Origin of the sequence: Pseudomonas sp. NCHU5216 (assembly GCF_052156495.1) — a bacterium.
Classification (GTDB): domain Bacteria; phylum Pseudomonadota; class Gammaproteobacteria; order Pseudomonadales; family Pseudomonadaceae; genus Aquipseudomonas.
This window is the reverse complement of sequence record NZ_JBQLIX010000044.1, coordinates 1-42656: the sequence shown is the minus strand read 5'-3', so window position 1 is coordinate 42656 and position 42656 is coordinate 1. Positions and strand designations below refer to the sequence as shown.

45 protein-coding genes, 1 tRNA gene and 1 riboswitch are annotated in these 42656 nt (G+C 65.0%); of the genes, 34 read left to right on the top strand and 12 right to left on the bottom strand.

Annotated features, from left to right (window positions below):
- Positions 1-201: 201 nt before the first annotated feature.
- The 3 genes from ACSVIK_RS22605 to mobA form a co-directional block, all read right to left on the bottom strand.
- A tRNA-Pro gene (locus ACSVIK_RS22605) sits at positions 202-278 on the bottom strand.
- A gap of 125 nt (positions 279-403) precedes the next feature.
- Positions 404-625, bottom strand: a complete 222-nt coding sequence (locus ACSVIK_RS22600; protein ID WP_268183456.1) for a YgdI/YgdR family lipoprotein — start codon at positions 623-625, stop codon at positions 404-406.
- A gap of 83 nt (positions 626-708) precedes the next feature.
- Positions 709-1290 (bottom strand): molybdenum cofactor guanylyltransferase MobA, encoded by a 582-nt coding sequence (gene mobA, locus ACSVIK_RS22595; RefSeq protein ID WP_442446401.1) that lies wholly within the window; start codon positions 1288-1290, stop codon positions 709-711.
- 65 nt (positions 1291-1355) lie between these two features.
- On the opposite strand from mobA, the gene moaB reads away from it, so the two are divergent.
- From moaB to ACSVIK_RS22570, 5 genes are all read left to right on the top strand, one after another.
- On the top strand, positions 1356-1895 hold the full coding sequence (moaB, locus tag ACSVIK_RS22590; protein WP_442446400.1) for a molybdenum cofactor biosynthesis protein B: 540 nt from the start codon (positions 1356-1358) through the stop codon (positions 1893-1895).
- Positions 1892-3106, top strand: a complete 1215-nt coding sequence (locus ACSVIK_RS22585; protein ID WP_442446399.1) for a molybdopterin molybdotransferase MoeA — start codon at positions 1892-1894, stop codon at positions 3104-3106. The genes moaB and ACSVIK_RS22585 overlap by 4 nt, the downstream gene beginning before the upstream one ends.
- Positions 3106-3885: an NAD-dependent deacylase gene (locus tag ACSVIK_RS22580; RefSeq protein WP_442446398.1), complete on the top strand. Its 780-nt coding sequence runs from the start codon at positions 3106-3108 to the stop codon at positions 3883-3885. Before ACSVIK_RS22585 ends, ACSVIK_RS22580 begins: the two co-directional genes overlap by 1 nt.
- A gap of 57 nt (positions 3886-3942) precedes the next feature.
- Positions 3943-4569 carry a C40 family peptidase gene (locus tag ACSVIK_RS22575; protein WP_442446397.1) on the top strand — a complete coding sequence of 209 codons (627 nt, stop codon included), beginning with the start codon at positions 3943-3945 and terminating at the stop codon, positions 4567-4569.
- A gap of 83 nt (positions 4570-4652) precedes the next feature.
- The gene (locus ACSVIK_RS22570) at positions 4653-5177 is read left to right on the top strand and encodes a C40 family peptidase (protein ID WP_442446396.1); all 525 of its coding nucleotides are present in this window, start codon (positions 4653-4655) and stop codon (positions 5175-5177) included.
- 16 nt (positions 5178-5193) lie between these two features.
- Here the strand turns inward: ACSVIK_RS22570 and ACSVIK_RS22565 are convergent, their stop codons facing one another.
- Complete coding sequence (locus tag ACSVIK_RS22565) at positions 5194-6906, bottom strand: sensor domain-containing diguanylate cyclase (RefSeq protein ID WP_442446395.1); 1713 nt, start codon at positions 6904-6906, stop codon at positions 5194-5196.
- Between the two features lie 376 nt (positions 6907-7282).
- On the opposite strand from ACSVIK_RS22565, the gene ACSVIK_RS22560 reads away from it, so the two are divergent.
- The 16 genes from ACSVIK_RS22560 to ACSVIK_RS22485 all read left to right on the top strand — a co-directional run bounded on the left by ACSVIK_RS22560 (position 7283) and on the right by ACSVIK_RS22485 (position 20347).
- The gene (locus tag ACSVIK_RS22560) at positions 7283-7951 is read left to right on the top strand and encodes a CsgG/HfaB family protein (RefSeq protein WP_442446394.1); all 669 of its coding nucleotides are present in this window, start codon (positions 7283-7285) and stop codon (positions 7949-7951) included.
- A gap of 16 nt (positions 7952-7967) precedes the next feature.
- A complete protein-coding gene (locus ACSVIK_RS22555) occupies positions 7968-8324 on the top strand; it encodes a DUF4810 domain-containing protein (protein ID WP_442446393.1) in 357 nt (118 codons plus the stop codon).
- The gene (locus ACSVIK_RS22550; protein ID WP_442446392.1) at positions 8321-8992 is read left to right on the top strand and encodes a DUF799 domain-containing protein; all 672 of its coding nucleotides are present in this window, start codon (positions 8321-8323) and stop codon (positions 8990-8992) included. Before ACSVIK_RS22555 ends, ACSVIK_RS22550 begins: the two co-directional genes overlap by 4 nt.
- A 35-nt stretch (positions 8993-9027) precedes the next feature.
- Positions 9028-9231: riboswitch (cobalamin riboswitch) on the top strand.
- A 195-nt stretch (positions 9232-9426) separates the two neighbouring features.
- Positions 9427-10038: a cob(I)yrinic acid a,c-diamide adenosyltransferase gene (cobO, locus tag ACSVIK_RS22545; protein ID WP_442446391.1), complete on the top strand. Its 612-nt coding sequence runs from the start codon at positions 9427-9429 to the stop codon at positions 10036-10038.
- Positions 10038-11333, top strand: a complete 1296-nt coding sequence (locus ACSVIK_RS22540; RefSeq protein ID WP_442446390.1) for a cobyrinate a,c-diamide synthase — start codon at positions 10038-10040, stop codon at positions 11331-11333. Before cobO ends, ACSVIK_RS22540 begins: the two co-directional genes overlap by 1 nt.
- Positions 11330-11983, top strand: coding sequence for a 5,6-dimethylbenzimidazole synthase (gene bluB, locus ACSVIK_RS22535; protein WP_442446389.1), 654 nt, complete (start codon positions 11330-11332; stop codon positions 11981-11983). Before ACSVIK_RS22540 ends, bluB begins: the two co-directional genes overlap by 4 nt.
- 3 nt (positions 11984-11986) lie before the next feature.
- Positions 11987-12895 carry an adenosylcobinamide-phosphate synthase CbiB gene (gene cbiB, locus ACSVIK_RS22530; RefSeq protein WP_442446388.1) on the top strand — a complete coding sequence of 303 codons (909 nt, stop codon included), beginning with the start codon at positions 11987-11989 and terminating at the stop codon, positions 12893-12895.
- Entirely contained in the window at positions 12888-13898 is a 1011-nt protein-coding gene (cobD, locus tag ACSVIK_RS22525) for a threonine-phosphate decarboxylase CobD (protein WP_442446387.1), read from the top strand. The genes cbiB and cobD overlap by 8 nt, the downstream gene beginning before the upstream one ends.
- Positions 13898-15346 (top strand): cobyric acid synthase, encoded by a 1449-nt coding sequence (locus tag ACSVIK_RS22520; protein ID WP_442446386.1) that lies wholly within the window; start codon positions 13898-13900, stop codon positions 15344-15346. The genes cobD and ACSVIK_RS22520 overlap by 1 nt, the downstream gene beginning before the upstream one ends.
- Positions 15347-15432: 86 nt before the next feature.
- Positions 15433-15954 (top strand): bifunctional adenosylcobinamide kinase/adenosylcobinamide-phosphate guanylyltransferase, encoded by a 522-nt coding sequence (gene cobU, locus ACSVIK_RS22515; protein WP_442446385.1) that lies wholly within the window; start codon positions 15433-15435, stop codon positions 15952-15954.
- Positions 15951-17006 carry a nicotinate-nucleotide--dimethylbenzimidazole phosphoribosyltransferase gene (gene cobT, locus ACSVIK_RS22510; RefSeq protein WP_442446384.1) on the top strand — a complete coding sequence of 352 codons (1056 nt, stop codon included), beginning with the start codon at positions 15951-15953 and terminating at the stop codon, positions 17004-17006. The genes cobU and cobT overlap by 4 nt, the downstream gene beginning before the upstream one ends.
- Positions 17003-17578 carry an alpha-ribazole phosphatase family protein gene (gene cobC, locus ACSVIK_RS22505; RefSeq protein ID WP_442446403.1) on the top strand — a complete coding sequence of 192 codons (576 nt, stop codon included), beginning with the start codon at positions 17003-17005 and terminating at the stop codon, positions 17576-17578. The genes cobT and cobC overlap by 4 nt, the downstream gene beginning before the upstream one ends.
- Entirely contained in the window at positions 17575-18312 is a 738-nt protein-coding gene (locus ACSVIK_RS22500) for an adenosylcobinamide-GDP ribazoletransferase (RefSeq protein WP_442446383.1), read from the top strand. The genes cobC and ACSVIK_RS22500 overlap by 4 nt, the downstream gene beginning before the upstream one ends.
- A gap of 93 nt (positions 18313-18405) precedes the next feature.
- A complete protein-coding gene (locus ACSVIK_RS22495; RefSeq protein ID WP_442446382.1) occupies positions 18406-19611 on the top strand; it encodes an MFS transporter in 1206 nt (401 codons plus the stop codon).
- A complete protein-coding gene (locus ACSVIK_RS22490) occupies positions 19608-19733 on the top strand; it encodes a hypothetical protein (protein ID WP_442446404.1) in 126 nt (41 codons plus the stop codon). Before ACSVIK_RS22495 ends, ACSVIK_RS22490 begins: the two co-directional genes overlap by 4 nt.
- 62 nt (positions 19734-19795) lie before the next feature.
- Positions 19796-20347 carry a glutathione peroxidase gene (locus ACSVIK_RS22485; protein WP_442446381.1) on the top strand — a complete coding sequence of 184 codons (552 nt, stop codon included), beginning with the start codon at positions 19796-19798 and terminating at the stop codon, positions 20345-20347.
- Positions 20348-21339: 992 nt separating this feature from the next.
- Here ACSVIK_RS22485 and ACSVIK_RS22480 read toward each other — a convergent pair.
- Both ACSVIK_RS22480 and ACSVIK_RS22475 read right to left on the bottom strand, forming a co-directional pair.
- Positions 21340-22602, bottom strand: coding sequence for an OmpP1/FadL family transporter (locus tag ACSVIK_RS22480; RefSeq protein ID WP_442446380.1), 1263 nt, complete (start codon positions 22600-22602; stop codon positions 21340-21342).
- A gap of 275 nt (positions 22603-22877) precedes the next feature.
- Positions 22878-23732, bottom strand: coding sequence for a sulfurtransferase (locus ACSVIK_RS22475; protein ID WP_442446379.1), 855 nt, complete (start codon positions 23730-23732; stop codon positions 22878-22880).
- A 297-nt stretch (positions 23733-24029) separates the two neighbouring features.
- On the opposite strand from ACSVIK_RS22475, the gene gdhA reads away from it, so the two are divergent.
- A complete protein-coding gene (gene gdhA, locus ACSVIK_RS22470; RefSeq protein ID WP_442446378.1) occupies positions 24030-25367 on the top strand; it encodes an NADP-specific glutamate dehydrogenase in 1338 nt (445 codons plus the stop codon).
- A gap of 145 nt (positions 25368-25512) precedes the next feature.
- Here the strand turns inward: gdhA and ACSVIK_RS22465 are convergent, their stop codons facing one another.
- Positions 25513-26577, bottom strand: a complete 1065-nt coding sequence (locus ACSVIK_RS22465) for an SMP-30/gluconolactonase/LRE family protein (protein WP_442446377.1) — start codon at positions 26575-26577, stop codon at positions 25513-25515.
- A 127-nt stretch (positions 26578-26704) separates the two neighbouring features.
- On the opposite strand from ACSVIK_RS22465, the gene rnd reads away from it, so the two are divergent.
- The 5 genes from rnd to ACSVIK_RS22440 all read left to right on the top strand — a co-directional run bounded on the left by rnd (position 26705) and on the right by ACSVIK_RS22440 (position 30986).
- Positions 26705-27838: a ribonuclease D gene (gene rnd, locus ACSVIK_RS22460; protein ID WP_442446376.1), complete on the top strand. Its 1134-nt coding sequence runs from the start codon at positions 26705-26707 to the stop codon at positions 27836-27838.
- A complete protein-coding gene (locus tag ACSVIK_RS22455) occupies positions 27835-28128 on the top strand; it encodes a YcgL domain-containing protein (protein ID WP_442446375.1) in 294 nt (97 codons plus the stop codon). Before rnd ends, ACSVIK_RS22455 begins: the two co-directional genes overlap by 4 nt.
- A 3-nt stretch (positions 28129-28131) precedes the next feature.
- On the top strand, positions 28132-29064 hold the full coding sequence (locus ACSVIK_RS22450; protein ID WP_442446374.1) for a D-2-hydroxyacid dehydrogenase: 933 nt from the start codon (positions 28132-28134) through the stop codon (positions 29062-29064).
- A gap of 135 nt (positions 29065-29199) precedes the next feature.
- Positions 29200-29649 carry a YcgN family cysteine cluster protein gene (locus ACSVIK_RS22445; RefSeq protein ID WP_442446373.1) on the top strand — a complete coding sequence of 150 codons (450 nt, stop codon included), beginning with the start codon at positions 29200-29202 and terminating at the stop codon, positions 29647-29649.
- 143 nt (positions 29650-29792) lie between these two features.
- Entirely contained in the window at positions 29793-30986 is a 1194-nt protein-coding gene (locus tag ACSVIK_RS22440) for a hypothetical protein (RefSeq protein WP_442446402.1), read from the top strand.
- Between the two features lie 98 nt (positions 30987-31084).
- On the opposite strand, the gene ACSVIK_RS22435 is transcribed toward ACSVIK_RS22440, so the two are convergent.
- On the bottom strand, positions 31085-31450 hold the full coding sequence (locus tag ACSVIK_RS22435) for a YajD family HNH nuclease (protein ID WP_442446372.1): 366 nt from the start codon (positions 31448-31450) through the stop codon (positions 31085-31087).
- A 75-nt stretch (positions 31451-31525) separates the two neighbouring features.
- Between ACSVIK_RS22435 and ACSVIK_RS22430 the strand changes: the two genes are divergently transcribed.
- A complete protein-coding gene (locus ACSVIK_RS22430) occupies positions 31526-31840 on the top strand; it encodes a hypothetical protein (protein ID WP_442446371.1) in 315 nt (104 codons plus the stop codon).
- A gap of 38 nt (positions 31841-31878) precedes the next feature.
- Here ACSVIK_RS22430 and ACSVIK_RS22425 read toward each other — a convergent pair whose 3' ends face one another.
- Complete coding sequence (locus ACSVIK_RS22425) at positions 31879-33927, bottom strand: S9 family peptidase (protein ID WP_442446370.1); 2049 nt, start codon at positions 33925-33927, stop codon at positions 31879-31881.
- Between the two features lie 90 nt (positions 33928-34017).
- Here ACSVIK_RS22425 and ACSVIK_RS22420 point away from each other — a divergent pair, with 90 nt between their 5' ends.
- The 5 genes from ACSVIK_RS22420 to ACSVIK_RS22400 all read left to right on the top strand — a co-directional run bounded on the left by ACSVIK_RS22420 (position 34018) and on the right by ACSVIK_RS22400 (position 37496).
- On the top strand, positions 34018-34485 hold the full coding sequence (locus tag ACSVIK_RS22420) for an MFS transporter (protein WP_442446369.1): 468 nt from the start codon (positions 34018-34020) through the stop codon (positions 34483-34485).
- A gap of 68 nt (positions 34486-34553) precedes the next feature.
- A complete protein-coding gene (locus tag ACSVIK_RS22415) occupies positions 34554-35000 on the top strand; it encodes an HIT family protein (RefSeq protein ID WP_442446368.1) in 447 nt (148 codons plus the stop codon).
- 3 nt (positions 35001-35003) lie between these two features.
- Positions 35004-35777, top strand: coding sequence for a class II glutamine amidotransferase (locus tag ACSVIK_RS22410; protein WP_442446367.1), 774 nt, complete (start codon positions 35004-35006; stop codon positions 35775-35777).
- Positions 35778-35816: 39 nt separating this feature from the next.
- The gene (locus tag ACSVIK_RS22405; RefSeq protein ID WP_442446366.1) at positions 35817-36341 is read left to right on the top strand and encodes a DUF2937 family protein; all 525 of its coding nucleotides are present in this window, start codon (positions 35817-35819) and stop codon (positions 36339-36341) included.
- 96 nt (positions 36342-36437) lie between these two features.
- A complete protein-coding gene (locus ACSVIK_RS22400) occupies positions 36438-37496 on the top strand; it encodes a DUF2167 domain-containing protein (protein ID WP_442446365.1) in 1059 nt (352 codons plus the stop codon).
- Positions 37497-37900: 404 nt separating this feature from the next.
- Here the strand turns inward: ACSVIK_RS22400 and ACSVIK_RS22395 are convergent, their stop codons facing one another.
- The 3 genes from ACSVIK_RS22395 to ACSVIK_RS22385 form a co-directional block, all read right to left on the bottom strand.
- A complete protein-coding gene (locus ACSVIK_RS22395) occupies positions 37901-39079 on the bottom strand; it encodes a vWA domain-containing protein (protein ID WP_442446364.1) in 1179 nt (392 codons plus the stop codon).
- A 173-nt stretch (positions 39080-39252) separates the two neighbouring features.
- A complete protein-coding gene (locus ACSVIK_RS22390) occupies positions 39253-40098 on the bottom strand; it encodes an AAA family ATPase (RefSeq protein ID WP_442446363.1) in 846 nt (281 codons plus the stop codon).
- Between the two features lie 142 nt (positions 40099-40240).
- Positions 40241-41323 (bottom strand): DUF748 domain-containing protein, encoded by a 1083-nt coding sequence (locus ACSVIK_RS22385; protein ID WP_442446362.1) that lies wholly within the window; start codon positions 41321-41323, stop codon positions 40241-40243.
- 126 nt (positions 41324-41449) lie between these two features.
- Between ACSVIK_RS22385 and cysK the strand changes: the two genes are divergently transcribed.
- A complete protein-coding gene (cysK, locus tag ACSVIK_RS22380) occupies positions 41450-42421 on the top strand; it encodes a cysteine synthase A (protein WP_442446361.1) in 972 nt (323 codons plus the stop codon).
- The last annotated feature ends 235 nt before the right edge of the window (positions 42422-42656 follow it).

The following is a 42656-nucleotide window of genomic DNA, read 5'->3' as shown; positions in this document are numbered from 1 at the left end:
GATCGGGCGGAAGGTTTTGGTTACTTTGCCCGCAAAGTGACTCGCCCGGGAGGGCGAAACCGAAAACATCAACAAAAACGCGGCAATCCGGAACAAACACCTGAAACACCAACCCAGTATTGCCACTCCGGTATCAAACCAGCCGCGCCCCATAAACCGCAGGCAATAAAAAACCCGCCGATTAAGGCGGGTTTTTCGATTTGGTCGGAGAGACAGGATTCGAACCTGCGACCTTCTCGTCCCGAACGAGACGCGCTACCAAGCTGCGCTACACTCCGAATGTGGTCGGTATTCTACCGAAAAACTTTTACCGCACAAGGGGTTAGCCTGAAAATTTTCTACGCGCCTGCTACCTGACGATGCCTCTGGGTGTCGGGCCTGCGTGGCAGGCCCTGTACCTGGATCAGAGTTCCTTGACGGTGCGCACCTGATCCTTGTTGATCGTCGCGCGTTTGCCGTCGAGTTGCTCGAATTCGTAGAAGCCGGTTTCGTCGTCGTAATCGGGCGTGTCCACGGTCTGGATTTCGCGACCGTCGTTGAGGGTGATCACCGAGGGCGTGGAGCAGCCAGCGAGTGTGGCAAGTCCGAGAGCGAGGAACAGGGCGGGGAGGGTCCGTTGAGTCATGTTTTGTCTCCTTGGATCATACGGGTGCTTACCCGGCTTCAGACGTGGCAAAACCATCCAAGTTCCCAGCATAGCTGAGCTTTTCAAAGACTTTCGAGCATCTCGGGCGTGTTGACATTGGCCAGTCTGGGGTCGCCCACGGGGCAGTCGAGCGCCACTGCCGCGTGCTGCATGAACCAGCGCTGCGGGCTGCGCTGGCCCTCGCGCCAGGCCTGTTCGAGGTCGCCCTTGAGGCAGGTCGGCAGCAGGCACAGCAAGGGCTCCCAGTACTGCCCCTGGCGCACCACCACCGGGTGCTCGCCGGCGCGCGCCAGCAAGCCGTCGAGCAGGGCGCGATCCACCAGCGGCGCATCGCAGGGCAGCACCAGAAGCTGGGAATGGCGTGCGCTGGCCAGCCCCGCGCGGATGCCGGCCAGCGGGCCCTGGTAATCGTTGTCGTCATCCGTGACCAGGCGGTCCGCGAAGGCGGCGTAGGCGTCCAGGTTGCGGTTGCAGGAGATGATCAGGTCATCGCTGAGCGGGCGCACCTTTTCGTGCATCCAGGCGATCAGGGGGCGACCCTGCCAATGCAGCAGGCCCTTGTCGCGCCCGCCCATGCGCTGTCCGCGTCCGCCGGCCAGCAACAATACCGAGCACTTCGGAGGAGCAGGGTGTGGCAGGGTCATGGGCAGTCTCGTCGTGGTGGGCTGTGATATAACACCGGCCATTGTCTACCAATTGGAAGCCTGCCATGAAGCACAAAGCGGATGCGCTATTCGTGCCGTTGAACATCGCCGTCCTTACCGTCAGCGATACCCGCACTCTGGAAACCGATACATCAGGACAATTGCTGGTCGAGCGCCTGAGCGAGGCCGGGCACAACCTGGCCGACCGTGCCCTGCTCAAGGACGATCTTTACAAGATACGCGCCAAGGTGGCGACCTGGATCGCTGAGGATCAGGTGCAGGTGGTGCTGATCACCGGCGGCACTGGCTTCACCGGGCGTGACAGCACACCGGAGGCCGTGGCCTGCCTGCTGGACAAGCAGGTCGATGGCTTCGGCGAACTGTTCCGGCAGATTTCCCTGGCCGATATCGGCACCTCGACCGTGCAATCGCGCGCACTGGCGGGCATGGCCAATGGCACTCTGGTGTGCTGCCTGCCGGGTTCGACCAATGCCTGCCGCACTGCCTGGGACGGCATTCTCGCCGAGCAACTGGATGCCCGTCATCGCCCCTGCAACTTCGTGCCGCACCTGAAAGCGGCGGCTGCCTGCGAGAGCCGTGGATGAAGGGTTGTGATCAACCGGGGCTGATGGCGCTGGAGGCCGCCCAGGCGCGCCTGCTGGAACTGGCTACGGAAACGACGGTGGCTGAAAGCGAGTCGCTGCCGCTGGAGCAGGCCGATGGCCGTGTGCTCGCCACGGCGCTGATCGCCGGCCTCGATCTGCCGCCCTGGGCCAACAGTGCCATGGACGGTTATGCCCTGCGCCTGGCCGACTGGCAGGGCGAGGCGTTGCCGATCAGTCAGCGTATCCAGGCAGGCTCTGCGCCTGATGCGCTGACGCCTGGCACCTGTGCGCGGATCTTCACCGGCGCGCCCTTGCCGGCTGGCGCCGATACCGTGGAGATGCAGGAGAACGTCGAGCTGGACGAGGCCGGGCGTGTGCGTTTCCAGCAGGCCCTGCGCCCGGGCCAGAACGTGCGCCCGCAAGGGCAGGAAACCCGTGTCGGTGACTGCGTACTGCCGGCTGGCACGCGCCTGGGGTCGGTGGAGTTGGGCCTGGCCGCCTCCCTCGGGGTCGCCACGCTTGAAGTACGGCGGCGCCTGAAAGTGGCGGTGCTGTCCACCGGCGACGAGCTGGTCGAGCCGGGCCAGCCACTTGGGGCGGGGCAGATCTACAACAGTAACCGCCGCCTGCTGATCGCCTGGCTGCAGCGCCTGGGCTGCGAGGTGGTCGATGGCGGTATCCTGCCGGACGACCTGGCGCTGACGCGCCAGGCGCTGGCAGACCTGGCCCGGGTCGATCTGATTCTGTCCACTGGCGGCGTCTCGGTCGGTGAGGCCGACTATCTCGGTGTCGCCCTGCGCGAGGCGGGTGAGCTGACGCTGTGGAAGCTGGCGATCAAGCCGGGCAAGCCGCTAACCTTCGGCCACTACCAGGGCGTGCCGGTGATCGGCCTGCCGGGCAACCCGGCCTCCACCCTGGTGACCTTCGGTCTGCTGGCGCGGCCCTATCTGCTGCGGCGCATGGGTGTGCAGCGGGTCGAGCCGCTGGCGTTCGAGATGCCGGCCGGTTTCGTCTGGAACAAGGCAGGCAAGCGCCGTGAGTACCTGCGTGCGCGTATCGAGGCGGGCCGTGTGGTGCCCTATGCCAACCAGAGCTCCGGTGTGCTGCTCAGTGCGGCCTGGGCCGAAGGCCTGGCCGAGGTGCTGGAAGGGCGCACCCTGGGCGAAGGTGATCGCCTGCGTTTCATTCCCCTGAGCGAGATCCTGAGCTGATGGAATCTGCATTGTTGCGCGTGGCCGAGGCCCTCATGGCGGCCCGGCGCGTGCTGTTCGTCACCGGCGCCGGGCTCTCGGCCGATTCCGGCTTGCCCACCTATCGCGGTCTGGGTGGGTTGTACAACGGCCAAACCGATGAGGGCATGCCCATCGAGGCCGCGCTGTCCGGCCCGATGCTGCAGCGCGACCCGGCGCTGTGCTGGAAATATCTGGCCGAGCTGGGTCGTGCCTGCCTGGGGGCTGCGCCCAATGCCGGGCATTTCGCCATTGCCGAGCTGCAGCGACGGATACCGGAGTGCTGGGTGCTGACGCAGAACATCGATGGCTACCATCGCCAGGCCGGCAGCCCGGCAGAGCGTCTGATCGAGATTCATGGCGAGATTGCGCCGTTGTATTGCCTGTCCTGCGGCGCCGAGGATGCTGAACTGCTGGCGCATCTGCAGCGACCCCTGCCGCCGCGTTGTGGTCAGTGCGGGGGTGTGTTGCGTCCGCCGGTGGTGCTGTTCGAGGAGATGCTGCCGGAGTCGGCCATTGGCACCCTGTACGCCGAGCTGCGCCAGGGCTTCGACGTGGTACTCAGCGTCGGCACCAGCTCCAGCTTTCCTTATATAGTCGAGCCGGTGCTGCGTACGCGCGAGCGCGGCGGGCTGACGGTGGAGATCAATCCGACCGTCACCTATCTCAGCGGCAGGGTGGATATTCGGCTGGTTGGGCGGGCCTTAGATGTGTTGCCGAAACTACTGGGTCACATTTGCGGCGATAGAATTTGCAAATAGCCGCGATAGAAGGCATAGTCGCGCACTAACCCAGTTTCCCTCGACACGGTCGTGCCCATGCTAAAACGCTTCGCACCCCTCGTGCCCCTTGCACTCACGGTCTTTCTCGCTGCCTGCGCCGGTCATCAGCCGCAGTCGCAGGACAGCGATGCGCTAGCCACTCAGGCACCTCTTCCGTCTCGTCCGGTCGCGCATCTGGACGAGGAGATCAGCGACGAAGAAGCCGCTGCCAGCCTCAATGAAAAACCCTACGAAATGCCGCAACTGGCCGACAGCCTGCTCGAACTCGGGCGTTCGCTGATCGGTACGCGTTACCGCTATGGCGGCACCTCGGTGCAGTCCGGTTTCGATTGCAGTGGTTTCGTCGGCTACCTGTTCCGCGAGGAACTGGGCATGCAACTGCCGCGCTCGACCCGTGAGCTGATCAAGCTGGATGCGCCCAAGGTGGCGCGCTCCGAGCTGGAGCCGGGTGATCTGATCCTGTTCAACGATCGCGGTCGTGGTCGTGTCAGCCATGCCGGTATCTATATCGGTGACGATCAGTTCATCCATTCCAGCAGCCGCCGCAGTGGCGGCGTGCGCATCGACAGCCTCGACGACAGCTACTGGAAGCGCAGCTACCTGCAGGCCAAGCGCGTACTCGCCCTGGCGCCCCAGGAAGGGATGCCCAAGCAGCATCCTTGACGCATTCGGCGCAGCCGCAGGGTTGCGCCGTTCGTCGCGAGCCGGCAGAGTAGGGCGCATTCCGGCTCAGGATCGTCTCGCCAATGCCCGCCATCACCCGCATCGCCCTGTTCGCTGTCCTCGCCTTGCTGGGTGCCTGCAGCAGCCAGGCGCCGGTGCCGCAACCCGTCTACACGCCAACCCCTGCCATCGGCAATGTCCAGGGCGGCGCCGATGACGTGCTGTTCCGCGCCCTGGGTCTGGTCGGCACGCCCTATCGCTATGGCGGCAATACCCCGGAAGGCGGTTTCGATTGCAGTGGCCTGATCGGCTATGTGTACCGCGACGCCGCCGGCATCAGCCTGCCACGCTCGACCCGCGAACTCAGCGCCATGCGCACCCCCAGCATCGGGCGCAACGCATTACGCAGCGGTGATCTGTTGTTCTTCGCCACCAGTGGCGGCGGTGTCGTCAGCCATGCCGGTATCTACGTCGGCGAGGGGCGCTTCGTGCATGCGCCGTCCACGGGCGGCACCGTGCGCCTGGACAGCCTGGACAATCGCTATTGGAACAAGACCTACCTGAGCGCCAAGCGCGTGATCACCCCTGATCTGGCGCACAATCCCTGAGGCCGATTACGGCACGTCACTGATGCTCGATGCGGTTGCGCCCGGCGTGCTTGGCGCGGTACAGCGCCACATCGCTGCGGGTCAGCGCGGCTTCTGCCGTGTGATCCTCGCTGCTTAGTGCCGCCACGCCGATGCTGGTGGTCAGCGCAATGGGCTGCTCACCTTGGAGCAGAGGTGCAGTCGACAGCTCCTGCTGGATACGTCGAGCGAACTGCAGGGCATCTTCGAGGTTGGCGTCGTTGAGCAGCACGGTGAACTCCTCGCCGCCGATACGGCCGGCGATATCGCCTTGGCGCAGGTGCTTACGCAGTATCTCGGTGAAATGGCGCAGGGCCTGATCGCCGACCGCGTGGCCCCAGGTGTCGTTGATTCGCTTGAAGTGATCGAGGTCGAACATCAGCAGCGCGGCTCGCCGCGCAAGCGAGCGGCGCAGGCGCGCCAGTTCGGCGTCCAGTTGGCGAATGAAGTGGCGGCGGTTGGCCAGTTGGGTCAGCGAGTCGGTGGTGGCCAGCAGATTCAGTTCGGCTTCGATGTTCTTGCGTGCGGTGATATCGGTGACGAAACCGTGCCAGAGTACGCTGCCATCGGCCTGTGGCGTGGGCCGGGCAGCGCCCATGCGCCAGGCGATTTCACCGCTGCTGTGACGAATGCGGTATTCCAGGTGCCAGGGGCTGAGCGCCTGGGACGCCTTGCTCAATGACTTCAGGTAGAGGCTCAGGTCGTCCGGGTGGATCAGTGCCTGCACCTTGTCCGGCGCTGCGCATAGTTCGGCAGGCGATAGCCCATAGATCTCCTGCGCGCCGGCGCTGACGTAGGTGAAGTGACCGCTGCCTGTGGTCTGCGCATGGTACTGGAAGACCATGCCGGGTATCTCGTTGCTCAACGCGCTCATCATCTCGGCGCTTTGTTGCAAGCGTTCTGCCAGGCCACGCAGGGCGCTGATATCGGTGGTGGTGCCGACCATGCGCAGAGGCGTGCCGTCGGTGTCGCGTTCGACCACCTTGCCGCAGCTACGCACCCAGCCATAGTGGCCGTCGCGGTGGCGGATGCGGTGTTCCACTTGGTACTTGGCGCTGCGTTGCTGCAGATGATCGGCGATGGCGCGCTGCACGCCCGGTAGGTCGTCGGGGTGGACGCGGGCATAGCTGTCCTGGATGTCGTCGCCGATCTCGTCGTCCGCGTAGCCGAGCAGGGCCTTCCAGCGCGTCGAGTAGTGAATCCTGCCGCTGCGCAGGTCGCGGTCCCAGATGCCGGTGTCGCTGCCATCGATGGCCAGGCTCATGCGCTGTTCACTCAGGCGCAGGCTGTGCAGCTCCAGGCTCTGTGCCAGCAGATTTTCCAGGCTGGCCTGGAGATCCGCCAGGCTGGCGTCGTCCAGATTGGCGGGTGGTTGGCGATGGAGCAGACACAGCAGGGCCTGGTCACCCAGCAGCGGCAACAGGGTAAGGCTTTGCAGTCCGTGTGCAGTTTGCAGTGAATGCCAGTCGGAGGCTGCTGGCAGCTCGCTGAAGGCGAGGCTGTGTCTGGTGGCTGGCCAGGCATTGAGGCCCAGGCGGATATTGCCGTCGATGGTCTGACCGACGCAGGCGCTGATCCGCTCCTGAGTGGGCGGCCCTTCGATGAGCAGAGCGCCGTCCGCGCCGGTCTGGGCGCAGGCCAGACGTAACAGCGGCAGGCAGGCCTGGGCGAAAGGGCGTGGCCGCGATTCGGGGGTGTCCGGGGACTGCATGGGCTTCACGCTCCTGAGATAAATCGTGCTCTGTTCGCCCTTCGGCGATCTGCAACCAGATGCGTGTCGTAAAAGAGTTTAGGGGTTGTTGCCGCATCGTGCCATCACAGGCATCGGGCCTGTCCGGGCGGGCCGTTGAGGGTGCCTGATCGATTTCGTGAACTGCGTCATATGCGATGCTGGCAAAGTGCCTGTCGCCTGTTTAGAATCGCCATGCTTGCAGGATGCACTCCCCAGGGTTTCGTCGTAAGCCCCCGGCCATGGAAGACTCGATATCGCATGCCTTCGTTCCAACCCACTCCCAACGCTTTTCCCTTCGCCAGCTCTGGTCAGTCGGCATTCGCCGAAAGGCCGTTTTTCTTTGCATGAGGTTCGTATGAACAAGCCCCTTATCGGCAGCCTTGCGGCGCTGCTGATGTTGCTCGGCGGTTGCGCCACGGAGCAGTCGCGTACCCTGGAGGTCGCCAAGGTCAATACCGCCCAGGTGTCCTACGCTGGGCCGCGCAGCCCGATTTCCGTCGGCAAGTTCGACAATCGTTCCAGCTACATGCGCGGCATCTTCACCGACAGCGTCGACCGCCTCGGCGGGCAGGCCAAGACCATCCTGATCACGCACCTGCAACAGTCCAATCGCTTCAATGTGCTCGACCGCGACAACCTGGCCGAGCTGCAGCAGGAGTCCGGTTTTTCCAAGCAGGCGCAGCAGGTGCGTGGTGCCAACTACGTGGTCACCGGTGATGTCACCGAGTTCGGTCGCAAGGAAGTCGGCGATCACCAGTTGTTCGGCATTCTCGGCCGTGGCAAGCAGCAGATCGCCTACGCCAAGGTCAACCTCAACATCGTCGACGTGAAAACCTCCGAAGTGGTGTTCTCCTCCCAGGGCGCTGGTGAATACAGCCTGTCCAACCGCGAGATCGTCGGTTTCGGTGGCACCGCCAGCTACGACTCCACCCTCAATGGCAAGGTGCTCGACCTGGCCATCCGCGAGGCGGTGAACAACCTGGTCAATGGCGTCGACAGTGGCGCATGGAATCCAACCAAGTAAAAGGAACTTCGCAAGCATGACAATTGCACGCAGATTGGCCGTTTTCTCCGGGATGTTAGTACTCGGCGTGCTGGGTGGCTGTACCAGTGGCCCGCAGCCCCTGTACTACTGGGATGGTTACCAGCAGCAGGTCTACCAACGCTTCGACAACCAGAGCAGCACCGAGGAGCAGATCGCCGCGCTGGAAGCCAGCGTGCAGAAGGCACGCGCTAGCGATCGCGCACTGCCGCCGGGCTTCCATGCCCATCTGGGCATGCTCTATGCCGATGTCGGCAAGCTCGACCAGGTGCGCCAGGAGTTCGAGACCGAAAAGGCCCTGTACCCCGAGTCCGCCACTTATATGGACTTTCTGATGCGGAAATTCGACCAATGAAGACGATCTTTTCCTTCGCTGCACTGAAAGCCGCCGCGCTGCTGGCCTGCCTGGCCATCCTCGGCGGCTGTGCTGCACCCAAGTCCTACGACTACAGCGCTTTCCTGGAAAGCAAGCCGGCGTCGATCCTGGTGTTGCCGCCGGTGAACCAGTCGCCGGACGTCAAGGCGTCCTACAGCTTCTATTCGCAGGTCACCCTGCCGCTCAGCGAGGCCGGTTATTACGTGATGCCGGTGGCTGTCGTGGACGAGACCTTCAAGCAGAACGGCCTGATGAATGCCGAGGAGGTTCGCCAGGCCTCGCCGCAGAAGCTGCGCGAGATCTTCGGTGCCGACAGCGTGCTGTATCTGGATGTCACCGAATACGGCAGCAGCTACAAGATCATCGCCAGCGAAGTGGCGGTGACCGCCACCGCCAAGCTGGTGGATCTGCGTAACGGCAAGCTGCTCTGGGAAGGCACCGCGCGCGCCAGCAGTGCCGAACAGCAGCAGAACAACGGCGGTGGCCTGGTTGGCATGCTGGTGGTGGCGCTGATCGATCAGGTGGTGAATACCTTGAGTGATCGCGGCCATGAAATCGCCGGTATCACCAGCTTCCGCCTGCTTTCCAGCAACATGCACAACGGCATCCTGCCGGGGCCGCGTGCGCGCCCGGATGCGGCGCGCTGAACCGAGCGTTGACGCACGGGACGCCCTGGCTCTAACCTGCGCGCCTTGCTTCAGGTGCCCCGCGCCGTCATCCGTGACGGTGCCGGGGTGAAACAGGGAAGCCGGTGCTCAAGCCGGCGCTGCCCCCGCAACGGTAGGTGAGTCGAACGCCGCAACAGACCCTAGGCACGGGAAGGCGCGGCGTCGAGCCATTGGCTTCGCTCACGAGCCCGGAGACCGGCCTGTAGCAGTTTCACGGCAGCGCGGAGGGCGTTGACCGGCCTGTGCCCCCGCCCGTGCGGGGGCGCTTGCGTTCCTGCCTCCGCCTGCCCGCCATGAAATGCCCGGATCAGTGATGGAGGATTCGCCCTTGCCAGCTTCCCTGACTGTTACCTTGCCGCGCCGCCCCTCGTTCGGGCAGGGCGAGGCGGGCGTCTGACCAAGAGGAGCACGGCATGAGCGAGTCGGCCGCACGCGATGCCCGCCACAAGGCGCGCATGCAGCGCAAGAAAGCCCTGATCGACGAAAAGATCGCCCAGGCCCAGGACGAGTACGGCCTGCTGCTGGTGCACAGCGGCAATGGCAAGGGCAAGAGCAGCAGCGCCTTCGGCATGGTCGCGCGGGCCCTCGGCCATGGCCTCAAGGTCGGCGTGGTGCAGTTCATCAAGGGCGCCGCCAGCACCGGCGAAGAGGCCTTCTTCCGGCGTTTTCCCGAAGAGGTCAGCTACCACGTGATGGGCGAGGGCTTCACCTGGGAAACCCAGGATCGCCAGCGCGATATCGCCAAGGCGCAGCAGGCCTGGGCCATGGCCCGTGAGCTGCTGAACGATGAAGCCATCGGCCTGGTGGTGCTGGACGAGCTGAACATCGCCCTCAAGCACGGTTACCTGGAGCTGGACGCGGTGCTGGCCGATATCGAGGCGCGGCCGCTGTTGCAGCATGTGGTGGTGACCGGGCGCGGCGCCTTGCCGGGCATGATCGAGGCCGCCGACACGGTCACCGACATGAGCCTGGTCAAGCATGCGTTCAAGGCTGGGGTGAAGGCGCAGAAGGGTATCGAATACTGATGAGTTCGCATCACTGCCCGGCCCTGTTGATCGCCGCGCCGGCCTCCGGCCAGGGCAAGACCACCGTGACTGCCGCCCTGGCGCGCTTGCACAGGCGCCAGGGGCGACGGGTGCGGGTATTCAAGTGCGGCCCGGACTTTCTCGACCCGATGATCCACGCCCGTGCCAGTGGTGCGCCGGTGTACCAGCTCGACCTGGCCATGGTCGGCGAAGCGGAGAGTCGTCGCCTGCTGTGGCAGGCCGCCGGCGAGGCCGACCTCATCCTGATCGAGGGGGTGATGGGGTTGTTCGACGGCAAACCCTCGGCGGCCGACCTGGCCCGGCATTTCGGCGTGCCGGTGCTGGGCGTGATCGACGGTGCGGCCATGGCCCAGACCTTCGGTGCGCTGGCGCATGGCCTGGCCACCTTCCAGCCCGATCTGCCCTTTGCCGGGGTGCTCGGCAACCGGGTGGCCAGCAATCGCCATGGCGATATTCTGCGTGATGCCTTGCCGGCCACTATCCGCTGGTTCGGCGCCTTGCCACGCAGCGCTGCGGTGGAACTGCCCAGCCGCCATCTGGGACTGGTGCAAGCGGCGGAGCTGGCCGACCTGGATGCGCGCCTGGACGCCGCCGCCGATGCCCTGGCGGCCAGCGCCGACGTCGATCTGCCGGCGCCTGTCAGCTTCGCCGCGCCGCCGCAGGAAGCGCCGCCAGTGCCGCTGCTGGCCGGCGTACGTATCGGGGTGGCGCGTGATGCCGCCTTCGCCTTCCTCTATCAGGCCAATCTCGATCTGCTGCAGGCCCTTGGCGCCGAGCTGCAGTATTTCTCACCATTGCTCGACAGCCAGTTGCCGGACGTGGACAGCCTCTACCTGCCCGGTGGCTACCCCGAGCTGTACCTGGCCGAGCTGGAAGGCAACCAGGCCATGGCCAGGGCGATTCGTGCCCATCACCAGGCGGGCAAGCCGTTGCTGGCCGAGTGCGGCGGCATGCTCTACCTGCTCGATGAGCTGCGCGACAAGCAAGGCGTCAGCGGCCAGATGCTCGGCCTGCTCAGCGGCAACGCGGCGCTACAGCCCCGGCTGACCGCCCTGGCCTTGCAGGAAGTGACGCTGCCGGAAGGCAAGCTGCGTGGGCACAGCTATCATCATTCGCGGCTGGACAGTTCCCTGGCGCCCCTTGCCCTGGGCCGATGCCCGAATGGCAAGGCGGTGGCCGAGGCGGTGTATCGCCTGGGGCGGCTGACCGCCAGCTATATCCATTTCTACCTACCGTCGAACCCGGAGGCAGCCGCCGCGCTGTTACAGCCATGACCGATAAGGCCTTCACGCCCGAGGAACGCGCGGCGGTTTACCGCGCCATTGCCGAACGCCGCGACATGCGCCATTTTGCAGGGGGGCAGGTGCCCGCCGAGGTGTTGGCGCGTCTGCTGGAAGCCGCGCATCACGCCCCTAGTGTGGGGCTGATGCAACCCTGGCGCTTTATGCGCATCAGTGATCGCCACCTGCGTGAAGAGATCCATGCCCTGGTGGAGGCCGAGCGGGTGCAAACCGCCGAGGCACTGGGCGAACGCAGTGACGAATTCATGCAACTCAAGGTCGAGGGCATTCGCGACTGCGCCGAGCTGCTCGCCGTGGCGCTGATGGAGGGCCGCGAAGCGCATGTCTTCGGCCGGCGCACCTTGCCGGAAATGGACATGGCCTCGGTGGCCTGCGCCATCCAGAACCTGTGGCTGGCGGCGCGTGCCGAAGGCCTGGGGCTGGGTTGGGTGTCGCTGTTCGACCCCGAGGCACTGGCCGCACTGCTGGGCATGCCCGCTGGCAGCAAGCCGGTGGCCTTGCTCTGCCTGGGGCCAGTGCATGCCTTCTACCAGAAGCCGATGCTGGAGGAGGAGGGCTGGGCCACGCCGAGACCGCTGGCCGAGTTGCTGTTCGAGAACCGCTGGGGCGTGCAGGGTGAGTGAGCGATGAGCCTGGCGCTGATCACCTGCGCCGGTGTGGCCCTGGACGCCGCGCTGGGCGAGCCCAGGCGCGGCCACCCGCTGGTGGCCTTCGGGCTGCTGGCCGAGCGCCTGGAGCAGCGCTTCAACCCGGCGGGTGGCGGCTGGCGCAGCCACGGCGTGAGCGCCTGGTGCCTGGCGGTGCTGCCGCTGACCCTGCTGACCTGGCTGCTGACCCAGGTCAGTGCGCTGAACTGGGCGGTGGAGATCGTCGCCCTGTATTTCGCCCTGGGCCTGCGCAGCCTGTACGAACACGCGCAGCCGGTGGCCCAGGCGCTGCGCCTGGGCGATCTGCCGCTGGCCCGCGAGCGGGTTGGCTGGATGGTCAGCCGCAACACGGCCGAGCTGGATGCCTCCGGCGTGGCTCGCGCCGGCACCGAGTCGGTGCTGGAGAATGGCTCCGATGCGGTGTTCGCCGCCTTGTTCTGGTTCGTCGTCGCCGGTGCGCCGGGGGTGGTGCTGTACCGCTTGAGCAACACCCTGGACGCCATGTGGGGCTATCGCAACGAGCGCTTCGAGCGCTTCGGCTGGGCCGCGGCGAAGATCGACGATGCCCTCAATTATCTGCCGGCGCGCCTGGTGGCGCTGACCTATGCCCTGCTCGGGCGAACCGCCCTGGCCCTGCGCTGCTGGCGCCGCCAGGCGCCGTTGTGGGACAGCCCCAATGCCGGCCCGGTCATGGCGGCGGGTGCTGGCAGCCTGGGGGTGAGCCTGGGGGGCGCGGCGGAATATCACGGCGAACTGCACCAGCGCCCGCAACTGGGCGAAGGCCCGGCGCCGCAGGCGCGGGATATCGAGCGGGCGATGAACCTGGTGATCGCGGGTGTGGCGCTGTGGTTGGTCTGTCTGCTGCTCTGGGAGGTCTGGATTGCTTGAGCATGGAGGGCGGCTGCGCGCAGCGGCGCAGCGTTACGGCATCGCCCTGGAGGATTGGCTGGATCTGTCCACCGGCGTTGCCCCCTATGGCTGGACGCTGCCCACGGTGCCCGCCGAGGCCTGGGCACGGCTACCGGAAGTCGAGGATGGTCTGGAGGCGGCGGCGCGCGATTACTACGGCGCCGCCAGCCTGCTGCCAGTCGCCGGCTCGCAGGCCGCCATCCAGGCCTTACCGCGCCTGCGCACGGCTTGCAGCGTGGGCATCGTTGCCCCCACCTATGCCGAACATGAGGCGGCCTGGCGCAACGAGGGGCATCGCGTGCTGACCCTCAGCGAAGGCGCCGTGCCGCGCGCGCTGCCGCAGCTCGACGTGCTGTTGCTGGTCAACCCGAACAACCCGACGGGCCGCCTGATCGAGCCCCTGCGCCTGCTCGACTGGCACGACCAACTGGCCGAGCGGGGCGGCTGGCTGGTGGTGGACGAAGCCTTCATGGATTGCGCACCCGAGCACAGTCTGGCCGCCTACAGCGACCTGCCGGGGCTGATCGTGCTGCGCTCGTTCGGCAAGTTCTTCGGTCTGGCCGGGCTGCGCCTGGGCTTCGTCCTCGCCGCGCAGGCCTTGCTCGAAGAGCTGCAGGCGTTGCTCGGCCCCTGGGCCGTCAGTGGCCCGGCACGGCATGTCGCGCGTCATCTGCTGGTCGATGGCGCTGGCCAGCATCGCCAGCGTCAGCGCCTGCTGGCCGACGGCGCGCGCCTGGCGGCCGTGCTGCGTGACAACGGCCTGCCGCCGACTGGCGGCTCGGCGTTGTTCCAGTTCTGCTGCACCCGGCGTGCGATACCCTGCGCCGAGCTGTTGGCACGGCGTGGCATTCTCGTGAGGCTGTTCGCCGAGCTGGACAGCCTGCGCTTCGGCCTGCCCGCCGACGAGGCCGGTTGGCAGCGCCTGGAGCAGGGGCTGCAGGTCTGCGCGCCGATCCTGGCGAGTATCGAGGAGACGTCCTGATGCCCACCCTGATGGTGCAGGGCACCACTTCGGACGCGGGCAAGAGCACCCTGGTGACGGCGCTGTGCCGCTGGCTGCAGCGCCAGGGCGTGTCGGTGGCACCGTTCAAGCCACAGAACATGGCACTCAACTCGGCGGTGACCGCCGAGGGTGGCGAGATCGGCCGCGCCCAGGCGGTACAGGCGCAGGCCGCCGGGCTGGCGCCGCACACCGACATGAACCCGGTGCTGCTCAAACCCAATAGCGAGATGGGCGCCCAGGTGATCATCCACGGCCGCGCCATCGGCAACATGCAGGCGTTGACCTATCACGGCTACAAGCCGGTGGCCATGGCGGCGGTGCTGGAATCCCACGCGCGTCTGCTGGAGCGCTACGGCCTGGTAGTGGTGGAGGGCGCCGGCTCGCCGGCGGAGATCAACCTGCGCGCTGGCGATATCGCCAACATGGGCTTCGCCGAGGCGGTGGACTGCCCGGTGATCCTGATAGCCGATATCGACAAGGGCGGCGTGTTCGCTCATCTGGTGGGCACCCTGGAGCTGCTCAGCCCCAGCGAGCAGGCACGCATCCAGGGTTTCGTGATCAACCGTTTCCGAGGTGATATCGCCCTGCTCGAGCCAGGGCTGGAATGGCTGGAGCAGCGCACTGGCAAGCCGGTGCTCGGCGTGTTGCCCTATCTGATGGATTTTCACCTGGAAGCCGAGGACGCCGTCGACACCCGCCAGCAGGCCAAGGACGCCCAGGCCTTGCGCGTGGTGGTGCCGGTGCTGCCGCGCATCAGCAACCACACCGATTTCGACCCGCTGCGCCTGCACCCGCAGGTGCAGTTGAGTTTCGTCAAGGCGGGGCAGGCCATCCCGCCCGCCGATCTGATCATCCTGCCTGGCTCCAAGAGCGTGCGTGCCGACCTGGCGCACCTGCGCGAGCAGGGCTGGGACAAGGCCATCACCCGCCACCTGCGCTACGGCGGCAAGCTGCTGGGCATCTGCGGCGGTTTGCAGATGCTCGGCCGGCAGATTCATGACCCGCACGGCCTGGAAGGCGCTGCCGGCAGCAGCGAGGGCCTTGGCCTGCTGGATTTCACCACGCTGCTGGAGCCGGAGAAGCAACTGCGCAACGTGCGTGGCCGGCTCTGTCTGGAGCAGGCAGAGGTGGCAGGCTACGAGATTCACGCCGGGGTCAGCCAGGGGCCGGGGCTCAATGGCGCCGTGCAACTGCAGGATGGGCGCAGCGATGGTGGCCTGAGCGGCGATGGCCAGGTGCTTGGCACCTACCTGCACGGTTTGTTCGAGCAGCCTTCGGCATGCGCCGCGCTGCTGCGCTGGGCCGGCCTCGATGAGGTGCGCAGCGTGGATTACCAGGCGCTGCGCGAAAGGGATATTGAGCGCCTGGCCGACCAAGTGGAGCTGCATCTGGATACCGAGCGGCTCAGAATGCTTTGTGGCCTATAGGAACGAGCTCGGCTCGCGAAGCTTTTACCCTCCGGCGGCATGAGCAGAGCTCGTGCCTGTCGGCAGCAACGAATGTGGATTGAATCATGCTTGAACTGATCCTCGGCGGCGCCCGCTCTGGCAAGAGCCGGCTGGCCGAGCAACGGGCCGGCGAGTCGGGGCTGGAGGTGGTCTATATCGCCACCAGCCAGGCGCTCGACGGCGAAATGAATGCCCGTGTCGCTCAACACCGGGCGCGGCGCCCGGCACACTGGGGGCTGGTGGAAGAACCACTGGCGCTGGCTCGCGTGCTGCGCGAGCAGGCCACGACAGGGCGTTGCCTGCTGGTGGACTGCCTGACCCTGTGGCTGACCAATCTGCTGATGCTGGACGACGCCCAGCGTTTGGAAACTGAACGTGATGCCTTGCTTGCCTGCATTACCGAGCTGCCAGGGCGTATTCTGCTGGTCAGCAACGAGACCGGTCTGGGTGTGGTGCCGCTGGGTGAATTGACGCGCCGTTATGTCGATGAGGCCGGCTGGTTGCACCAGGCCCTGGCCGAGCGCAGCCAGCGCGTGCTGTTCACCGTCGCCGGCCTGCCCATGCTGCTCAAGGGAGACAGCCTATGAAGTTGCAATGGTGGCAAGGGCCTTGCCAACCACTGGATCATGTCGCCCGCAACAAGGCCGAAGCGCGCCAGCGGCAACTGACCAAACCGGCGGGCTCCCTCGGTTGCCTGGAACATCTGGCCGTGCAACTGGCGGCGCTGCAGGGTCGCGAACGACCGAGCCTGGAGGCGCTGAGCATCACCGTGTTCGCCGGCGATCATGGCGTGGTGGCCGAGGGCGTTTCCGCCTATCCGCAAGCGGTGACTGCGCAGATGCTGGCCAACTTCGTCAGCGGCGGGGCGGCCATCAGCGTGCTGGCGCGTGCCCTGGATGCGCGCCTGGAGCTGATCGACCTGGGCACCGCCGAACCCTTGCCCCCAATGCCGGGGGTGCGCCACCTGCATGTCGGCGCCGGTACGCAGAACTTCCTGCATGGCCCGGCGATGACCCTGGCCCAGGTGCTGATCTGCCTGGCGGCCGGGCGCAATAGCGTGCAGCGTGCCCGTGCCGCCGAGTGCGACCTGTTCATCGGTGGCGAAATGGGGATCGGCAATACCACGGCGGCCACGGCACTGGCCTGCTGGTTGCTGGATTGCCCCGCCAGCGATCTGGTGGGGCCGGGAACCGGCCTGGATGCCGCCGGTATGGCGCACAAGGCGCGCGTCATCGAGGCGGCGCTGAACCTGCATGGCGAACGCATCGACACCCCACTGGAGGCGCTGATTTATCTGGGCGGCTTCGAGATTGCGGCGCTGACGGGCGCATACCTGGCGGCGGCTCAGGAGGGCGTGGCGATACTGGTCGATGGCTTCATCTGCAGCGTCGCCGCCTTGCTGGCGGTACGCATGAATCCGGCCTGCCGCGACTGGCTGCTGTTCGCCCACCATGGCGCCGAGCCTGGCCATGTGCGGGTGTTGCAGGCATTGCAGGCACAGCCGCTGCTGGAGCTGGGCCTGCGTCTGGGCGAGGGCAGTGGCGCAGCCCTGGCCGTGCCGCTGCTGCGCATGGCCTGCCGCCTGCACGCACAGATGGCCACCTTTGCCGAGGCGGCCGTGGCGCAGAGACCCGTCTGATGCTGCATCTGGAACTCTTGCGGCACGGCGAGACCGAGCAGGGCGGTGGCCTGCGCGGCAGCCTGGACGATGCCCTGACCGAGCAGGGCTGGGCGCAACTGCGTAGCGCCGTGCAGAGCGCCGGCCCCTGGCAGCGCCTGATCAGCTCGCCGCTGCAGCGTTGCGCGCGTTTCGCCGAGGAAGTGGCAGCGGCGCATGGCCTGCCGCTGCATTACGAACCCGCTCTGCAGGAGCTGCATTTCGGTGACTGGGAGGGGCGCAGCGCCGCCTCGCTGATGGACACCGATGCCGAAGCCCTGGGGCATTTCTGGGCTGACCCCTACGCCTTCACACCGCCCAATGGCGAGCCCCTGCTGGCGTTCGAGGCGCGGGTGCTCGCCGCCGTGCAGCGTCTGCAGCAGGCCCATGACGGCGAATGCCTGCTGCTGATCACCCATGGCGGGGTGATGCGCCTGTTGCTGGCGCGTGCGCGCGGCCTGCCACGGCAGGATCTTTTGCAGGTCAACGTCGGCTATGCCCAGCGCTTTCGCCTGCAGCTCGAGGCCGATGGCCAACTGACGGAGCTGCCATGACGGCCCTGCTGATCGCCTTGCAGTTTCTCACCCGCCTGCCGATCACCCTGCCGGGCATGCCCAGTCCGGAACAGATGGGGCGCTCGCTGCTGTGGTATCCCACGGTCGGGCTGCTGCTCGGTGCGCTGCTGTGGGCGGCGCACCTGCTGCTGGTCCAGGTGCCTGCGATGTTGCAGGCGGCGATCATTCTGACCTTGTGGGTGGGCCTTAGCGGTGGGCTGCATCTGGATGGCCTGGCCGACACGGCCGATGCCTGGGTCGGTGGCTTCGGCGACCGCGAGCGCACCCTGAGCATCATGAAGGATCCGCGCAGCGGCCCCATCGCCATCGTCGTGCTGGTGTTGCTGTTGCTGCTCAAGTTCGCTGCTTTGGTGACGTTGCTGCAAGCCGGGCAGGGCCTCTACCTGCTGCTGTTGCCCTGGGTGGGGCGCAGCCTGCTGCCATTGCTGCTGGCGAGCACGCCTTACGTGCGCGCCGGTGGTCTGGGCCAGGCGTTGGTCGAGCATCTGCCGCGCCGGCAACTGCCCTGGGTGCTGGGCGGGCATGCCCTGGCCATGCTGCTGCTGGGCTGGAGTGCGGCGCTTGCTCTGGGCATGGCGCTGCTGTTGTTTTTCTGGCTGCGCCGGGCCCTGTTGCAGCGTCTGGGTGGCACCACGGGCGATACCGCAGGTGCGCTGGTGGAGTTGGCCGAATCCGTGGTGGTGTTGACCTTGGCGCTCTACTGGAGCGCTTGAGAACATCTGTATCGGCGCAGTCCTCAGCAACTGTATTTGCCCTGCAAGGGGGCGCCAGGCTATACCTGCCCGTTGATTCCGGAGAACACGACAATGACCCATACTTGGCGTTCATCCACCTGGCTGTTGCTCGGCGCTTCGCTGATCCTCGCGCTGTCGCTCGGCACCCGCCATGGCTTTGGCCTGTTCCTGCCGCCGATGAGCGCCGAGTTCGGCTGGGGGCGTGAGGTGTTCGCCTTCGCCATCGCCCTGCAGAACCTGGTCTGGGGCCTGGCGCAACCTGTCACTGGCGCACTGGCCGATCGCTTCGGCGCGCGCAAGGCGATCATCGTCGGTGGCGTGCTCTATGTCCTCGGGCTGGTGTGCATGGGCATGGCCAACTCGCCGCTGTCGCTGTCGCTGAGTGCCGGCCTGCTGATCGGCATTGGCCTGTCCGGTACCTCGTTCTCGGTGATTCTCGGTGTGGTCGGCCGCGCCGTGCCGGTGGAGAAGCGCAGCATGGCCATGGGCATCGCCGCGGCGGCTGGCTCCTTCGGCCAGTTCGTCATGTTGCCGGGCTCGCTCGGATTGATCGGCTGGCTGGGCTGGTCCTCGGCGCTGCTGGCGCTGGGGCTGCTGGTGGCGCTGATCCTGCCGTTGGCGGCGATGATCAATGAGGCGCCTGCACCAGTCAGTAACCTGCCGCAGCAGACCTTGCTCGAAGCCCTGCGCGAGGCGGCCGGGCACTCCGGCTTCTGGCTGCTGGCGCTGGGCTTTTTCGTCTGCGGTTTTCAGGTGGTGTTCGTCGCCGTGCACCTGCCGGCCTATCTGGTCGACCATCACCTGCCGGCAATCACCGGCACCACGGTGCTGGCGCTGGTGGGGCTGTTCAACATCTTCGGCACCTACATCGCCGGCTGGCTCGGCGGGCGCATGGCCAAACCGCGGCTGCTCAGCGCCCTGTATCTGCTGCGGGGGGTGGTGATCACGCTGTTTCTGCTGGCGCCGCTGACGCAATGGAGCGCCTACCTGTTCGGCATCGCCATGGGCTTGCTGTGGCTCTCCACCGTGCCGCTGACCAACGGCACCGTGGCCACCCTGTTCGGTGTGCGCAACCTGTCGATGCTGGGCGGCATCGTCTTTCTCTTCCACCAGATCGGTTCCTTCCTCGGTGGCTGGCTGGGTGGCTATCTGTATGACCACACCGGCAGCTACGACCTGGTGTGGCAGATCTCCATCGGCCTGAGCCTGATGGCCGCCGCGCTCAACTGGCCAGTGCGCGAGGTGCCGGTGGCGCGTCTGCAGGGGGCGCCGGCGTGAAACGCCGGGCGCTGACATTCGCTGCGCTGGCGGCGGGCCTCGGCCTGCTGCTGGCGCTGGCGTGGTGGGGCTGGCATCAGGGCGGTCTGGCGCTGCTGCAACTGGGTGTTGGTATCTGTTAGTTGCCGGAACGCCGAGCTGCGGGTAGCGTGACGATATCGCGTCATCGCCCGAGGTCACCGTCATGCCGTTTCGTCGTCTTGCCTGCTCCCTGTTGCTGTCCTGCCTGGCACTGCCAGCGTTGGCCAGCGAGTGCCCGGCCATGCTCCAGGGGGAGCTGCCCAAACTGCGCGCCAAGGGTGCCAGCGTCGATCTCTGCCAGTTCGCCGGCAAGCCACTGGTGGTGGTCAATACCGCCAGCTTCTGTGGCTTCACCCCACAGTTCAAGGGGCTCGAGGCGCTGTACCAGCGCTACAAGGGGCAGGGCCTGGAGGTACTGGGCGTGCCGTCCGACGATTTCCGTCAGGAGTCGGACGACAGCAAGGAGACGGCCACCGTCTGCTACGTCAATTACGGCGTGACCTTCACCATGACCGAACCGCAGCCGGTGTCGGGCGACGATGCCATCCCCCTGTTCAAGGGCCTGGCCGAGCAGAGCCGGGTGCCGCGCTGGAACTTCTTCAAGTACGTGGTCGACCGCCAAGGCAAGGTGGTGGCGAGCTTTTCCAGCCTGACCAAGCCGGATGATCCGGACTTGATCAAGGCGGTGGAACAGGCGATTGCCAGCCAGCCTTGAGTTTGTTTTAGGCGGTTGGAGTGAGCTTGATACTGGGCTGGCAGGTTTGTGTGATCTTGTTGGCCTGTATTGGTGTGCTGGACGCCGCCTTGGGTATGTCCAGATATTCCGGGTTTCGCCCCCTCGGGCGACTCACTTTTCTTTGAAGTGCGCAAAGAAAAGTAAGCAAAAGAAACGCACCCCCGCCATCCGGGTCTCGCTTCGCTCGACTCCCCTCACTCCGGCACTGCTCCGGGGTCGGCTTACAAGGGCCGTCCCTGGCCCTTTAAGCCTCTCGCGGCATCCATGCCGCTCGCCCCCTGCGCAATGCCTGCGTTCGGCCTCCTGAAGGGGGAGTTAGCGCGCCTGAACGTACATCGGTTCCGGGCATGCCCGGCGTGTTCTGGTAGCTATGGAGCCGAGATTTGGCTGTCGAATTAAACCAATAGTTTCATTCGCGGGCGTACCGGGACGCCGGCCGCTCGGAAGCAGTACGCCGTTGGTGGGAGTATTGAATGTAGGTTGTGGTGCCGAACTGGGCATGGCCCGGCGGACTGTTCGCTGGCGCTCCTGAGTCCGCCCTACGGCTGACCCATGTTCAAGCACTCCACGCTAATTCTGGGTTACCTCGGGTTCAGGCGCGTGCAGAGCCCGCCCAGGAGGGTGAGCGGAATCGTCGTGGAAGAGGTTGAGCGACATGGATGTCGCGAAAGCCGCGATGGGCCAGGGATGGCCCACCGCGGCGGGCCTCTGGAACGACGATGGAGTGAGCGAACCCTGGCGAAGCCAGGGCCGGATGATCGGGCGGAGGGTTTTGGTTACTTTTACCCTACAAAAGTGACTCGCCCGGGAGGGCGAAACCAGAAACATCAGCAAAAACGCGGCAATGCGGAACAAACACCCAACAAGCAACAAGCACTTACACAAACTTGCAGTCCAGTATCACACCCGGCCGCACCCGAAAAAACAAAAAGAAGGCCCGCATTGCGCGGGCCTTCGTGTTCGAGCGGCTATCAGAACCTGTAGGTCAACGACGCCCCCAGGCCATGAGCGCTGTTCTTGTAGCTGGCGTTGTAGCTGCCACGGCTGGCGCTGCTGCGGTTGACGTCAACCGACTCTTCCTTCAGGTAGGAATAGGCCACGTCGATGGTCATGTCCGGATTCGGGCTCCAGCCAGCGCCCAGGCTGAAGATGCGCCGGTCACCGGAGGGCACGCGCGGCGAGCGGTCGGTGTTGTTGATCGGCGATTGATCCACGGCGATACCGGTACGCAGCGTCCACTGCGGGTTGACCTTGTAGGCCAGACCGATGGCGTGGGCCCAGGTATCGTGCCAGTTCTGTTCCTCGACAATGGTGTTGAGGTTGGCCGGCAGGGTGCTGGCCTCGTTCTCCACGCGGATTTCCTTGAAGCGGCTCCAGCGTGTCCAGGTGCTGCCGGCGTAGAGCGTCCAGGCATCGTCGAACTGATGGGTGATGGACATGTCCACCGACTCGGGGGTGGTGAGGTCGAGGTTGGCGTCGTACTTGCCGGCGATACCGAGCAGGGCGGGCGCTTCCACCTTGGTGTCACCTTCGAGTTCGTACTTGACCCGCGAACGGTAAGTCACGCCGACCCGGGTGCGTGGGCTGAATTCGTAGAGCACGCCGGCGTTGAAGCCGACGGCGGTGTCGTCGCCCTTGACCTTGACCTTGCCGTCGCCCAGCGGGGTGAACAGCGACGAGGTCAGTTCACCCTCGATATGGTTGAAGGTGGGGCCGAAGCCGACCGATAGCTGATCGTTGAAACGATAGCTGAGGGTGGGCTGCACGGTGATCACTCGCACATAGCTCTTGTCCGACTGGTAGCGGCCCTGGAAGCCGCTCTCGTAATCGGTCATCAGGCCGAAAGGTGCGTAGACGCCCAGGCCGAAGGCAACCTTGTCGTCCAGCGGCTTGACGTAGTAGCCCATGGGCACGCCGGTGTTCGGCACCATGTCACCATCGTTGCTGCCATTGATGGCCCCACCCAGGGGATTTCTACCGCTGGCGTCGCTGATATCGCTCTTGGCGTGGATGACGGCGGCACCGAAGTTGATCTCGTCACGTTTGATGCGGGACATGCCGGCCGGGTTGCCGAAGACCGTGCTGGCATCGTCGGCCGCCGATGAGCGACCGGCGAAGGCGGTACCCATGGAGCTGATGCTCTGTTCGTTGAGTGCAAAGCCAGAGGCGAAGCTCTGGCCGGAGATGGCTGCCAGGGCAAGGGCCAGGCTGGTCTTGAGCAGGTGCTTGTTCATTGTCGATTCCTGTGCGAGAGGATAAGGCAGACGTAGGGTCTGTTGCCGTTTCGTCACGAGCCACCTTGTAATGCCAGGGGCGCCATAGCCTGGCGGCGCTCCATAAATGGCATCCGCGAACGAAACGGGAGCGAACCCCAACCTCAGGCTGACTGTCGAGGGACTAGAGAAGTTCCCTCAGTAGAGCGCTTGCCGCCCTGACAGGCGCCCGTTGAGAGGGACGTATCAGGGCGGCAAGGACGATGTGGCCTGATTCGCAGCCACAACCGAAGGTGTCAGTCGCCGGTGGCCACGGGGCGTTGCGGGTCGGTGATCCATTCGCTCCAGGAGCCGGCATAGAGTGGCGCCAGGGGATAGCCAGCCAGGCTCATGGCGAACAGGTTGTGACAGGCCGTGACCCCGGAGCCACAGTAGGCCACCAACCCCTCGAGCGGGCGCTCGCCGCGCAGGGCGTCGAAACGCGCGCGCAACTGTTCGCGGGGCAGGAAGCGGCCATCGCTGCCGAGGTTATCGGTGAAGGCCGCGCACTGCGCACCGGGAATATGCCCGGCCACCGGGTCGAGTGGCTCGACCTCGCCACGAAAGCGTGGCAGGGCGCGGGCATCGAGCAGGGTGAGGTCAGCATCGTGCAGGCGCCGCGCCAGTTGCTCGGCGCTCAGCAGCAGGCTGGGGTCAGGCTGCGCGGCGAAATCGCCGGGCGCGTTCTCCGCACGTTCGGTGGTCAGGGCCAGGCCGGCTTCGCGCCAGGCCTTGAGGCCGCCATCGAGCAGGTAAATGTTGTCACGCTTGCCCAGCCACAGCAGCAGCCACCAGGCGCGGGCGGCGAAGGCACCGGCGCCGTCGTCGTAGAGCACCACCTGGCTATCGGCGCGCAGGCCACAGAGGCGCAGGCGTTCTACCAGCGTGCTGGGATCGGGCAGGGGATGGCGGCCGGTGACGCCTTTGATCACCGGGGCGGAAAGATCCTGCTCCAGGTCGAGGAAATGGGCGCCGGGAATGTGCCCGTCCAGGTAACTGCGGCGACCATAGGTGGGGTCTTCGAGGGCGAAGCGGCAGTCCAGCAGTACCAGGTCGGGGGCGTGCAGGCGCGCGGCCAGCGCCTGTGGTTCGATCAATTGAGCGAGGGACATGAGCGAGTCCTCTGGTCGATGTCTGTTCTGGGCATCATACCGTCAAGTCGAGGTCGAGTACCTTCCTGGTCGGTTTCGCCAATGCTCGCAAAGGCTGCTCAGGCATGCACTTTTATGGGGCTTCATGAGATTTCAGGGTGCGATGGAATACTTTGAAACTATTGTTTTAGAGCGTTAGCGACGCCTTTTTAGCTGAATGCACCAAAAGGATTCATCAAAGCGACATTTTGGTCTGTTTTGGTGCCTTTCTGCCTGCTAGAGTGCCGGCACTTTGTCCGCGTGGCGTCGAGGTGCCGCATGTCGTTGTCCGTCGATTCTTTCCTGTCGCGCCTCAAGCAGCGCGACCCCGACCAGCCCGAGTTCCACCAGGCCGTGGAAGAGGTGGTGCGCAGCCTGTGGCTCTTCCTCGAAGCCAATCCGCGTTACCGTGAGGCTGGCATTCTCGAACGCATGGTCGAGCCGGAGCGCGCCATCCTGTTCCGTGTGCCCTGGGTCGACGATCGTGGCCAGGTGCAGGTCAACCGCGGCTACCGCATCCAGATGAGCAGCGCCATCGGCCCGTACAAGGGCGGCCTGCGCTTCCACTCCTCGGTGAACCTCGGGGTGCTCAAGTTCCTCGCCTTCGAGCAGGTGTTCAAGAACTCCCTGACCTCGCTGCCCATGGGCGGCGGCAAGGGCGGTGCGGACTTCGATCCCAAGGGCAGGAGCGAAGGGGAGGTGATGCGCTTCTGTCAGTCGTTCATGACCGAGCTGTATCGCCATATCGGTGCCGATCTGGACGTGCCGGCCGGCGATATCGGTGTCGGCGGGCGCGAGATCGGCTATCTGTTCGGCCAGTACAAGCGCCTGTCCAACCAGTTCACCTCGGTACTGACCGGCAAGGGCCTGAGCTATGGCGGCAGCCTGATTCGCCCGGAAGCCACCGGTTATGGCTGCGTGTACTTCGCCCAGGAAATGCTCAAGCGCATCGGTCAGGACTTCGAGGGCAAGCGTGTAGCCATTTCCGGTTCCGGCAATGTCGCCCAGTACGCGGCGCGCAAGGTCATGGAGCTGGGCGGGCGGGTGATCTCGCTGTCCGATTCGGAGGGCACCCTGTATGCCGAGGGCGGCCTCAGTGATGAGCAGTGGCAGTATCTGATGGAGCTGAAGAACGTACGGCGCGGCCGTCTGCGCGAGATGGCCGAGCACTATGGCCTGCAGTTCCTCGCCGGCCAGCGCCCCTGGGGCTTGGCCTGCGATATCGCGCTGCCCTGTGCGACGCAGAACGAGCTGGATGGCGAGAACGCCCGCGCATTGCTGAACAGCGGCTGCATCTGCGTCGCCGAAGGCGCCAATATGCCCTCGACCCTGGATGCGGTGGATCTGTTCGTCGAGGCCGGCATCTGCTACGCGCCGGGCAAGGCGTCCAATGCCGGTGGCGTGGCCACCAGTGGCCTGGAAATGAGCCAGAACGCCATGCGCCTGCACTGGAGCGCCGGCGAGGTGGACGAGCGCCTGCACGGCATCATGCAGAACATCCACCACGCCTGCGTGCACCATGGCGAGGAGAATGGCCGCATCAACTACGTCAAGGGCGCCAACATCGCCGGCTTCGTCAAGGTCGCCGATGCCATGCTGGCGCAGGGCGTGGTCTGAGGCGCGAGTTGGCGATAAAAGAAAGCCCCGGCTGTCAGGCTGTGTGAAAACTACTGCACTCGGTCATGCGGCGTTAAAAACAGGCTCAGAATGCTCATTTACAGCTCAGGCGATAAAAGAAGCCCCGGTTGTCCGGGGCTTTTTGTCAGTGCAGTTCGAGCCGGCCGATGCGGTCGTTGTCCAGGCTGCCGAAGTACAGATAATCCCCTACCGGTTTGACCGAGGTGATCATGCGCAGGTGGCTGCCGCTGGTGTCATGCAGGCTGCGCACGATCTGGCCTTGCTCGTTGACGGCGATGACCAGGCCGTAAGGGATCGCCTTCGGCCACAGCGCCCGCGGCAGCTTGGCGATCTGCGCCTTGAGCCAGGGGTGGCGATGCAGGAAATCGGCATCGGCCTTGCGCGGTGAGGGCAGGGCGACCCAGAAGGTGCCTTTGCGATCGCCCTGCAGGTTGTCCGGCAGGCCGGGCAGGTTGTCGATGAACACATCATGCTGGCCGGCTTTTTCACCTTTGAGCCAGTAACGGGTGATGCGATAGCGGTAGGTTTCGTTGACCAGCACGAAGTCCTCGGCTGCCGACAGTGCCACGCCGTTGGCGAAGTACAGATCCTTGAGCAGCACGCGGGTCTGTCCGCTGGCCGGGTCGTAGGCCAGCAGGCGGCCATGGGGGCGCGCTTCGAGCAGGTCGAGCAGGTAGTCGGGCTGCTGGAAGCGCGAGGAGGCGTCGCTGAAATAGATAGTGCCGTCACTGGCGATGTCCAGGTCGTCGGTGAAGGCGAAGGGCACGCCGTCGGCCTCGGTGCTGAGCACCTTGATCGTGCCGGCCTTGTCCACGCTCAGCAGGCCCTTGTAGGCATCGGCGACGATCAGGTTGCCGCCTGCATCGAAGTCCATGCCCAACGGGCGCCCGCCGGTGTTGGCGAAGGTTTCCACGCTGTGGTCTGGCAGCACGCGGACGATGCGGCCGTCATGCAGGCCGGCGTATACGCGGCCCTCGGCGTCCACGGCGGTGTCTTCCGGGCCGTGGATCTGGCCTTGCGCCAGCAGTTCGGCCTTCATCAGGGTGTCGTTGGGTTCCAGTACGCCGGTCATGGCCGGTGCGGGCGCGGCGTCCCAGGGCAGCGGGTCGATCGGGCTGGGGGTAATGGCCAGGTAACCGGCGGCAGCGGCCAGTAGCACGACCACCAGGGCAAGCAGTTTTTTCAGCATTGTTGTTCTTCCGTGTCGGGAGGCATTGCGCGGCACAGATTACACAGTTCCCGGGCGCGGCGGCAGCTCGCTGCCCGTCGAGGCGCGCAGGCTATATACTGCGCGCCATTGTTCATGGGAGCGCCGCGTGGCTAACGATATTCACTGGATTCGCGACAACGCCAGCCTGGCCGAGCACTGCGCCACCTGGCAGACCTTGCCCTTCATCGCGCTGGACACCGAGTTCATGCGCGTCGACACCTTCTACCCCATCGCCGGCCTGGTGCAGGTCAGCGGTGGCGACGGCGCCTGGCTGATCGACCCGCTGTGCATCGACGACTGGAGCCCCTTCGCCGCCCTGTTGCGCGCGCCGAATGTGGTCAAGGTGCTGCATTCCTGCAGTGAGGATCTGGAGGTCTTCCTGCGCCTGACCGGCAGCCTGCCGGCACCGCTGTTCGACACACAGGTCGCGGCCGGTTATCTCAATCTGGGTTTTTCCATGGGCTATTCGCGCCTGGTGCTGCGCTTGCTCGACATCGAGCTGCCCAAGGGCGAGACCCGTTCCGACTGGCTGCAGCGCCCGTTGTCCGAGCTGCAGGTGCGCTACGCCGCCGAAGATGTGTCGCATCTGGTGGAGGTGTACCGCGAGTTGATGGCCCGCCTGGCGCCGCAGAAGGTGGAATGGATTCTCGAGGACGGCGCCGAACTGGTGGCCAATCTGGGCCGTGAGATCGACCCCGATGAGGCCTGGCGCGAGGCCAAGCTGGCCTGGAAACTGTCGCGTCAGCAGCAGGCCGTGCTGCGTGCCTTGTGTGCCTGGCGCGAACGCCAGGCACGAGCGCGTAACCAGCCGCGCAACCGTGTGCTGCGTGAGCATTCGCTGTGGCCGCTGGCGCGCACCCAGCCGGACAATCTGGTGGCCCTGGCGCGCATCGAGGACATGCATCCGAAGACCGTGCGTCAGGATGGCGAAACCTTGCTGGCACTGATCCGCGAGGCGGCCGCACTGCCGCCCGAGCAATGGCCCGAGGCGCTGCCCGAGCCGCTGCCAGTGGAGGCCTCGGCCCTGTTGAAGAAACTGCGCGTCGTCGGCCAGCAAGAGGGCGAGCGCCTGGATATCGCCCCCGAACTGATGCTGCGCAAGAAAACCCTGGAGGCGCTGTTGAAAAGTGGCTACCCCAATGGCCCGTACCAATTACCCGATTCCCTGCGCGGCTGGCGCCGGGAATTGATGGGCCAGGCGCTGCTCGACTGCCTGGCCAGTGAAGGAGAATCCGCGTGAAACGCATCTGTTCCATCTACAAGAGCCCGCGCAAGAACGAGATGTACCTCTACGTGCTCAAGGCCGAGGCCCTGACCCGCGTGCCCGAAGGCTTGCTGGCGGTATTCGGCCCACCTGCACATGCCTTCGACCTGGTGCTCAGCCCGGAGCGCCAACTGGCCCGCGAGGACATTACCCAGGTGCTGGAGAACCTCGACAAGCAGGGTTACCACCTGCAGATGCCGCCACCCGAAGAGGAATACATCGAGCACCTGCCGGACGAGTTGCTGCGCCGCAACGACCCGGTCTGAACCATGCGTCTGTTGATCGCCGAAGCCAAGTACGCCCGCTATGCCGAGTGCATTCGCGCGGCGCAGCCGACGCTGGAATTGTTCGCCAGTGATGAGCCCGAGGCGCTGGCCGGCGCTGCGGGGGATTGCTCGCTGTGGCTGGGCGCGCCTTCACTGCTAGTGCCGCTGCTGCGCCAGGGCCTGCGCCCGCAATGGCTGCAGTCGACCTGGGCCGGCATCACGCCATTGCTGGCCGGCGACTTGCCGCGTGATTACCGCTTGAGCCGTGCGGTGGGCATCTTCGGCCAGGTGATGGCCGAGTACGTCCTCGGCCACCTGCTGGCCCACGAACGGCGCCTGTTCGAGCGCCAGCAGGCACAACGCGAGCAGCGCTGGGCACCGATGCTGCCGCGCAGCCTGGCCGGGCGGCGGGCGCTGATCGTCGGTTGTGGCGATATCGGCCAGACCGTGGCCGGCTTTCTCGCTCCGTTCGGCGTGGAGTTGCGTGGCATTGCCAGCCAGGCGCGCGAGCAGGCGCCGTTCCTCGAGGTTGCGGCGCTGTCCGAGCTGTCGCGCCTGGTGGGCTGGGCCGATTATCTGGTCAATCTGCTGCCGGACACCCCGGCCACGGGTGACCTTTACGATGCCGAGCTGCTGGCGGGCGTTCGCCCCGAGGCGGTGCTGATCAACGCAGGGCGCGGCAGTTCGGTGGTCGATGCGGATCTGGTCGCGGCCCTGCAGCAGGGGACGCTGGCCGCTGCGGTGATCGATGTCTGCCGTGAGGAACCGCTGCCAGCAGGGCATCCGTTCTGGACTGCGCCGAACCTGCTGCTGACCGGGCACAGCGCCGCGCCCACCGACCCGCTGCTGATGAGCAGGCTGTTTCTCGACAACCTGGCGCTTTGGCAGGCCGGTGAGCCGTTGCGCGGCGAGGTGGATTTTGCGCGCGGTTACTGAACATCGATGCGGTGCGCATGGCGCACCCTACGTGAGGCGGCTCCTCACGCCCGCCGTTCGGCATGCGCTGCTTGGCCGGGGCAGGGGCGCAAGCTAGACTGCTGCGCTTTTTCCGCCCGAGTCCATACTGCTGCCATGGCTGCCGACCTCCAACCCTTCTGGAAACGCAAGACCCTCGCCCAGCTCGACGCAGGCGAGTGGGAGTCGCTGTGCGACGGCTGTGGCCTGTGCTGCCTGCAGAAGCTCGAGGACGAGGACGACGGCGCCGTCTACTACACGCGTATCGCCTGCAAGCTGCTGGATCTGCAGAGCTGCCGTTGCAGCGACTATCCCAACCGTTTCAAGCAGGTGCCGGACTGCATCCAGCTCACGCCGGCGCAGGCCGACCAGTTCAAGTGGCTACCGCCCACCTGCGGCTATCGCCTGGTCAGCGAGGGCAAGGATCTGCCGCCCTGGCATCATCTGGTCTGCGGCGACCACGAGGCGGTGCATGCCGAGCGCATTTCCCAGGCCGGGCGCATGCTCAGCGAGCACGAGGTGGCCGAAGAGGATTGGGAAGAGCATCTGATTTTTCGCGCCGGTTGAATTGTGCTGCCACTTCGTGGCAAACCTGTTGCGCTTCACGGAATTGCCGCGTGACGCGGCTGTCCTATGGCCAATTGCCCTTCATGCATCAGGAGTCCTGCATGCTGTCTTCTTCTCGTTTGCCGCTGTATTCGTCCCTGTTGATGTTGAGCCTCAGCTTGCCGACCTGGGCGGCGACGCAGAAAGTCGATCTGGATTATCGAGTGCGCTTCCTGCCGGATAGCGATCAGGCCGAGGTCAGTATCACGGTGGAGAAGGGCGAGCGCATTCGCAGCCTGGATTTCAACCTGGGCAAGCAGGGTCGTTACAGCGATTTCAAGGCCGATGGTCAGTGGGCGCAAGAGGCCGGGCGGGGCAAATGGCAGCCGGCCAAGGGCAAGAGCACCCTGAGTTATCGCGTGCTGGTGGATCACCAGCGCAAGCCGGGGCGTTACGACGCGCGCATGACTCAGGATTGGGCCTTGCTGCGCGGTGACGACCTGGTGCCGCCGGCGGCGCTCGATCAGGTGGACAAGACCGAGCTGGTGGCGCGCCTGCAATTCGAGTTGCCCAAGGGCTGGAAGAGCGTCGAGACCGGCTGGCCACGCATCGGCAAGAACCGCTTCCGCATCGATAACCCGCAGCGCAAGTTCGACCGCCCCACCGGCTGGATGCTCGCCGGCAAGCTGGGCACGCGGCGCACCCGCCTGGGCGATACCGAGGTGGCCATCTCCGCGCCGGTGGGTGAGGGCATGCGCCGGATGGACATCATGACCTTCCTCACCTTCGTCTGGCCGCAACTGCAGCAGGTGTTCCCGCGCGACCCCGACAAGCTACTGATCGTCGGCGCTGGCGACCCGATGTGGCGCGGTGGCCTGTCCGCCTCCAACTCTTACTACATGCACGCCGACCGCCCGCTGGTCAGCGAGAACGGCACCAGCTCCCTGGTGCACGAGCTGGTGCATGTGTTCGGGCGTATCTACGGGCGTGAGCGCAGCGACTGGATCGCCGAGGGCCTGGCCGAGTACTACTCCATCGAGCTGATGCGTCGCGCCGGGGGGATCAGCGAGGAGCGCTACCAGAAGATCCGCGAGCAACTGATCCGCTGGAGCAAGCCGGTCACCAGCCTGCGCACCGATCATGCTACCGGGCCGGTAACCGCGCGCGCCGTGCTGCTGCTGCAGGAGCTGGATAGGGAGATCCGCCAGAAGACCAAGGACAAGGGCAACCTGTCCCTGGATGACGTGACCCGTGGCCTGATGCGCCTGGACAAGGTCAGCACCAAGGACTTCATCGACATCACCGAGAACGTTATCGGTGGGCCGTCGAAGACCCTGGATACGCGCCTGCTGAAGTAGGGGCGTATGCTTCCGTAGGAGCGGCTTTAGCCGCGAAAATGGCTGGCACCGCGCCGGCAAGCATCGCGAATGAATTCGTTCCTACGGGCTGACGGCCCTCAGCCTTGCTTGTCCTCCGTCTTGCCCAGCAGCGCCGCCAGACCTGCCAGCCCCTTGTGCGTGACCTTGCTGCCGGAGCCGGCGCTGGCGGCTTCTTCCTTCTGATAATGCAGGTCGACCTGGCGCTGGTGCTCGTTGTCGTGGCAGAACAGGCACAGCAGCTCCCAGTTGGAGCCGTCTTCCGGGTTGTTGTCGTGGTTGTGATCGCGATGATGCACGGTCAGCTCGCTCAGGCGCTTGCCGCTGAATTCGCGGGCGCAACGGCCGCAGATATGCGGGTACATGCGCAGCGCTTTCTCGCGGTAGCTGGTTTCGCGGCGCTGCTGGGCTTCGGCGAGGATCTTGTCGAGCTTGCTGGTGGTCATGGGGTGGTCTGCTTGAACATTCGGGGGCTGAGGTTGCCAGAATAAAACGAAAGCCCTTCCTGAAGGAGGCCCGCCATGATCTTTCGTCTGCTCGTGATCGGCATGCTGCTCGGCACTGCTGTGGCCCAGGCCCAGGAGCCCATACGCATTCCCCCTGCCACACCGGCCCCCGGCTCGCCTGGCACTGCCACGCCGCAACCGTACGGCCAGCCTGGGGTACCCACGCCGAACCGTCGCCATGATACGGCGCCATTGCAGCCGCCGCCTGTTGGCCAGCCCTTGCCAGGTGGCGTGCCCCGGCGCGAAGCGGACAAGCCCATCCCCCAGCTCGATCAGCAACTGCGCCGCAACAGCCAGGAGTTGGGCGAGCCGCGAGGCTCACGGCCCTGATTCATGCTCGTCCGTAGAGGCTGGGATGACAACAGGGGTTACGGCTGGGCAGCGTCCAGCCCGAGCACGCGCAGCACGAAGGCATATTCCAGCGCCACGTCCTTGATGCCCTGATAGCGTCCGCTCATGCCACCGTGGCCGGCGCCGAGGTCGGTCTTCAGTAGCAGCAGATTGCCGTCAGTCTTGTCACGGCGTAGTTTGGCCACCCACTTGGCCGCCTCCCAGTACTGCACGCGACTGTCGTTGTAGCCGGCCACGGCGAGGATGGCCGGGTAGGCCTGAGCGCGTACGTTTTCGTAAGGGGCGTAGGCCTCGATGCGTGCGTACACCTCGGGCTGGTTGGGGTCGCCCCATTCGTCGTACTCGGTCACCGTCAGCGGCAGATCCGGGTTGAGCATGGTATTGAGCACGTCGACGAAGGGCACCTCGGCGATGGCCGCGGCGAACAGCTCGGGGCGCTGGTTGAGCACCGCACCGATCAACAGGCCACCGGCGCTGCCGCCACTGATTGCCAGTTGCGCGGAGGTGGTCAGACCCTCGGCGACCAGGCGTTTGGCGCAGGTGATGAAGTCGTCGAAGCTGTTCTGCTTGTGTTCCAGCTTGCCGGCACGGTACCAGGCCTCGCCCATTTCACCGCCGCCGCGGACATGGGCGATGGCGAAGATGAAGCCACGCTCCAGCAGGCTCAGACGCGCATGGGAGAACCAGGGGTCGAGGCTTTCGCCGTAGGCGCCGTAGCCATAGAGGTAGAGCGGTGCGGGTTGGCCGGTGGCGAACACCTCGCGGCGCGCCACCAGACTGATGGGTACCTGCGTGCCGTCGGCGGCCGTGGCCCACAGGCGACGGCTCTCATAGGCGTCGGCATCGAACGGGCCTTCCACCGGCGTCTGCTTGAGCACCTGTTGCGCACCCGTGGTCAGTTCCAGTTGGCGGATCTGCGCGGGGCGGTTCAGTGCTTCGTAGCGCAGACGGATCACCGGGCTGTGAAATTCCAGGCTGTCCTGCACGTACAGGCTGTAGGCGGCGTCCGGCAGTTGCACACGATAGGCAGCGCCGCCTTGCGGCAGCACTTCGAGAATCGGCAGGCCGCCCTCGCGCAAGGCGAGAACCAGGGCGCGCTGGTTGAGCGTGGCGCCTTCGAGCATCACCTGCGGGTCGTGGGCACGGATTTCGCGCCAGTGCGGGCGCTGCGGGCTGGCCTCATCGGCGCGATAGAGGGCGAAGTTGATACCGCTCTGGTTGCTGCGGATCAGCCAGCACCATTGGCCGTCGAGCATGCCGTGGTCGGCGTCGTACTCGTGGCCTTCCTCGCGCGGCGCCAGGCAGGTGAAGCTGGCTTCGGGCGTTGCGGCGTCCAGTACCCAGACTTCGCTGGTGGTCTTGCTGCCCAGTTGCAGGATCAATTGGCGTTCTGAGCTGGAACGGTAGCAATGCAGGAAGAAACGCCCGTCGGCCTCCTCGAACACCGCTTCGGCGCCTGGGGTGCCGAGGCGGTGGCGATACAGCCGATAAGGGCGATGGGTGTCGTCCAGCTCGGTGAAGAACAGGGTCTGGCTGTCATTGGCCCAGGTCATGCTGCCGTCGCAGTCGTCGAAGGGCAGTTCGCTGATCTCGCCACTGGCCAGCTCCTTGACGAACAGGCGGTAGATTTCGTCGCCGCTGGTGTCCAGGCTGTAAGCCAGGCGCTGCTGGTCGGGGCTGATGCTGAAAGCGCCCAGCGAGAGAAAACCGCCAGCGGCCAGGGCGTTGGGGTCGAGCAGCAGGGTCTCGCTGGCGCTGTCGACCTGCAGTGAACCATCGGCAGGGCGGCGGCAACGGTAATGCCGGGGGTATTCATCGCCGGCCGTGGTGCGCTGGTAGTAGAGATAATCGCCCCAGGGTGTGGGCAGCGACAGGTCGGTTTCGCGGATGCGCCCCTTGATCTCCTCGAACAGAGCCTCGCGCAGCTCGGCCTGTGGTTGCAGCACGGCTTCCAGGTAGGCGTTCTCCGCTTGCAGGTGGGCCAGCACTTCGTCGCTGTCGCGATTCTCCAGCCAGCGATAAGGGTCATTGCCGGCTTGCTGGCGGGCGAGGGGGGCAGAGGGCATGGTAGGCTCCAGAACGAGAGGGGCGTCGCAGCGGACAAAAACCGTTATCATAAGCGCCCCTTTGCCAGACCCGCCACGCTAGCCCTGCTTATGATGACCGAAAACGATTACCTCCTGGCCTGGGCCGCCTATGGCATCGCAGCCCTGGGCTGCCTGCTGGTATGGATGCGCATGACCCGCTGGATGTGGCGCTATGCACGTGAGCCGCTACGTGTGCTGGTGGCCGTGTTGCTGTTCAGCCCGACCATCGTCGACCCGACGCGTGAGCTGTTCGCTCCCTCCATCGCCATCACCGCCATGGATCTGCTGCTCAAGGTGGGTAACAACGCCTGGCGTGCCGTCGCCGATCTCACGCTCTATGGCCTGATCGCCTTTGCCCTGTATCTGGCCTTCGTCGCCATACGCTGGCCCATCGAACATTGGTGGAAAGGGCGTCAGGATGAACCTGTGGATGATGGTGACGAGGATCCACGCACCCTGCGCGAACTGATGGACGAGAATGACGAGCGCCTGGCCCGCCCGTACGAGCGTGGTGGTCGACTGGAGCCACGCATCTAAGCTGCCTTGACCCTTGCACCTGCCCAGGCAGGCGTTCAGCATGATGGCACCGTGGACAGGAGGCCATCATGCAGTGCGTGTTCTGTGCTATCGCCGAGCGCCGTTTGCCGGCGCATCGTCTGTACGAGGACGATGATTTCATCGTGCTCCTGGATATCTTCCCCATGCGCCCGGCTCATATGCTGATCGTCAGCCGCGCGCATGCGCCGTTCCTGCATGATTTGCCGCCAGTGGCGCGTGATCGCCTACTGGCCTTGGCCGTACGGCTGGCTGCCGCATTGCGACGTGTCGGTTATGGCGTGCAGGGCATCAATCTGTTGATCAACGATGGCCCGGATTCCAACCAGCACGTGCCTCATCTGCACCTGCATCTGATACCGCGCAACCCTGGTGATCTGCCGGCCTTGCTGTGGCGTCTGCTGGTTCGTTTTCTGCCTCTGGGGCGCAAGCGCCTGGAGGCTCGTTTGCTGGATGAAGCTCGACGTCTGCGTCAGGCGTTGAGCGAGGAGAACTGATGCATGTGTGAACTGCTCGGCATGAGTGCCAATGTGCCCACCGATATCGTTTTCAGCTTTACCGGGCTGATGCAGCGTGGTGGCCGCACCGGCCCGCACCGTGACGGTTGGGGCATCGGTTTCTACGAAGGCCGCGGCCTGCGCCTGTTCCAGGATCCGCAGGCGAGCAGCGAGTCGGAGGTGGCGCAACTGGTGCAGCGCTACCCGATCAAGAGCGAAGTGGTGATCGGCCATATTCGCCAGGCCAACGTCGGCAAGGTGTGCCTGGTCAATACCCACCCGTTCATGCGCGAACTATGGGGGCGCAACTGGTGCTTCGCGCACAACGGCCAGTTGGCCGGGTTGGTCGGTTCGCAGAGCTTCTACCGTCCGGTGGGCGACACCGACAGCGAAGCGGCCTTCTGCGACCTGCTCAACCGCGTGCGCCGCGCCTTTCCCGAGCCGGTCTCGGTGGAGGTGCTGTTGCCGGTGCTGGTGGCGGCCTGCGCCAGTTATCGTCAGCTCGGCGTGTTCAACTGCCTGCTCAGCGATGGCGACTGGCTGTTCAGCTTCTGTTCGAGCAAGCTGGCGCACATCACCCGCCGCGCGCCCTTCGGCCCGGCACAACTGAAGGACGCCGACCTCTTGGTGGATTTTCAGGCGGAAACCACGCCCAATGACGTGGTCACCGTGATCGCCACCGAGCCATTGACGGATAACGAACAATGGGCGTTGTATCAGCCCGGCGAGTGGCGCCTGTGGCGTCGTGGCGAATGCATCGCCGACGGCAAGGCCTGATCGCGGCCTGCCGAAGTGGATCGACTGGGGAGGGAAGGGATGTTCAGAAGTTATCTGCGTCTGGCGCTGTTCGCCTGTGGCCTGCTGCTAGGGGTACAGGTGCCGGGCTTCATCGATGATTACAGCAAGCGCGTCGAGGCCCATCGGCTGGAGTCGCAACAGAGCCTCAGAGGCTTCCAGGAAACGGCGCAGAAGTTCTTCAAGGGCGACATGGACGCCCTGGTGGCGCATTACCGTACCAGCGATGACCCGGTGATGCAGAGCGATGCGCGCAGTGTCGCGCACCTGGTACAGCGCGCCGCCTTGCTGGATGCGGAGTGGCGCGCCATGCAGGGCGCTTGGTACGCCCAGGCCTGGCACCTGGCCACCGACGCTGATGAGCAATTGCTGGACGAAACCCTGAGCGCCTATCGCTACCAGGTGCTGCTGACCCCCGATGCGATTGCCTGGGGCGTGTGCAGCGCCTTGCTGCTGGCCTGGCTGGTGGAGCTGCTGGTACTGCTGGTGGGCTGGATGTTCGGCGCTGGGCGCACGCGACGGGCGCAGCAGCGGCACTGGCGCTGAAGCTGAAAAAGGTGAGCTGGTTCGCCTGTGCGGGTGGGTGCTTCGTGTTAATGTAATACGGCGTTACATTTACCCACTCGCCATTATGGAGTTTCCATGTCGATCAAGGATTCGATCAGGGCAGCCGCGCTGGCTGCCATCCTGCCGTTCATTACCCACGCCTACGCTGACGGTGAAGTTGCCGAGCAAGCCAATAGCCCTGCTCAGGAGAGCCTTGCGGGCGAGGAGCAGGTGCAGCGCATCAGCGCCGATGAGTTCGTCGCCAGCCTGAATTTCCAGCATGGGCGCATCGTCCTGGGCGATGACCTGGCTACTCTCAATCTGCCCGATTCGCTGGTGTTTCTCGACGGCAAGAATGCTCAGCGCCTGCTGGTCGAGGGCTGGGGCAATCCACCCGATGACGTGCCGCCTCTGGGCATGATCCTGCCGGCCGGCATCTCGCCGCTGGACGAGGCCTCCTGGGGCGTGACGGTGGAATACGAGGCCAGTGGCTACGTCTCCGACGAGGACGCCGCCGATATCGACTACGACGACATGCTCGAAGACATGCAGGCCGACATGCGCGAGGCCAATACCTGGCGTAAGGAGAATGGCTACGAGCCCGTACAACTGGTCGGCTGGGCCGCCGCGCCGCATTACGACGAGCACGGCAAGAAGCTGTACTGGGCCAAGGAACTGAAGTTCGGCGACAGCGATGCCAATACCCTGAACTACAACATTCGCGTGCTTGGGCGTAAGGGCGTGCTTGTGCTGAACTTCGTCGCCAACATGGATCAATTGCCGGAAATCGAAGCCAGCGTACCGGCCGTGCTGGCAGCCACCGAGTTCAATCCGGGGCAGCGTTACGCCGAGTTCAACCCGGATCTGGATACTGTTGCCGCATACGGCCTGGGTGCGCTGGTAGCGGGCAAGGTGGCGGCCAAGACCGGCTTGCTGGCCATGCTGCTGGTGCTGCTGAAGAAGTTCTGGATCGTGCCGGCATTGCTGATCGGCTGGCTGGGCAAGCGTCTGGGGGGTGGCAAGCATGAGCCTGCCGCCGAAACGACGGATACACCTCTGGCACAGACTGCCGAGGCCGAGCCGGAAGAGCCGGTGCGGGCGCCGGCGCAAACCGTGATGGATCTGAACAAAGCGGACGACACCGACAAGCGCTGAGCGGGTAGCCTGGATGCAATCAGGGGGGGCTGGCGCTCGAGGTTTCCCGGATTTCACCGGGCTACGTTGCCCCCCCTCCCTAGGCTCTGTACGAAAAGTCGTCGAGCGAAGGTCAGGCAAGGCGAAATCGCTCGAAGAAGCGCAGTTTACGCGTTGTAAATGAGCATTCTGACCGGGCTGGCGTACCAGAGCGATTTCAACGCAGCATCACCGAGCGCAGGCACTTTTCGTACAAAGCCTAGCCCTCTCCCCGAGGGGAGAGGGGACTGGTTCGGATCGATAGAGGCTTCGTTTGTACGCCTGCTTCCCCGCATGAGGGAGTGGGGCGTTCCCGGATTTCATCCAGGCTACGAAAACGCCGCGAATCCTTGCAGGGTTCGCGGCGTTTTTCGTTGTGGGCGAGCTTACTTGGACAGGTACTTCATGCCGTCTTCCAGGCCCTGCAGGGTCAGGGGGTACATGCGATCCTCGATCAGCTCGCGCACCAGGTTGGTGGAGGCGGTGTAGTTCCAGGTGTCCTTGGGGTAGGGGTTGATCCAGATGATCTTCTTGAACTTCTCGGTGAAGCGCTTCATCCAGACGTAGCCGGCTTCCTCGTTCCAGTGTTCGACGCTGCCGCCGGCCTGGGTGATCTCATAGGGCGCCATGGCTGCATCGCCGACGAACACCACCTTGTAATCGGCGCCGTACTTGTGCAGCAGATCCATGGTCGAGGTGCGCTCGCTGGTACGGCGCAGGTTGTTCTTCCACACGCTTTCGTAGATGAAGTTGTGGAAGTAGAAATATTCAAGATGCTTGAACTCGGTTTTGCAGGCAGAGAATAGTTCCTCGCAGACCTTGACGTGGGCATCCATCGAACCGCCGATATCCAGCAACAGCAGGAGCTTGACCGTGTTGCGCCGCTCCGGGCGCATCTGGATATTGAGCAGGCCGCCGTCCTTGGCGGTGTGGTCGATGGTGCCATCCAGGTCGAGTTCTTCGGCCGCTCCCTGGCGGGCGAACTTGCGCAGCCGGCGCAGCGCCACCTTGATGTTGCGCGTGCCCAGTTCGACCTGATCGTCGAGGTTCTTGTATTCGCGCTGATCCCACACCTTGGCCGCCTTGCCCTGGCGCTTGCCGGCATCGCCGACGCGGATGCCCTCGGGGTTGAAACCGCCTGAGCCGAACGGGCTGGTGCCGCCGGTGCCGATCCACTTGTTGCCGCCGGCGTGCTTTTCCTTCTGCTCCTCGAGGCGCTTCTTGAACTCCTCGATCAGCTTGTCGAGGCCGCCGAGGCTCTGGATCTGCGCTTTTTCCTCGTCGGTGAGCAGGCGCTCGAACTCCTTGCGCAGCCACTCCTCGGGAATCATCGCCTCGATGTGCTGGTTGAGGTTTTCCAGGCCCTTGAAGTAGGCACCGAAGGCGCGGTCGAACTTGTCGAAATGGCGTTCGTCCTTCACCAGAATCGCCCGCGCCAGGTAGTAGAACTCATCCATGTCGGCGAACACGACGTTGTGCTTGAGCGCGTTGATCAGGTCGAGCAGCTCGCGCACCGACACCGGCACCTTGGCCGCGCGCATTTCGTTGAATAGGTTGAGCAGCATGCTATGCCCTCATCAAAGTCTGTGGCTGCCTGTGGTCACTGCCCGCTCCAGAGGAAGGGCGAGCGAGCTAGAGTCAGGCAAGGCGGAACCAGGCGAGCAAGCGCAGTGTACTTTTGTACATGAGCATTGCGAGCCTGATTCCAACGCAGCCTGGCCGACGCGCAGCCGCCCGTTTATCGGGATGCTCGGCGGGCCATGAAGGCCAGGCGCTCGAGCAGTTGCACATCCTGCTCGTTCTTCACCAGCGCACCGGCCAGTGGCGGGATGGCCTTGGTCGGGTCGCGCTCGCGCAGCACCGCTTCGCCGATGTTGTCGGCCATCAGCAGCTTGAGCCAGTCCACCAGTTCGCTGGTGGAGGGCTTCTTCTTCAGGCCCGGCACCTTGCGCACGTCGAAGAACACGTCCAGCGCCTCGGCCACCAGCGCGCCGCTGATGTTGGGGTAGTGCACGTCGACGATCTTCTTCAGCGTATCGCGATCGGGGAAGGCGATGTAGTGGAAGAAGCAGCGACGCAGGAAGGCGTCCGGCAGCTCCTTCTCGTTGTTCGAGGTGATGATGATGATGGGGCGTTGCTTGGCCTTGATGGTCTCGTCGGTCTCGTAAACGTAGAACTCCATCTTGTCCAGTTCCTGCAACAGGTCGTTGGGGAACTCGATATCGGCCTTGTCGATCTCGTCGATCAGCAGGATCACGCGCTCGTCGGACTCGAACGCCTCCCACAGCTTGCCCTTCTTGATGTAGTTGCGAACGTCGTGGACCCGGTCGGAGTCGAGCTGCGAATCGCGCAGGCGGCTGACCGCGTCGTATTCGTAGAGGCCCTGGTGCGCCTTGGTGGTGGACTTGATGTGCCAGGTGATCAAGCGGGCGCCGAAGGCTTCGGCCAGTTGCTCGGCGAGCATGGTCTTGCCGGTGCCCGGCTCACCCTTGACCAGCAACGGGCGTTGCAGGGTGATGGCGGCGTTGACGGCCAGCTTGAGGTCGTCGGTGGCGACGTAGGACTGGGTGCCTTCGAACTTCATCGGGTAATCCTCGCACGGTGACGGCCGGCGCTGCCGGGCGTTCGTTATCTGATGGAAGCGCCGACTATAACGTGAGCCCCGGCATGCTGTGAACGCAGACGCGGTATTCAGTCACTGAATGGGCGGTCACCGGCTGCTTCCGTCAGCGATCGTCCTGGCGCGGTGGCGGGCGTTCGTAGCGCGGCGTGAAGGCTTCGATGAAAGCATTGCGCAGAATGGCGACGAAGGCCTGGAAGGTACTGGTCTGTTGGTCATGCACGCTGCCGCTGAGCTCCACGCGGGTGGCGAACTGGTCACGGCGCTGGTTCTTCAGCAGGGTTTCACCACCCCCGACCAGGGCTTCCCAGAGCGAGCGCAGCACGCCCTTGTCCTCGGCCTCGACGTCCTGCTGCCAGTCGAACACGTCGACGTCGTGCAGCAGTGGCTTGATGTAGCCGCTGAGTTGCCCATCCTTGGCACTCGCCTCGATCACCAGGTCGCCGCTGCCGCGCTTGAAATCGAAGCCGCCGTAGGCGCGGGCGAAGTCGTTGAAGCGGGTCAGGTCGATGTCGCGGGCACGCAGGCGCAGCTCGAAGTCCTCGAACTGCTCGAAGGGGTCGAAGGTGGCCTGGCTCTCCAGTGGGGCCTGGTCGAGCAGGCGGGCATGGCCCTCGAAGTGCGCCACGCGGTCGCCCGGCTCATCGCCGACGTTGGTGAGGTTGTACAGGCTGGCGTTCACCTCGTCCGCGCTGAGCTCCACCTTGGGCTCGGTGGTGAAGTTGTGAAAGCTGATGCGGCCGTCGCTTACCCGCAGCTCGTTGAGGGTAATGGGCAGCAGCTTGTTCAACTGGTCGCGCCAGTCGGTGCCGGCACCGGTCTGGCTGGCCTGGCGATCGTCGCCGGCATCGACGAAGTTCAGTTGCGGTCGCTCGAAGAACACTTCGGCTACCACTGCTCGCCTGTACCAGAGCGCCGGCCAGCTCACCGAGAGGTCGATCAGCGGGGCATCGAGGAAGGGTACCGGTACCTTGCCGGTATTCTTGACGATATTCAGGCCATTGATGCGATAGGCGCCGCGCCACCAGGCCAGGTCGATGTCCTCGATATGGCCGCGGTAATCGCCCATGTCGGCGAGCTTGTCATTGAGGTAGTCGCGGATCAGCCAGGGCAGCGTCAGTTGTGCGGCAGCCAGCAGTAGCAGAAGGATGAGCAGGGCCTTGAGCGGCCAGCCGTAGCGTCGTTTCATCGAGAGCGTCCGTCATGTCGCCTGTCTTCGATGGACTGCGTCGCTGCCGATCTGTTCGACTGGACTGCCGTTGCACCTGGGCATAGGCTGATGGTTTTCTCTCGTTCACCCGTCAAGGAAAGGATCATGAGCCGTATCTTCGCAGGCAACGCCCAGGCCATCGGCAACACGCCGCTGGTGATGATCAACCGCCTGGGCCCGAAAGGCGTGACCATCCTGGCCAAGATCGAAGGCCGTAACCCGGCGTATTCGGTCAAGTGCCGAATCGGTGCCAGCATGATCTGGGATGCCGAAGAGCGCGGCCTGCTCAAGCCGGGCATGACCATCGTCGAGCCCACTTCCGGCAACACCGGCATCGGCCTGGCCTTCGTCGCCGCCGCACGCGGCTACAAGCTGGTGCTGACCATGCCGGCCTCCATGAGCCTGGAGCGGCGCAAGGTGCTCAAGGCCCTCGGTGCCGAGCTGGTACTGACCGAGCCGGCCAAGGGCATGAAGGGCGCGATCGAGAAGGCCAACGAGCTGGTTGCCGCCAACCCGGATTACTTCCTGCCGCAGCAGTTCGAGAACCCGGCCAATCCGGCCATCCACGAAAAGACCACCGGCCCGGAAATCTGGCGCGACACCGAGGGTGCCATCGACGTGCTGGTGTCGGGCGTCGGCACTGGCGGCACCATCACCGGCGTGTCTCGCTATATCAAGCAGACCCAGGGCAAGCCGATTCTCTCGGTGGCGGTGGAGCCGGTGGGCTCGCCGGTGATCAGCCAGACCCTGGCCGGTGACGAGGTCAAACCGGCGCCGCACAAGATCCAGGGCATCGGCGCCGGCTTCGTGCCGAAGAACCTCGACCTGGCCATGGTCGACCGGGTCGAGCAGGTCACCGACGACGAGGCCAAGGCCATGGCCCTGCGTCTGATGCGTGAGGAAGGCATTCTCTGCGGCATCTCCTGCGGCGCGGCGATGGCGGCGGCAGTGCGCCTGGCGGAGAAGCCGGAAATGCAGGGCAAGACCCTGGTGGTGATCCTGCCGGATTCCGGCGAGCGCTACCTGTCGAGCATGCTCTTCGACGGCCTGTTCACCGAGCAGGAGTTGAACCAGTAAAGCAGCTTCAAGCTTCAAGCTACAAGCTACAAGCTACAAGCGGAGCCAGGTTTCACACCGGTCTGTTCGAGCGGCGCTTTTTCGTAGGGTGCGCCTTGCGCACCGGGGCGATTTCGCGGTGGCTCTGGTGCGCGCAGCGCACCCTACGTCTTGCTCATGCTCGGGCGCACCACCAGCCACAGGGCCAGGTTTCACATCGGTCTGTTCGAGCGGCGCTTTTTCGTAGGGTGCGCCT

Bases quoted from the DNA above. Each gene is read 5' to 3' on its own strand.
- ACSVIK_RS22600 (WP_268183456.1), bottom strand. From the start codon at position 625: ATGACTCAACGGACCCTCCCCGCCCTGTTCCTCGCTCTCGGACTTGCC.
- mobA (WP_442446401.1), bottom strand. From the start codon at position 1,290: ATGACCCTGCCACACCCTGCTCCTCCGAAGTGCTCGGTATTGTTGCTG.
- moaB (WP_442446400.1), top strand. From the start codon at position 1,356: ATGAAGCACAAAGCGGATGCGCTATTCGTGCCGTTGAACATCGCCGTC.
- ACSVIK_RS22585 (WP_442446399.1), top strand. From the start codon at position 1,892: ATGAAGGGTTGTGATCAACCGGGGCTGATGGCGCTGGAGGCCGCCCAG.
- ACSVIK_RS22580 (WP_442446398.1), top strand. From the start codon at position 3,106: ATGGAATCTGCATTGTTGCGCGTGGCCGAGGCCCTCATGGCGGCCCGG.
- ACSVIK_RS22575 (WP_442446397.1), top strand. From the start codon at position 3,943: ATGCTAAAACGCTTCGCACCCCTCGTGCCCCTTGCACTCACGGTCTTT.
- ACSVIK_RS22570 (WP_442446396.1), top strand. From the start codon at position 4,653: ATGCCCGCCATCACCCGCATCGCCCTGTTCGCTGTCCTCGCCTTGCTG.
- ACSVIK_RS22565 (WP_442446395.1), bottom strand. From the start codon at position 6,906: ATGCAGTCCCCGGACACCCCCGAATCGCGGCCACGCCCTTTCGCCCAG.
- ACSVIK_RS22560 (WP_442446394.1), top strand. From the start codon at position 7,283: ATGAACAAGCCCCTTATCGGCAGCCTTGCGGCGCTGCTGATGTTGCTC.
- ACSVIK_RS22555 (WP_442446393.1), top strand. From the start codon at position 7,968: ATGACAATTGCACGCAGATTGGCCGTTTTCTCCGGGATGTTAGTACTC.
- ACSVIK_RS22550 (WP_442446392.1), top strand. From the start codon at position 8,321: ATGAAGACGATCTTTTCCTTCGCTGCACTGAAAGCCGCCGCGCTGCTG.
- cobO (WP_442446391.1), top strand. From the start codon at position 9,427: ATGAGCGAGTCGGCCGCACGCGATGCCCGCCACAAGGCGCGCATGCAG.
- ACSVIK_RS22540 (WP_442446390.1), top strand. From the start codon at position 10,038: ATGAGTTCGCATCACTGCCCGGCCCTGTTGATCGCCGCGCCGGCCTCC.
- bluB (WP_442446389.1), top strand. From the start codon at position 11,330: ATGACCGATAAGGCCTTCACGCCCGAGGAACGCGCGGCGGTTTACCGC.
- cbiB (WP_442446388.1), top strand. From the start codon at position 11,987: ATGAGCCTGGCGCTGATCACCTGCGCCGGTGTGGCCCTGGACGCCGCG.
- ACSVIK_RS22520 (WP_442446386.1), top strand. From the start codon at position 13,898: ATGCCCACCCTGATGGTGCAGGGCACCACTTCGGACGCGGGCAAGAGC.
- cobU (WP_442446385.1), top strand. From the start codon at position 15,433: ATGCTTGAACTGATCCTCGGCGGCGCCCGCTCTGGCAAGAGCCGGCTG.
- cobT (WP_442446384.1), top strand. From the start codon at position 15,951: ATGAAGTTGCAATGGTGGCAAGGGCCTTGCCAACCACTGGATCATGTC.
- ACSVIK_RS22500 (WP_442446383.1), top strand. From the start codon at position 17,575: ATGACGGCCCTGCTGATCGCCTTGCAGTTTCTCACCCGCCTGCCGATC.
- ACSVIK_RS22495 (WP_442446382.1), top strand. From the start codon at position 18,406: ATGACCCATACTTGGCGTTCATCCACCTGGCTGTTGCTCGGCGCTTCG.
- ACSVIK_RS22485 (WP_442446381.1), top strand. From the start codon at position 19,796: ATGCCGTTTCGTCGTCTTGCCTGCTCCCTGTTGCTGTCCTGCCTGGCA.
- ACSVIK_RS22480 (WP_442446380.1), bottom strand. From the start codon at position 22,602: ATGAACAAGCACCTGCTCAAGACCAGCCTGGCCCTTGCCCTGGCAGCC.
- ACSVIK_RS22475 (WP_442446379.1), bottom strand. From the start codon at position 23,732: ATGTCCCTCGCTCAATTGATCGAACCACAGGCGCTGGCCGCGCGCCTG.
- gdhA (WP_442446378.1), top strand. From the start codon at position 24,030: ATGTCGTTGTCCGTCGATTCTTTCCTGTCGCGCCTCAAGCAGCGCGAC.
- ACSVIK_RS22465 (WP_442446377.1), bottom strand. From the start codon at position 26,577: ATGCTGAAAAAACTGCTTGCCCTGGTGGTCGTGCTACTGGCCGCTGCC.
- ACSVIK_RS22450 (WP_442446374.1), top strand. From the start codon at position 28,132: ATGCGTCTGTTGATCGCCGAAGCCAAGTACGCCCGCTATGCCGAGTGC.
- ACSVIK_RS22445 (WP_442446373.1), top strand. From the start codon at position 29,200: ATGGCTGCCGACCTCCAACCCTTCTGGAAACGCAAGACCCTCGCCCAG.
- ACSVIK_RS22440 (WP_442446402.1), top strand. From the start codon at position 29,793: ATGTTGAGCCTCAGCTTGCCGACCTGGGCGGCGACGCAGAAAGTCGAT.
- ACSVIK_RS22435 (WP_442446372.1), bottom strand. From the start codon at position 31,450: ATGACCACCAGCAAGCTCGACAAGATCCTCGCCGAAGCCCAGCAGCGC.
- ACSVIK_RS22430 (WP_442446371.1), top strand. From the start codon at position 31,526: ATGATCTTTCGTCTGCTCGTGATCGGCATGCTGCTCGGCACTGCTGTG.
- ACSVIK_RS22425 (WP_442446370.1), bottom strand. From the start codon at position 33,927: ATGCCCTCTGCCCCCCTCGCCCGCCAGCAAGCCGGCAATGACCCTTAT.
- ACSVIK_RS22420 (WP_442446369.1), top strand. From the start codon at position 34,018: ATGATGACCGAAAACGATTACCTCCTGGCCTGGGCCGCCTATGGCATC.
- ACSVIK_RS22415 (WP_442446368.1), top strand. From the start codon at position 34,554: ATGCAGTGCGTGTTCTGTGCTATCGCCGAGCGCCGTTTGCCGGCGCAT.
- ACSVIK_RS22410 (WP_442446367.1), top strand. From the start codon at position 35,004: ATGTGTGAACTGCTCGGCATGAGTGCCAATGTGCCCACCGATATCGTT.
- ACSVIK_RS22405 (WP_442446366.1), top strand. From the start codon at position 35,817: ATGTTCAGAAGTTATCTGCGTCTGGCGCTGTTCGCCTGTGGCCTGCTG.
- ACSVIK_RS22400 (WP_442446365.1), top strand. From the start codon at position 36,438: ATGTCGATCAAGGATTCGATCAGGGCAGCCGCGCTGGCTGCCATCCTG.
- ACSVIK_RS22395 (WP_442446364.1), bottom strand. From the start codon at position 39,079: ATGCTGCTCAACCTATTCAACGAAATGCGCGCGGCCAAGGTGCCGGTG.
- ACSVIK_RS22390 (WP_442446363.1), bottom strand. From the start codon at position 40,098: ATGAAGTTCGAAGGCACCCAGTCCTACGTCGCCACCGACGACCTCAAG.
- ACSVIK_RS22385 (WP_442446362.1), bottom strand. From the start codon at position 41,323: ATGAAACGACGCTACGGCTGGCCGCTCAAGGCCCTGCTCATCCTTCTG.
- cysK (WP_442446361.1), top strand. From the start codon at position 41,450: ATGAGCCGTATCTTCGCAGGCAACGCCCAGGCCATCGGCAACACGCCG.